Origin of the sequence: Rhodococcus opacus (assembly GCF_012396235.1) — a bacterium.
Lineage (GTDB): Bacteria > Actinomycetota > Actinomycetes > Mycobacteriales > Mycobacteriaceae > Rhodococcus_F > Rhodococcus_F opacus.
The window spans coordinates 1-56,391 of sequence record NZ_JAAXPA010000025.1 but is presented as its reverse complement, the minus strand read 5'-3'; the positions used below and the strand labels follow the sequence as shown (position 1 = coordinate 56,391).

Here is a 56,391-nt window from a genome sequence, read left to right as displayed (position 1 = left end):
TCTTCTGAACCGTGCCGGTCCACCGGTCGTGTGGGCGGGCGTACGACCGGACGGTCCCGGGACGTCTCTGTTCAGAATCCGGTAGCCGCGACGATGCGGGCCCCCGTGATGGCCTCGAGGAGGGCAGCATGGTCTCGGGTGTTCTGCTCTGCGTACGTTTCGGCGAATTCCGCTATCGCATGATCGAATTCGGTGTCGTCCCCGAGGTAGGCGGCGATCGCGATCCGGTCGCCGGCCCGCGCGTGCGCATAGGCGAGGACCCGTGCACACAATCGCCCGTACAGCATCATGACGGTGGGTGTCTGGGATTCGACCACCGCCGAACCCTTGCCGTCCCGCAGTTGGCGCACGTAGAAGTCCCGCTCGACGCCGTCGGGGCCCGCGCCACGTTCCCAGCCCAGGAAGATGTCGCTCGCGGCCTGCATCAGCCGCTGTCCGCTGACCACTCGCTCGCCCTCGGCAGCGAAGGACGGGCCGTCGACGTAACTCGACAGCACGGACGGACCCGCCTCCTTCACCTGCAGAAACAGCGGATCGTCTTCGTCAGCGCCCAGCATCAGAATGATCCAGGTGCGGGTGCCCACACTGCCGACCCCGACCACCTTGCGGGCAATTTGAATCATCCGGAACTGGTCGTAGAGCACGCGGTGGTCCCACCGCAGAGACTGCACATACACGTTCAGGCGATGCCGTAGGTCTCGGTACAACGATTCGAGGTCTTCGCCCGCATACAACTCCTCGACCGGCACCAGCAGAGGCGGGTTGCTGATGATCCGCCTCTCCCCGTCGACGACGGCGGTCAGCTTGGAGAGCGCTTGGACGCTGTCCCGGCGGCGCGCCTTCTCCAGAGCTGTGCGAGCGCGTTTCCTCTGCGACTTGTCCAGCTCGTCTCGAAGCCCCACGAGTTCCGCTGTGGGCTCGATGTGGGAGTACCAGACGCCCAGGTTTCCCAGTTGCGCCTGACTGGCCATGGTTTCGCGGTATTCGGCGGCGCAGGCACGGGTGATGTTCCTGGTCTTCTTGCTGCTGAAGCCGTTCTCCTGCGCCGCGATCGCGAGGCTCGCGACGAGGCGTTTGACGTCCCATTCGAAAGGACCGGGATGTGTCTCGTCGAAGTCGTTGATGTCGAATGCCAGCCGACGTTCCGGGGTGGCGAAGATTCCGAAGTTACTCAGGTGCGCGTCGCCGCAGAGCTGCGTGCGCAGGCCCGTGGTAGGCGAGTGGGACAGATCGTCGGCCATGATCGCGGCGCCGCCGCGGTAGAAGGCGAAGGCCGTCGCCGCCATGCGCCCGTACCGGATCGGAACGAGTTCCGCGACTCTCTCCGTCGCCTGCTTCTCGAGGAGGCCCACAGGGTCGCGCCGATCGGCTACACGGTGTTCCGCGAGCGCAGCCGGCGGGGTGTCTCGGCGGGCGTCCGCCCCTCGTTGTGCGCGCTCGGTCCGGCTCGGATGTGCCACCGGTTCGTCGTGTTCCGCGGACATGGTTGTCTGCCTTCCTCGAGTGACGCGATATGGCCTGGTTACCGCCAATTTTCCGCCGGTCGGAGGGTATTGGCAGCACAGCGTTTCGGCAGTGGAGTCCGAATGCAGCGCAGGTCCGCCGGGTGACGATTCAGACGCGCTACGTGCGGATCACTTGGCGGTGCTCTTGCGGGGCCGCCCACGACGCGCGGTCTTGACCGGTGGCGGACTCGCCGTTTCCGGTTCCGCGTCGGCGGTCGACTCTTCGGACGGATCGTCCCGCCAACTGATTTCGATTTCGATCTCGGTCTCGTCGCCGTCGACCTCTATCTCGAGCTCCCACCGGACCCGGTCGGCGACGACGATTTCGATCGAGTCGCCACCCGAGCCCAGCTCCACCTCGGAGCCACTCGCGAGGGCCTGTCCGAGCGCGATGAGCCGGTCGGACACCTCTTTCCGGGAGAGCTCGGACTTCCTCTTGATCTCCAGCTTGGGCACGGCGACTCCTGACCTCGGGGCAGTGTCTCATCACCGTAACTGCCGCGCGACCGGTTGCCGGATCGAACCGAGAACAAACCACCCGGTGGCCGAAATACGGGGCTCCGTCCCCGGATCGGCAATTGCACAAGCATCCGCCGGGGCGATCGAAGAACGGCGGAGTGTCTCGATCCTCGATCCATCACGGAGTAGGGGCACGACTGTCATTCAGGAGATGTGCGGGCTCTCCGCTGCGGGCGCATCCCAGGCTGCCGGTGTGCGTTCTGCGTACTTTCGTGCCTCGTCCATGAGCGTCCGCGCGGGTGGCGTGAGATGGGTTCGCCGGCAGACGGCGGCGATGTGCAAGTAGGACTCGGGGACGATGCGGTGCACGGTGGCGCCGGCCTGCCGGGCCGACGGCGCCCACGACGACGGCATGACGGCCTGCCCGAATCCGCTGAGGACCATCGGCAGGATCGAGGTTCGGTGGGCGACCTCGGCGACGATGGTGGCGTCGACGCCGCTGGCGAGGACCTCGTCGACGAGGGTTCGCATCAACGATCCGCGCTGCGAGACGATGAGTCGAAATCCGGACAGTTCCGATCTCCGAATCTCCGGGCGGCTCGGCGTCTCGGCGCCCGGTCCGGATAGGAGGATCAGCGGCTGGCTTTCGAGTTCGACGACGTCGAGTTCGGGGGCACGCACCTCCGCGGGTGAACCCAGGATCCCGACTTCGCAGACGCCGGTGCGCACGGCGTGCAGCACCTCTTCGGGGGTGAACGCCGCCTCGGCATTGACGGTGACCGAAGGATAGGTGCGACTGAAGCTGGTGAGGATCGTGGTGAGGGGTTCGATCCCGGGTGACGGCATCGTGATCAGGTCCACGCGACCGGCGCGCAACCCTTTCAGCGCATCGACGGATGCCTTCGCATCCTCGAGATCACGCAACACCACGCGGGCCGGACCGACGAGCGTTTCGCCGGCGTCACTGAGCACCAGCCGGCGCCCGACGCGGTGAAAGAGCGGCACCCCGAGTTCACGCTCCAGTGCGGATATCGACTGGGACAGCGAGGGCTGCGCGATCAGCAGTGTTTCCGCCGCACGGTTGACACTGCCCTGATCGACCACAGCCAGGAAGTACCGCAACTGACGCGCGTCCATCCGAACCCCTCATTCCCGTCGATGTGCGGCCGAACCCTCGAGCGGTGCTCTCGGCGACCGCCGCGTGGACACTCACTCTACCTGCGAAAACACGACTCGATTAGGTGAAACCTATAAGCCGGATCGACTCTTGGTCATGGACGCTGCGTGATTGTGACGGGTTAATGAATGCATCACACACTGTGACGAGCACAACACGATGGAGGCAACGACATGGCACCGCAGACGTTCACGATTGCATCGATCCCCGCCGACGGCGTCGGCAAGGAGGTCGTCGCTGCCGGACGGCGCGTGCTCGACGTCCTCGCAGAACAGTCCGGTGGGCGTTTCGCCTTCGAGTGGGAAGAATTTCCCTGGGGATGCGGGTACTACGAGCAGACCGGGAAGATGATGGCCGACGACGGCCTCGACACCCTGCAGGCATTCGACGCCATCTACTTCGGTGCGGTCGGATGGGAGAACGTCCCCGACCACATCAGCCTCTGGGGGCTGCGGCTCAACATCACCCAGAACTTCGACCAGTGGGCCAACGTCCGCCCGGTGAGGTTCCTCCCCGGCGTGCAGTCCCCGCTGCGCAAGGCCGACGACACCGAACTCGACTGGGTCGTCGTCCGGGAGAACAGCGAGGGCGAGTACGCCGGCCTCGGCGGACGTAACCTCAGCGGCCGCGGACCGGGCAACGAGGTCGCACTGCAGACCGCGCTGTTCACCGAGAAGGGCTGCGAGCGCATCATGCGGTTCGCGTTCGACCTGGCCCGCACCCGCACCGTGAAGAAGGTTTCCAGCGTCACCAAGTCCAACGCCCAGCAGTACGGCATGGTCCTGTGGGACGAGGTCTTCCACCGCGTCGCCCTCGACTACCCCGACGTCGCGACCGAAAGCGTCCTCGTCGACGCCATGAGCGCCAAGTTCATCCTGCACCCGGAGGATCTGTCCGTGGTGGTGGCGTCGAATCTCAACGCCGACATCCTCTCCGACCTCGGCTCCGCGCTGGCGGGAAGCCTCGGTATCGCGGCGAGCGCGAACCTCAACCCGGAACGACGCTTCCCGAGCATGTTCGAACCCGTTCACGGTTCCGCACCCGACATCGCGGGCCAGGGCATCAGCAACCCGATCGGCGCGATCGCCAGCGCCGCCCTGATGCTCGACCACTTCGGGCTGCACGACGAGGCCCGCCGTGTCGAAGCCGCCATCGAGGCCGCCACCGCGAGCGGAGCACTGACCCGCGACATCGGCGGCTCGTCGGACACCGACGCCGTCACCGAGGCGATCGTGCACGCGCTGCAGACCGCGCTGACCCCGGCCTGACCGCCATCCACAGTTCACAGCCGGCCCGACTCGGCAGGATCTGCCGGGTCGGGGCCCACCCCTCGAACGGTCGGTAACTCTCGGCCACCCCCGTCTTCACACCTGAACACTCTCACCCGAGGTGAATGTCATGGAAACACCAAGCAGCGCAGCGAGTTACCAACCGGCGACTGTGAAGAAACCTTGGTACAGGCAACTGTACTTCTGGGTTCTCATCGCGATCGTGCTCGGCATCCTGGTCGGGTGGCTCTGGCCGGACACCGGCGAGGCGATGGAGCCGATCGGCACCACCTTCATCACCGCGATGAAGATGCTGATCTGCCCGATCGTGTTCCTGACGATCGTCGGCGGCATCGCGAGTGTCGCGGATCTGAAGAAGGTCGGGCTGACGGGAATCAAGGCGCTGACCTACTTCCAGGTCGGGACCATCCTCGCGCTGCTCACCGGTCTCGTCGCGATCAACGTCTTCCGCCTCGGCGACGGGGTGAATGCCGACGCCGCCTCGCTGGAAACGACCGACTCCGCCAACAAACTGATTCAGACCGGTGAAGAGAAGCAGTGGTGGGAGTTCATCACCCACCTGGTCCCGGACAGCGTGTTCGGCCCGTTCGTCGAGGGTGACATCCTCCAGGTCATCTTCCTCGCCGTCATCTTCGGTGTCGCCATCAACGCGGTGGGCCAGATCGCCGCACCGATCCGGGATGCCGTCGAACGCCTCACCGCGGTGGTCTTCAAGGTCCTGAGCTTCATCATGAAGCTCGCACCCCTCGGTGCGTTCGGCGCCATGGCCTTCGCCATCGGCAAGTACGGTGTCTCCACCCTCACCAGCCTCGGCAGCCTGATCCTGCTGTTCTACGTCACGTCCGCGTTCTTCGTCTTCGTGGTCCTCGGATCGGTCATGGCGTACCTGCGGCTCAACATCTTCCGGATGCTCGGCTTCTTCAAGGAAGAACTCCTGCTCATTCTCGGCACCTCCACTGCCGAGCCCGCGCTGCCCGGTCTGATGCGCAAGCTGGAGTACGCCGGCGTCAAGAAGACCACCGTCGGTCTCGTCGTGCCCACCGGCTACAGTTTCAACCTCGACGGGGCAGCCATCTACCTCTCGCTCGCCGCGCTGTACATCGCGCAGGCCACCAACACCGACCTGACGATTCCGCAGCAGCTCGGCCTCCTCGGCGTCATGCTCCTCACCTCCAAGGGGGCCGCAGGTGTCGCCGGAGGCGGGTTCATCGCGCTGACAGCAACATTGAGCACCCTTGGCACCATCCCCGCGGCCGGCATCATGCTCATCTTCGGTATCGACAAGTTCATGTCCGAATGCCGCGCCCTGGTGAACTTCATCGGCAACGCCGTCGCCACCCTGTTCGTCGCCAAATGGAACCACGAACTCGACGTCGACCGTGCCCGCCGCGTCTTCTCCGGCGAAGTCCTTCCCCCACCCGACGGTGACGTCGAGAACGACTTCGACATGGAGATCCTGGAACAGGAACCACGAGACAAGCACCACCACATGATCGAGGAACCGGACGCTGTCCACATCGACCACGAACGGCTCGACCCCGCGGCGACGACGCCCGCGCACTCCACCCAGCGATGACCGCATCCGCACTGCACACGAGAAAGGAAGGCCGATGAGGGTTCTGGTTGCCCCGGACAAGTTCAAGGGCTCGCTCTCCGCAGCAGCTGTCGCCGAACATCTCTCGGCCGGCCTCGCTTCGGCGGGAATCGACAGCAGGCGACTTCCTCTCGCCGACGGAGGCGACGGCAGCGTCGACGCGGCGGTGGCGGTCGGATTCACTCCGCACCCCGTCACGGTCGCCGGCGCAAGGGGAACACCCCAGCGCGGACGCATCGCCGTCAACGGCACCACCGCGGTGGTCGAAGTCGCCAACACTTGCGGACTGGCCACCCTCCCCAGCGGGCGCACCGCTCCCCTCGACGCCTCCAGCCTCGGATTCGGCCAGGCCATCGGGCACGCCCGCCGCCACCACCCGCGCCGCCTCGTCCTCGCCCTCGGCGGCAGCGCCGGTACCGACGGCGGAACGGGGATGCTCGCCGCCCTCGGGTTCACCTTCTCCGACAGCACGGGACGACCCCTGCGGGCGTGCGGGCGAACCCTTCCCGAGGTCGCGACGATCGATTCCTCCCGCGCGGTGAACCTGTCCGGAATCGAGATCGTGATCGCCGGCGACGTCACCAACCCGCTGACCGGACCGCACGGCGCCGCCGCCGTGTACGGCCCGCAGAAAGGCGCCACCGAAGCGGACGTGCGCTACCTCGACTCCGGCCTCGACAACCTCGTCGAGGTGTTCACCCGCAGCGGCTACCCTCAGGCGCGTGCGGTGGCCGACTCCCCCGGCGCCGGCAGTGCCGGTGGGATCGGATTCGCCGCCATGCTGCTCGGCGCGCGCATGGTCTCCGGCGCCGATTACTTCCTCGACCTACTCGATTTCGACGGCTGTCTCGCAGGAATGAACCTGGTGATCACCGGCGAGGGCAGCATCGACGAGCAGACCGAACACGGCAAACTGCTCGCGGTCCTGGCCCGCCGCGCCCATCCGGTCCCGGTGATCGCCGTCGCCGGCCGTAGCACTCTGTCCCGGAAGTATTGGGCTCCTGCCGGTTTCGGGTACATCCATTCCCTCGGCGACTACACCGACCGGAACACCGCCGCCGACCCGGAGCTGACCGGCGAACTCCTCACCCGCATCGGGCGTGACATCGGCCGGGGCTCGCTTCTGCACAACGAAGGACCACGATGACTCTCACCGACATCCACTCGCTGCCGATGTCGACTCGGCGTCGCTGCTGTCGCCTCGCCGGGCGAAGATCGTCTGCACGCTCGGGCCCGCCACCGCCACGGACGAACGCACCCGCAGTCTCGTCGAAACCGGGATGGACATCGCCCGACTGAATTTCAGTCACGGCGACCACACCGACCACGAGGCCAACTACCGGCGCGTCCGCGCCGCAGCCGACAGCACCGGCCGAGCTGTCGGAATCCTCGCGGACCTGCAGGGACCGAAGATCCGCCTCGGCCGCTTCACCGACGGCGCGACCGTGTGGGCGACCGGCGAACAGGTCCGGATCACCGTCGAGGACTGCGCGGGCACCCACGACCGGGTCTCGACCACCTACACCCACCTCGCCCAGGACGCACGCGCCGGTGACCGACTGCTGGTCGACGACGGCAAGATCGCGCTGACCGTGATCGCCGTCGACCGCAACGACGTGGTGTGCCGGGTGACCGAGGGCGGCCCGATCAGCAACAACAAGGGCGTATCTCTGCCCGGGATGAACGTCTCTGTCCCCGCCCTGTCCGACAAGGACATCGACGACCTCGAATTCGCCCTACGCCTCGGGGTCGACCTGATCGCCCTGTCGTTCGTGCGCGCCCCCACCGACATCGACCGCGTCCACGAGGTGATGGACCGGATCGGCCGCCGGGTCCCGGTGATCGCGAAGATCGAAAAACCCGAAGCCGTCGACGACATCGAGGCGATCGTGCGGGCCTTCGACGCGGTCATGGTCGCGCGCGGCGACCTCGGCGTCGAAGTCCCCCTCGAGCAGGTGCCGCTGGTACAGAAACGCATCGTGCAGATCGCCCGGGAGAACGCTCGACCGGTGATCGTGGCCACGCAGATGCTCGAGTCGATGATCGACAACTCCCGGCCCACCCGGGCCGAGGCGTCGGATGTGGCCAACGCGGTCCTCGACGGCGCCGACGCGGTGATGCTGTCCGGTGAAACCTCCGTCGGTGCCTACCCGACCGAGACGGTCGCGACGATGGCGCGGATCCTCTCCGCCGTCGAACACCAATCCACCACCGTCCCCGCCCTGACCCACACTCCCCGCACCCACGGCGGGGTTCTCTCGTTCGCCGCCCGCGACATCGGCGAACGCCTGAACGCCACCGCGCTGGTCGCGTTCACCCAGTCCGGGGACACCGTGCGACGACTCGCCCGGCGCCACACCCCGCTGCCACTGCTGGCCTTCACCCCGGTACCCCAGGTGCGCAACGAACTCGCCCTCACCTGGGGCACCGAAACCTTCCTCGTCGACCCGGTGGAATCGACCGACGAGATGATCCGCCAGGTCGACACCGCCCTCCTCCGACTGGGTGCCTACCGGCGCGGCGACCTCGTCGTCATCGTCGCCGGCTCACCCCCCGCACACCGTCGGATCCACCAACCTCATCCACCTCCACCGCATCGGCGAGAACGACTTCACGAAGTAGACGCTGCCGCCCTCTCGAGGAGGTGCGGGCGTGTGGCTCCGACGGGGTTCAGCTGCTCGTAGGCCCGTGCCACGTCGAGCAGGAACAGGTCGTTGCCCGGGGCCGCGACGATCTGCACGCCGACCGGCAGACCGTCGGCGCTGAATCCGGCGGGAACGGAGATCGCGGGGCAACCCAGCACCGTCACGGTCAACGCCGACGTCATCCAGTCGAGGTAGTCGTCGCAGCGACGGCCGTCGACCGCTGCCGGGTACTCGAGTTCGGCGTCGAACGGGAGCACCTGCGACACGGGCATCACCAGGATGTCGTGGTGGGTGAAGAATTCGACGGCGCGATGCTGGATCTCCGCCTGCGCCACCATGGCTTTCGCGACGTCGTCGGCGGAGAGCCGGTCTGCCTGCCGGATGTTGTCGAGCAGCGACGGCTTCAGCAGTTCGGGGGTGGCGTCGGCGCGGTCACCGAGGTCGATCTTGAACCGCCACGCCCGCAGGGTGCGGAACACCCACTCGGCGTCGGGAATCGACGGTGCGTCCTCGGCCACCACCGCACCCGCGGCGGCGAAGATCGAGGACTGCCGGTCGTGGATCTCGCGGACCGGCGCATCCACGGGGAAGATGCCGTTCAGATCCGCGGACACCGCGACGCGCAGACCCTGCAGGCCGGCGACACCGAGACGCGGCGCGAGGGCATCGGCGCTGAGCGAACTGCGGATGCGCGCGTCGGGTCCGGAGATCACCGATAGCAGCAGTTCCAGGTCGTCGACGTTCCGGGCCATCGGTCCCTGCGTCACGAGTGCGTCCCAGGGCGCGCTGTTCGGCCAGCACGGCACACGGCCCGGAGTGGGGCGCAATCCGACGACGTTGCAGAACGACGCCGGGTTGCGCAGCGAACCGCCCATGTCGCTGCCGTCGGCGAGCGCGACGAGTCCCGCGCCGAGCGCGGACGCGGCGCCGCCGCTCGAGCCACCCGCACTCTTGGTGGGGTCGTACGGGTTGGTGGTGGTCCCGAAGACGGGGTTGAACGTGTGCGAGCCGGCTGCGAATTCGGGGACGTTGGACTTGCCGATCGTGACGGCGCCGGCCGCGATGACGCGTTCGGCGATCAGCTCACTGGTCTCGGGCACGTTGTCGACGAGGAGCGGCGAGCCGGCGACGGTGGGGAAACCGGCGACGTCGTGAGTGTCCTTGAACGCGAACGGCAGTCCGTGCAGCGGCCCCACCGGGGTTCCGGCGGCGGTCTGTGCGTCGGCGGCGGCAGCGGTGGAGTGCGCGCGGTCCAGGTCGAGGCTGACGAGCGCGTTGACCGTCGGATTCACCCGCGCGATCCGGTCCGTGTGCAGGTCGAGCAGCTCGCGGGCCGAGATGTCCTTGCGACGGAGTGCGGCGAGCATCTCTCGCGCGGTCGAGTAGTGATCGATGGTCATTTCGAGGTCTCCAGGATCGGGGTGGTGGCGGGAAGGTCTTCCGACGACGCGGGGGCCGGGGTGCGGGGACGGGTGGCGCGGACGACGGCCTCCACGACGGCGATCACCGCGAGGTTGAGGACCAGGCCGCAGATGCCGGCGTCGATGTTGGCGAGGTTCAGTTCGAAGACGGTCATCACGATGACGGTGAGCATTCCCACGACGAGACCGGCGAACACGGATTGCTTGGCGAGCAACGGCTTCTCGGGCAGAGCCAGCGCCAGACCGGGGGCGAGCTGGCTGAGACCACCGAACGTGAGCAGCAACAGGTTGGCCAGCAGATCGGGGCGCGTCAGGCCGAGCACGAGGGCCATGGTGGCAGCGGCGATCACGACCAGGTGGTTGAACCGAAGCTTCGTGCGCTCGCTTTCGATCTTCACCAGGTTGTGCGACGCCAGCGTCGAGATGCCGATGCAGATGGCGCCGGCAGGCAGCATCGCGGCGGAGGCCGCGGCGATCGCGATCAGTCCGAGCGCCCAGTTCGGCAGCGCTCCCCCGGCCAGCGTGAGCAGGACGGCGTTACTGCTGGTATTGGGATTCAGTGCGAGGATCCCGACGAAGCCCAGCATGATCGGAAGAATCATGACCACCTGGTACATCGGCAGAAAAGTGTTGTTGGAGCGGATCACTCGACCGTTCTTTGCGGCCAGCAGCGGCGGCCAGAGGTGCGGGGTGGTGAGGAACCCGCAGCCGATCGCGGAGATCAGCAGGCTCGTGGTCCACCAGACCTTGTCGTAGTCACCGGGGTTCACGGTCAGCATCTCGCTGTGGGTCTGGGCGATCTGGCCGAACACGTCGCCGATGCCACCGGCGAAGTGCAACGGGATCACGATCGACAGCACCACGACGGCGAGCAGGATCAGGACGTCCTTGACATAGGCGGTGCGCGCGAGGCCGTGAATGCCGGCCCACAGCACGAACCCGACGACGAGGACGGTCGCGACGATCATGCTCAGAGTGCCCGAACTCGCGCTGCCCGTGACGAGTCGGACGATCAGGCCGAGGCCGGTGATCTGCAACTGCAGGTACGGCAGCAGGAAGATGATGCCGCACAGGGCGACCAGCCGGCCGAGGAGCGGGCTGCGGTACCGGTCCGCGAAGAAGTCGGCCTGGGTGATGTATCCGCGGTCCTTGCTGAGTTTCCAGATTCGCGGTCCGATGAAATACAGGGCCACGTAGCCGAGCGGGATGTACGGGATGGCGTAGGTGGCGCCGATGCCCGCGGTGAACGCGATACCGGCGACACCGAGGAACGTGAACGTGGTGAACGATTCACCGGCCTGCAGGAAGAAACTGGTGACCACACCGAAGTTCCGTTTGCCGACCGTCCACTCACTCAGGTTCTGAGCGCGTTTCCGGCGTCCACCGACCGCGATCACGGCCAATCCGATCATGCCGGCCAGCGTGATCCACAGAGCTGAGTTCGTCATAGCGTCGCCTCCTCGAGCTGGAGGTCGTCGCTCCGCTCCTCGTGCGGCCGGACGAGGCCGAACTCCACCGCCGCCAGCGCGGGCAGCAGCAGGAGCACCCAGGCCGAGCACCAGACGAGCAGCCGGGGCATCCCCAGCCACAGATCGGCCGTGTTCACAAACGGCAGCCACACGGCGGTGACGAGTGCGAGCACCGGGGCGACCGGGACGAGCAGCAGCCAGCGGCGCTGCGGCGAATCCTCGATCGCCCCGAGAATGGCGTCTCGTTGCATGCTGTTCCTTCTTCCATCCGGGGAGTAGAGGAAGCATGCGTGGTGCGGATCACAGCACTCAACCGCTGTACGAGGTTCGGCGAAATCGGCCACCAGCATGTCGGAGATCGCAATCAGGCGCGCCGGAGGGGCGGTCCGATGTCGAAATCCGTCACATTGTCCGTCCGCTGCGTTTGACCGCCTGCACCACCATGTTGGTTTCCAGGGCCGCCGCGTCCGCCACCCACGGCGCGGTCGTGATGTAGTCGTAGAGCACCGACTCGTCCGGCGCGGCGATGTTCGCGACCACCTGGTACTCGCCCGCCGTGCCGGCGGCGTACCGCACGTACGGCATCTCGAGCATCCCCCGCACGAGCGGTTCGATCCGGTTGCGCTGGGTCTTGATGAACAGCATCGCCTCGGCACGCAGCCCGAACAGGGCAGGATCCACCACCACCCGGAGGCTGATCGCACCCTCGGTGAGCAGCGACTGGACACGTCGCCGGGCCGTCGCCTCGGAGACACCCGCGGTCCGGGCGAGCGCCGTGGTGCCCACCCGCCCGTTCTGCATCAGCTCGCGGATGATCGTCCGGTCGACGGGATCCCGGGTGCCGCGTTCCAGGTCCGTGAGGAAGGTCGCCGGAGGCGACACCCCGCCGATCGCGTCCTTCTCGGCGGGGGTCAACACCCCGGCCTCCCATTCGCGGACCGTGCGGAAGTACCGCAGCACCGGGTCGGTCCAGCTTCGGACGACGCCCATCGTCGCGGGCAGTTCGTCCATGACGAGCTTCGGGAGGCGATCCCGGGACACGTGGATCTCGGCCACACAGTCGGCGGTGCCGGTGAGGATGTACACGAAGATGCAGTCGCTGCGCTGAGCGAGGGCGCTCGCCGCCACCCGCACCGTTCCCGGGGAGCACTGGAGGCGCACGATCGCGGTGCCGCCGCTGTTCGCGACGGCGGTGACCGCCACCCGCCCGGACTCGAGGAGCGCGATGCCGTGCCGGGTCACGTTCCGCTCGGGTTCGCCGAGCGCCTGGGCAATTCGGCTCCAGGAACATCGCCCGTCGACCTGGAGGGCGGCGACGATCCGCTGATCGAGCGAGAACCTGCGTTCGGTCATTGAAGCCGCCTGCCCTCCATGCAACGTGTGCATGCGATGGTAGGCCAGTCGGTGGTGGCGAGAATCCAGACCTGTTCGCAGGTGATATCGGGCCCGCGCGTCGTGACTCGAAACTGCTGGTCTGCAACGGAATACGCCTCGCACCAGAACCGCAGGCGGACACGCTGAATCACCAAAGGTTAGGCTAACCGTATATGGTCTGAACGTGACGGTGCGCATCGCCACGCGCACCGCAGTTGTCCGCTACGAAAGGTGATCGCATATGCAGTCGACGGCCGTTGCCGAGTCCGCAGAGACTTCGGTGGACCTCCCGCCGGGCGCGCCGTTCGTTCTCTCCCGCCCGCACGGCACCGTGATCGCCGACGGCATCCGCACCGGTTACGACTCCGCCCGCGACGCCGCCGCGGCCCTGCGGAGCGGCACCGCGACGTCGGTGGTCGGCGCGCTCGCCTTCGACCCGTCACATCCCGCCGCGCTGATCGCACCACAGACGCTGCGTCATCACCCGCGAAGCTGGTCCCCTCGTCGGCAGGCCCTTCCACACATACGCGCCGGCGAGTCGATTCCCCCGGAGGACGAGCACGTCGCCCGGGTCACCGCCGCCATTCACCTGCTGCGAGAGCCCGAGGCCGCACTGCACAAGGTGGTGCTCGCCCGATCGGTCGTCCTGCACGCCGGCGAACCGCTGCATCCGCACGCACTGCTCGCGCAACTCGTCGCGAACGACCTCGGCGGCAACGGCTTCAGCGTCGATCTGAGCGCCGCGGGCACCGGCTGGTCGGGACGGCACCTCGTCGGCTCGAGTCCCGAGGTGCTCATCCGTCGCCGCGGCGACACCGTGACCTGCCATCCGCTCGCCGGATCCGCTCCCCGGCACACCGATCCCGAGATCGACAGGCTGACCGCGGAGAACCTCGCGGCGTCGGAGAAGAATCTGCGCGAACACGCCCTCGTCGTCGACGCGCTGCGCGCGAGCCTCGAACCGTTCTGCACCGAACTCGACATCCCCGACCGGCCCACACTCACCAGCACACCGCAACTGTGGCATCTCGGCACACCCGTATCGGGACGACTGCGGGACCGCTCGGTGACCGCACTGGACCTCGCCGTCGCCGTGCACCCGACCCCGGCCGTGTGCGGCACCCCCACCGACGCCGCGCGTGCACTGATCGGCGAACTCGAGGGCGACCGCGGCTTCTACGCCGGCGCCGTGGGCTGGGCCGACGCCGACGGTGACGGCGAATGGATGGTCACCATCCGGTGCGCGCAGATCGACGCCGACCGCACCACCGTCACGGCGTACGCCGGCGGCGGCATCGTCGCTGCCTCCGAACCGGACGACGAACTCGCCGAGACCACAACCAAACTGGGCACCGTCCTCGCCGCACTGGGACTCCCCCGATGAGCGGCACGACACTGGTCGTCGGGGCGGCCCAGGGCATCGGACGGGCCACGGCCGTCACGCTGTCGCGGTCCGGCCACCGCCTGGTACTGCTCGATCGTGATGCCGACGGCCTCGCCGCCACCGCCGCACTGCTCGACGCTCCGCCGCTCGGCACCGCCGTCACCGACATCCGCGACACCGCCGCCGTCACCGACACCGTCCGCCGGATCGAGGACCAGCACGGACCCATCACCGCGCTCGCGCACGTGGCGGGTGTGCTCGAGACCGGCTCCGTTCTCGACGCCGACCCCGAGAGCTGGCAGCGCGTGTTCGACGTCAACGTCACCGGCCTCGTCAACGTGCTGCGGGCGGTCGGCACCGGAATGCGCGAGCGTGCAGCCGGTTCCATCGTCGTGGTCGGTTCCAACGCCGCGGGCGTCCCCCGCACCGGAATGGGCGCGTACGGCGCGTCCAAGGCCGCCGTCTCGATGATCGTCCGGGTACTCGGCCTCGAACTCGCCGAATACGGGATCCGCGCCAACATCGTCGCCCCCGGCTCGACGGACACCGCGATGCAGCGGTCGCTGTGGTCGGATCCCGCCGACGACGCCGGAGCACGCGGAGCGATCGACGGAGACCTGGGCTCGTTCAAGGTCGGTATCCCGCTGGGCCGCATCGCCGACGCCGCCGACATCGCCGACGCCGTCGAGTTCCTCCTGTCGGATCGGGCACGTCACATCACCATGCAGGCGCTCTACGTCGACGGCGGCGCTACCCTCCGAGCCTGACGACCCCGGACAGCCGTGCCCGTGAAAGGACTTTCGATGACCACGAGCGTTCGCGCTCCCCTGGAGACCACCGTCGGCTACCCCGCCGACCTCGCCGCACGCTACCGTGACGCCGGGTACTGGACGGACGAGACGTTCCAGCAGTTCCTGGGCGCCCGCGCCGAGCAATTCGGGGACGCGATCGCCGTGACCGGACCAGACGCGTCCGGGGCGGACCGTGCCGTCACCTACCGGGAACTGTCCGACCGCGCCGACCGGCTCGCCGCCGGGCTGCAGTCGTCGGGGGTGCAGCCCGGCGACCGGGTCGTGGTGCAGTTGCCGAACATCGTCGAGTACGTCGAGGTGATCTTCGCGGTCTTCCGGCTCGGTGCACTGCCGGTGTTCGCGCTGCCCGCGCACCGCGTCCAGGAGATCTCCTACTTCTGCAGCTTCACCGACGCCGCGGCCTACGTCGTCACCGATACGCACGCCGGATTCGACTACCGCACACTTGCCCGCGACGTGGTGGCCTCGGCCGAGAATCCGCCCAGGATCATCGTGGCCGGGGACGCGGAGGAGTTCACGCCACTCGACGAACTGCGGGCGGCGGAACCGATCTCGGGCGGGCCGGCGGTGGGTCCGGAATCCGTGGCGTTCCTGCAGCTCTCGGGCGGGACCACCGGGGTGTCGAAGCTGATCCCGCGCACCCACACCGACTACCTGTACTCGGTGCGCGAGTCGGACCGCATCTGCGGCGTCGACGAGAGCACCCGCATGCTCGTCGTTCTGCCTGCGGCGCACAACTTTCCGATGAGCTCACCGGGCATCCTCGGCGTGCTGCACGCCGGTGGTCGCGTGGTGCTCGCGCCGGATCCGAGCCCCGACACCGCGTTCGCGCTCATCGAGAAGGAGGGCGTCACGATTGCGTCTCTGGTGCCGCCGCTCGCGTTGGCCTGGCTGGCCGCCAGTGGTCGCACCGAACGGGACCTCTCGAGCCTCGAGGTGCTGCAGGTGGGCGGTGCCAAGTTCAGCGCCGAGGCCGCGAAGCGGGTGCGTCCCGAACTCGGGTGCACGCTGCAGCAGGTCTTCGGGATGGCGGAGGGACTCGTCAACTACACGCGGCTCGACGACCCGGAAGACACGATCGTCACCACCCAGGGCAGACCGATCAGCCCCGACGACGAGGTCCGGGTCGTCGACGACCGGGGCGAACCCGTCCCGAACGGCACGTCCGGTCATCTGCTCACCCGCGGTCCGTACACCATTCGCGGGTATTACCGGGCTCCCGAACACAATTCGACGGCCTTCACCGAGGACGGCTTCTACCGCACCGGCGACATCGTCCGGCTCACGGACGACGGCTACCTCGTCGTCGAGGGCCGCGCGAAGGATCAGATCAACCGCGGCGGCGAGAAGGTGGCCGCGGAAGAGGTCGAGAACCATCTGCTCGCACACCCCGCCGTCGCCGACGTCGCGGTGGTGTCGATGCCCGACCCGTATCTCGGCGAACGGAGTTGCGCGTTCGTCGTGGTGCAAGGTGGGCAGCCGAAGGCCGTCGAACTCAAGAAGTTCGTCCGCGACCGCGGACTCGCCGACTACAAGGTGCCGGACAAGGTGGTGTTCGTCGACGAGTTCCCGGTCACCGGGGTCGGCAAGATCAGCAGGTCCGATCTGCGGCGGGCACTGGAGAAGACGTTCGTGGCCTCGTGACCCGACCCGGCTATCGGGACAGTCGCCCCAACAGCGCGGACGCGACGGCGATCCCGAGCACCGCGGCTGCCACGAGCACCCCGAAGTCCAGCCAGTAGTTCGTGGGCTGGCCGATCAGCAGCCCCCTGAGTGCGGACACCTCGTAACTCAGGGGGTTCACGCGGCTGATCGCCTGGACCCACCCCGGCATGAGTTCCACCGGGTACAGCGCGTTCGACGTGAAGAACAGCGGCATCGTGATCGCCTGGCCGATCCCCATCAGCCGGTCACGTTTGAGCACCACCCCGGCGATGGCCACCGACAGGCACGAGAAGAACGCCGCGCCCAGCACCACGACCGCGACGACACCCAGAAGACGAACCGGATTCCACGTCATCCCGACCCCGAGAAGCGCAGCCACGACCACGACGACCACGGCCTGGGTGACCGCGCGGACGCCGGCCGCGAACGCCTTGCCCGTCACGAGAGCCGCCCGCGGCGTGGGTGTCACGAGCAGCTTGGTCAAGACCCCTGCGTCGCGTTCCCAGATGATCTGGATGCCGTAGAAGATCGCGACGAAGAGCGCCGACTGGGCGATGATGCCCGGTGCCAGGTAGTCCAGGTAGGGGACGTCGCCGGTCGGGATCGCGCGGATGCGGCTGAACGTCTCTCCGAAGATGACCAGCCACAGGATCGGCTGGATCGCCCGGGTCACCAACTCGGTGCGGTCGTGGCGGAGTTTCTGCAGCTCGACCAGACAGAACGTGACGATCCGCGACGACAACCGGAGCACACCCCGGGTCGGCGGTTCAGCCCAGACGGCGGGCAGTGCGGCGGGCGCTACGGACATCCCGGAGCCCTCCCTTCTCGTCGGCGGTGAGACTGTCACCGGTGAAGTGGCGGAAGACGTCATCGAGCGTCGTGTCGGGCCCCAGTTCGGCGACGAGCCCCGACGGGGAACCGACCGCCCGCAGTTCGCCGCGGTGCATCAACGCGACCCGATCACACAGTGCCTCGGCCTCTTCCATGTAGTGGGTGGTGAGCAGGACCGTCATCCCGTACTGCTTCTGCATCTCGGTGACGCGGGCCCACACCGAATCCCGCGCCACCGGATCGAGCCCGACCGTCGGTTCGTCGAGCACCAGCAACGACGGCCGGTTGACCAACGCCTGCGCGAGTTCGAGTCGCCGGACCATGCCGCCCGAGAAACTCGACGCCACCCGGTCGGCGACGTCGGCGAGGTCCACCATCTCCAGTACCTCGTCCACCCGGCGCCGCCGTTCGGACCGGGGTACGTCGTAGAGGCGGGCGAACCAGGACACGTTCTCACGGGCGGTGAGCGCGCCTTCGATCGACAACTGTTGCGGCACATACCCGAGCAGCCGTCGAACGGCCATCGCCTGGGTGCGCACGTCGTACCCGAAGATGCTCACGTCGCCGTCCTGCAGCGGAAGAAGCGTGTTGAGCAGTCGGATCGTGGTGGTCTTCCCCGCCCCGTTGGGGCCGAGAAGGCCGAAGCACTCCCCCGCCTCGATCACGAGGCTCAGGTCCTTCACCGCGGTATAGTCCCCGAACGAGTAGGTCACGTGCGACAGTGCCAGCGCCTCGTGGGCCGGCCGCTGTCGTGCGGCGGTCTGCGCCCTGCGAAACATCATCTGACGACCTCCTGATCGCTCGGCCCGGCCTGATCCGGGTGAAGCGCTCCGGCGAGGCGGGTGATGGCGGGTATCGCGGATTCGATGGCCTGCCTGTCCTCGGCACTCAGTCCGTCGAATGCGGCCGCGACCTCGATGTTGCGGCGGTCGCGCCAACGCTCGACCTGCGATCGTGCCTCGTCGGTGAGCGCCAAGCGGGCGACGCGACGGTCGGACTCGTCCCGCACCCGTTCGACCAGCCCGGCGTCGGTGAGTTGCCGCACGAGGGTGGAGACGGTGTTCGCCGCGAGGCCCAGGGCCGCCGCGGCTTCCGCCACGGACGTGCCGGGCCTGCGGCGGAGCAGCCGCACCAACTCCACCTGCGACCCCGTCAACGGTGTCTCCGGCCACGGCCGCCCGACCCGCCGGCGCGTGTGCCGGCGCAGCAATCCGATTGCGGCGAAGAGCTGTTCGGCAGGCGACTCGTTCTGTGCCATGGATTCAATATAGCTCTGTTTCAGAGGTATTTCGAGGGCAGCTACGCTCGGGCATGCACACCGAGTTCGGATGATCGAGGTGACGAGGAGACGTCTGCATGTGCCTGGTCCTGTTCGCCTGGCATACCCGCCCCGACCTCCCCCTCGTCGTCGCGGCCAACCGCGACGAGTTCTACACCCGCCCCACCGAACCGCTGAGCAGGTGGGACGACGGGTTCGTCGCGGGCCGCGATCTACTCGCCGGCGGCACCTGGATGGGAATCGCCGACTCCCTGCGATTCGCGGCCGTCACCAACGTCCGCAACGGCGCACCCTCGACCGGGGCACGGTCGCGTGGGGCCCTGCCCGTCGACTACCTCCGCGGTCGGCTGTCCCCCGCCGACTACGCCGCACAGGTGGCCGCGACGGGCGCCGAGTACGGCAGCTTCAACCTGCTCGTCGGCGACCCCGCGGAACTGTGGTGGGCCACCAACCGGCCCCACGGTCGGCGGCAGCGAGTGGAACCCGGCGTCCACGGCCTGTCCAACGCCGAACTCGACACGCCCTGGCCGAAGGTGACCGGCGGCAAGCAGGCGTTCGCCGCTGCACTCGCCGCCGACGACGGCAACCCCGATGCGGATCCGGGGGCATACTTCGACGTGCTCGCCGACAGCGACCCCGCACCGTGGGAGGCGCTGCCCGACACGGGCATCGAACCCGAACTCGAACGCGCCCTGTCGTCCCGGTTCATTCACTACGGCGACTACGGGACGCGGGCGTCGACACTGCTGCGGGTCCGGCCGGACGGCACCTTCGACATCACCGAACGACGGTTCGACGAGAACGGCCGCACCGGCGAGGTCCACTACCCCGCACGTGAGTGACAAAGTGTGCTCCCGCGCGCTTTGCCACTCACGTCAGGTGAGGGAGGAACGGATGACGCCCGCCGTCTGATCGAGCGCGATCCGGCTCGGCGACTTCGGCATTCCGCGCAGCCCGAACCCGTCACCGGCCGTGCGGGGAACGACGTGCAGGTGGACGTGGAAGACCTCCTGGCCGGCGGCGATCCCGTCGGCCAGGAACAGGTTGACGCCCTGAGCCCGCATCGGCCCGTGGCGCAGCGCGGTCGCGATGCGCTGCCCCACCGCGAACACCGCCGCTCCGTCACCCGGGTCGAGGTCGGCGAGCCCGGTCGCGTGCCGCTTCGGGACCACCAGCAGGTGTCCGGAGGTCCACGGCCGGATGTCCATGAACGCCATCACGTCGTCGTCCTCGTGCACGACGCTGGCGTCGGATCGGCCCGACACGATCTCGCAGAAAATGCAGTTCACGGGTTAGGCACCTCCGGTGCTTGTGCGCCTTTTCGGTAGCCCCCGCTACCAAAAAGGCGCACGGGCGCTACGCGCCTACAGGATCGGGGACGGCTGGTAGGCGGCTGCCTCGGGGTTGGCATCGACGAGCTTCTGCACCTGCGCGACGACCGTGGCGACCTGGGACTCGGCGGCACCGATGAACGCCTTCTTGTCGGCGAGGGCCTCGTCGAGGGCGGCCCGGTCGAGGGGCAGGCGGTCGTCGGCGGCCAGTCGGTCGAGGAGGTCGGGTTCCTTGCCTTCTTCGCGCATCGCCAGCGCGACAGCGACGGCGTGTTCCTTGATGACCTCGTGCGCCGTCTCCCGGCCCACACCGGCCCGCACCAGGGCCATCAGGACCTTGGTCGTGGCGAGGAACGGCAGGTACCGGGTGAGTTCCTTCTCGATGACGGCGGGGTAGGCGCCGAATTCGGCGAGCACCGTCAGGAACGTCTCGATCAGTCCGTCGATCGCGAAGAACGCGTCCGGCAGTGCGACGCGGCGCACCACCGAGCAGAACACGTCGCCCTCGTTCCACTGCGCGCCCGCGAGCTCGGCGGCCATGGACGCGTACCCGCGCAGCACGACCTGCAGTCCGTTGACGCGCTCGCAGGAACGGGTGTTCATCTTGTGCGGCATCGCGGACGACCCGACCTGGCCGGGCTGGAAGCCCTCGGTGACCAGTTCGTGGCCGGCCATCAGGCGGATGGTGTGCGCGAACGACGACGGCCCGGCCGCCACCTGAACCAGCGCGGACAGCACGTCGTGGTCCAGCGACCGCGGGTACACCTGACCGACGCTCGTGAACACGTGGGAGAAGCCGAGGTGCTCGGCGACCTTCTGCTCGAGCGCCTCCAGCTTGGACGCGTCGCCGTCGAGGAGGTCGAGCATGTCCTGCGCTGTGCCCATGGGGCCCTTGATGCCACGCAGCGGGTAGCGGTCGATCAGCTCGCGCAGCCGGGTGAGCGCGACGAGCAGTTCGTCGGCCGCCGACGCGAACCGCTTGCCCAGTGTGGTGGCCTGCGCCGCGACGTTGTGCGACCGGCCGGCCATGACGAGGCTGCCGTACTCGGCGGCCCGCTCGGCCAGCCGGGCGGCGACCGCGACACCGTGCGCGTGCACGTGCTCGAGCGACCGCAGGATCTGCAGCTGCTCGACGTTCTCGGTGAGGTCGCGGCTGGTCAGACCCTTGTGAACCTGCTCGTGCCCGGCGAGGGCGTTGAACTCCTCGATGCGGGCCTTCACGTCGTGGCGCGTGACGCGCTCACGGTCGGCGATGGAGTCGAGGTCCACCTGCTCGAGCACCCGCTCGTAGTCGGCGAGCGCCTCGGCCGGCACGTCGATCCCGAGTTCCGCCTGGGCACGCAGCACGGCGAGCCACAGCTGACGCTCGAGGACGATCTTGTGCTCGGGCGACCACAACTCGACGAGTTCGGGGCTGGCGTAACGGTTGGCAAGGACGTTCGGGATGCGGCTCACGAGTCCTCAGTTTACGGCGGTGCTACAGCTCGACGTGGTCCGGCCGGTCCAGGGCGGGCGCGACGACGTCGACGACGTCGAGCAGCATGGCCCGGGCGAGGGCCCGCAGGTCGGGGTCGTGTTCGCCGAGCGCGGTCACCAGGGCTCCGTCGACGACGGCGACGAGCCGCCGGAGTTGCTCCTGCCGGACGTCGCGGTCGGAGCGTCGCAGGGCCTCGGTGAGTACGTCGTCGAGTTGTGCGCGCAACCGCAACTGGACCTCACGCAGTTCGGGGCGACGCGCGCAGGCCGTGAACCGCTCGTACCGGGAGATCAGCCTCTCGCGGCAGTCCTCACTGATCAGAGCCGGTCCGACGAGTAGGTCGAGGAGGAGGTCGACGGTGGATTCACGACCGCGGCGCCGGTGCGTGACGTCGTCGACGCGGCCGCGCATGACCGCGAGATCACGGTTGCCGTTGCATTCGACGGCCTTCGCGATCAGGTCGTCCAGCGACTCGAAATAGTAGGTGGTCGACGCGAGAGGAAGGTCGGCCCGGGTGGCCACCGAGCGGTGCCGGACCGCGTCGAATCCGCCCTCGAGCAACAGATCGGCGGCAGCCTCGACCAGCGCCTGTCGGCGCCGTTCGCCCTTCGGAGTTGCCGCAGATGACACCAATTCATCCTGCCAGCCGCGGGTGCCGCACCAGGGCAAATTGGACGACAGACCGCGAAGTATGTGGGCTGCGGAGGCCACCCGCGGGGCGTCGGGACCATGCGGGTGTCCGTGCGAATGCTGGCCCTGGGATGTGCGGTGACCGCGCCGATGGGCCTGGTGTCGGCGTGCGGATCCCGGGGTGGCTCCGCACCGGGATCCGGACCCCTCGTCCGCGGCCACGTACACCGCCGCGGCGTGCCCGTCCCCGAACGTCGCCGGGGTGCCGCAACTCGATCTCGGACCCGGCTTCAGCTGTGGCACCCTGACCGTGCCGGAGGACCGATCGCGTCCGGACGGACGACGGATCGACCTGGCCGTGACGCGACTGGCTGCCACGTCTCCGACCCCGCGACCCGACCCGCTCGACGTCCAGGCCACCCGATCGTGCCGCGACCGGACGGCCGGTGGCGGCTACGACCTGGGCGCGTACGACACCACCGCGAACGCCGCCGACGTCGCGGATCTGCGGGTGGCGCTCGGCCTCGACGAGTGGAACATCTACGGCGTCTCGTACGGCACCCACCTCGCGCTGACGCTGCTCCGCGACCACCCGGACGGCATCCGCAGCGTCGTGCTGGACTCGGTCGTACCGACGCAGAGCAACATCATCGAGGGCTTCTGGCCGGGCGCCGCCGAGGGATACCGCGCACTGTTCGACGCGTGCGCCGCTCAGCCGGCATGCGCCGCCGCCTACCCCAGGCTGCAGGACGAATTCACCGGGACCGTGAACCGGCTGGCCGCCTCGCCGCTGACCGTCGGCCTGTCCGGCAGGCGCGTCGTCCTCGACGGGTACACGTTCACGAATCTGGTGATCCAGCAGAGTCTGGCGCCGGGGAACTACGCAGGGCTTCCCGCGCTCATCCACTCGACCGCCACCGGCGACGGCGTCCGGGCCGCCACCGCGCTGCTCGGCACGGTGACACCGCCGGGCCTCATCGGCTGCGGGCTGACGTTCGGGGTGGGCGGTGAGCAGACGGCGTTCACCGACCGTGAGCGGGTTGCCGCCACCGCGAAGCGGGTGCTCCGGGACTTCCCGGACCCCGTGCTGTCGCTGGTGCCGCAGGCGGCCCGGATCTTCGACGACTGCGACGTCTGGGGCGTGCCCGCGTCCGACGCCCGCGTGCACGAGCCCACGGCGAGCGACGTGCCGGCCCTGCTCCTCACCGGTTCACTCGACGCCGTCACCCCGCCGTCGCAGGCGCGGACCGCGGCCGAAACCCTGTCGCGGTCCGAGGTCCTCGAGTTCCCGGGGCTCGGTCACGACGTACTGCAGTCCTCGGATTGTGCCCCGGCCGTCACGGTCGGCTTCCTCGAGAACCCAGCCGGCGGCTACCACACGAGTTGCCTCGCGCGGGTGCAGATGCCGGTCTTCACGACCGGATGAGCACCGGGGGTCGGCCGGCGAGGCGACGGAGCCGCAGGGCGATCGTCACCAGCGCGGGGAACGTCACGGCGAGAAGGGTGAACCGCTGGAGAAGCCCGGCGACATCGTGCAGTGGGGCATCCTCCGGCATCGCGAACCGGCCCAGCATCACGAAGCACCCCAGTCCGACCACCCCGACGACCCCGACGTACCGCGCCAGGCCGCGCCACCGCGGATCGGCGGCGAACCGGCGCGACAGCATCACCAGGGCGAGGGCACTACAGGAGAAGAACGTGATCCCCGAGATCACATGGTGGCCAGGGTCGTAGGGCTCCCCGGCCGGATCCTCACGCAACGGGAACACGGCGGCGAGGATCAGCCCCACCGCTGCCACGCCGAGCAGGGCCGGCCCCGCCCAGCCGAAGCGCGTCGCCGCGATGCCGCGGTGCAGTCCGGCCGCGAAGATCAGCAGTAGCGCGGCGAAGGCCAGGAAATTCAGCTGCTGGATCCACCCGCTCGGGTCCGCCTCGAGGGCGCTGATCGGGTCGGCGATCGGGCTGTAGTCGTCCCGGAGGACTGCCTCCTGGGCGACGAACCCCGCGGTGAACACCAGCGGTCCCGCTGCGCCCGCACGGGCGGCCCACCGCTGGAAGTCGGGGCGCGACACGAGAACTGACGTGGTGACCATGCCATCGACGCTAGAGCGACGCCACCGCCCAGGCATCGGAAAATTCACCCATCTCGCCCCGGGCGGAACATGGGTCGTTCTACCCACTGCGGTCAGTTGTCGGGAACGACGGCTCCTGTCGACGCGTCGACGTTCACGTCGTAATCCCAGCCCTTGGCGTCGCGGATATGGATGTGCCACACCGTCTTACCGTCCCGTTGTTGCTCCTCGGCGTTCGCGACCGTTCCGCCCGGGACTGTCGCGACAGCGATCTGCTCAGCCTGCTGCTGGGTCACCGCTCCGCCGGCGGGAGGAGCGGGTGCGGGTGCAGCTGTGGTCTCCCCGTCCCTGCTCTCGGGGACCACCGCGCCGGTCGCCGCATCGACGTCGACGTCGTAGTCGTAGCCCCGTGTGTCGCGGATGTGGACATGCCACACCGTCTTTCCATCCCGTTGCTGTTCCTCGGAGTTCGAGACGGTGCCGCCCGGGACTGCCCCGACAGCGATCTGCTCCGCCTGCTGCTTGGTGACCGCCGACGCCACCGCCGTGCCCGTGGTTGTCGGCGCCGCCGTCGTGGCCGTGGCCGACGCCGTGGCACTGGCAGATGTCGACGAGGTGTCACTGCTGTCGGAACCGCATCCACCCAGCACCAGCGCGGACGCCGCGACAACCGGGATCAGGCTCGCACATCGCACAATTCTGGTGGTCATCGTGGCTCCTCGATCGCTCGACGGCGTGGACCTGCCTGTCAGAGTACGGGAGCGACAACCGACCTCGCGGTAGTTTTCCGCAGTTCTCGCCGGTCCGAGTCAGCGCGTCACCACGCTCGGCACGACCGCCTGCCGAAGCCCCGACGGGCCAGCACGAGCCAGACTATGGGCAGGAAGACGAGTGGAGGGACGCGCACCAGGGCGACCCACAAGATCGCGGCGAGCACGGCCACCACGAACACCAGCGTCCGCAGCGCCGCGGCCTCCCGTCCCGGATCGCGGCGCACGCGATCGGGTTCGGGCGCGAAGCGCTGTTCGTCCGGGAGGTCCGCGAAGAGCGGCGTGAGGTCGGCGGCGGTCTTGGCGAGGTACGCCTGGCGCACCCTCGCGTCGAACTCGTCGGTCTCGAGCCGTCCGGCTGCGAAATGTTCGGCGAGTGCCGCCGCGGCTTGCTCCCGTTCCACGGTCCCGATGCGGACTCCGCCGGGAACGGGTGGCTGTGGATGACTGATGTCGCTCATGTCGTCGCCTCAGGGCCGGTGTGTAACAGTGTAATCCTAGCCACAGTGTAGGCCTTCTACTCCTGGTCGTGCCCGTGGAAACCTTCCCGGCGCTGCTCCTCCGCCCGTTCCCGGCACCGCCGCACGAACTCGGCTTCCTCCGGGTCGGCGGGCAGCCGATCGCCCGGGTCCTTCGGCGGCCGTCCGACGACGAGCCACAACACCGAGCCGACGAGCGGAAGCAGCAGCACGATCACCAGCCAGCCCTCCTTCGAGAGGTTCCGGAACTGGTCGTCGGCGGTGGTGATGGCGTCGGCGAAGCAGAGGACCCACAACACGAATGCGAACAACGCGATGTACAGCATCGCCGTTCTCCTTGCCTGGCACACCGAACACGCAGTGCGCCCAAGTCCATCGAACAACTGCTGCGGCGGCGCCGCAAGAGCCAACTGCGGCGGTGCCGCAAGAGCTGTCGTCGGGAAACTCCGCCTACAGCCAGCGACCCAGTCGCACCAGCGATTCCCGGACCTCGGCGGTGGATCCGGCGAACGACAGCCGGACCGTCCGGTCGCCGTGGACGGTGTCGAAATCGATGCCCGGGGCCAGCGCCAGACCGGTGTCCTGCAGCAGTCGCGAGCACCATTCCGTCGACGTGCCGCCGTGGGATCCGCCGAGCAGGTGCCCGATGTCGGCGTACACGTAGAACGCGCCGTCGGCGGGCGCCAGGTCGGTGATGCCCAGTTCCGGAAGCCCGGTGAGCAGCAGCTCCCGGTTGACGGCGTAGCGCTGGACGTGGCCGTCGAGCTCGGCCCTCGATTCCTCGGTGAACGCGGCGATCGCCGCGTACTGGGAGATGGCCGGCGGGCACACCGTCATGTTCGAGGCCAGGCGCTGCAGCGGCCGGCGCAGCCCCTCGGGGACCAGCATCCAGCCCAGCCGCCAGCCCGTCATCGAGAAGTACTTGGACACCGATCCGACGACGACGGATTCACGCGACGTCTCCCACGAGCTCGTCATCGCCTGCTCGCCGTATCCGATGCCGTGGTAGATCTCGTCGGAGATCAGCAGCGTCCCGTGGTCGTCGCACCAGCGGGCGAGGGCGGCCAGTTCGCCGGGGTCGATGACGGTGCCGGTGGGGTTGGCGGGGCTGGCGACGATCAGTCCGGCCGGCGGCTCGGGCAGGGCGTCGAGCATCGCGACCGTCGGCTGGAACCGGGTGTCTGCTCCGCAGTCGATCTCGATGACGTTGCAGCCGAGCGCGGCGAGCGTGTTCCGGTAGGCCGGGTAGCCGGGGCGGGCCACCACGACGGTGTCGCCGACGTCGAAGGCGGCGAGGAACAGCAGCGTGAACGCGCCGGAGGATCCGGTGGTCACGACGACGTCCTCGGCGTCGACGTCGATACCGGATTTGGCGGAGTGGTAGCCGGCGATCGCCTCCCGCAGTGGCAGGATCCCGAACGTCTCCGTGTAGCCGAGCAGGTGTCCGTCGAGCACTTCCCGCGTCGCGCGGAGAACCGGCTGCGGAGCGGGAGTGGACGGCTGCCCCGCTGCGAGCGTCAGCACGTCACCGTGGGTGCGCTGACGTTCGGTGGCGGCCTTCCACACGTCCATCACGTGGAAGGTCTGGATGTTGGACCGCTGGGATTCTGGACGCACCCCTTGACGCTAGCGTGACGCGCTCACTGCCCCGCCAACGCGTCCCGCTGCGACTCCACCGTCTCCCTGATCGCGCCCACCACCGCCGCGACCTCCGGTCGGCGCAACGACTCGGGTCTTGCCACGAGCCAGTACGCCAGCGTGGCCTCGACCTGTCCGGGCAGGACCCGCACGAGGTCGTCGTGGCGGTCGGCCATGAAGCACGGAAGCAACCCGATACCTGCCGACGCCCGGGTGGCCTCGACGTGCACGAACACGTTGGTGGACGTCACCGATTCGCGCATCGAGACGGTGAGGCGGCGTGCGAGGTCGAGTTCGTCGACCTGCAGCATCGAGTCGATGAAGTAGACGAGTGAATGATCCGCCAGATCACCCACCTGCCTCGGGGTGCCGTGTGTGGACAGATACGACTTCGCGCCGTACAGGCCGAGGGTGTAGTCGGCCAGCCACAGCGCCTCCGCCCGGTGCACCTGCGGCTTGCCCACGACGATCTCGATGTCGAGCCCCGAGCGATGCTGTGAGGCCCGGCGGGTGATCGCGACGATCTCCACGGACACCTCAGGGTGCCTGCTGCGGATCAGCGCGCCGGCGGGTGCCGCGATGTACGCGCTGAACCCGTCGGTCGCCGATACCCGGACCACGCCCTTCAGGTGGTCGGCGCGGCCGGGTTCGGCGACGAGTCCGTGGACGGCGGCCTCCACGCGTTCGGCCGCGGTCAGCGCCTGCCGCCCGAGGTCGGTGAGTTCCCACCCGCCCGCGGCCTTCACGAGGACCCGGCCGCCGAGGCTTTTCTCCAGACTCGCGATCCGCCGCGAGATGGTCGTGTGGTTGACGCCCAGGTCGTCGGCGGCGGTGTTGAAGCGGCCGGTCCGCCCCACTGCCAGCAGTACGAGCAGGTCGTCGGCGCTGGGCATGGCTGTTCCGGAGGTCACTTCTGCATATTTGCACATGCCGACTGCAGGTTGCGTCATTGTGTGCGCACAAATATGCATCAATACTCGGCAGGACCAACGAACTGTGTCCCCAGTCACAGCGGGGTACGGAGTGTAACGAGGAGCGACAGATGAGCGTCGACGAAACAGCGCACGCGAAAGAAGCCCCGCCGTCCGGGCTGAAGAAGGTGGTCGGCGCATCCATGGCCGGCACCGTCGTCGAATGGTACGAGTTCTTCCTCTACGGGACCGCGGCGACGCTCGTGTTCAGTAAGGTCTTCTTCGCGGCCGGCGGCAACGAACTCGACGCGATCATCGCGGCGTTCGTCACCTACGCCGTCGGCTTCGTCGCCCGGCCTCTCGGCGGCATCGTCTTCGGTCACTTCGGCGACAAGTTCGGGCGCAAGCAACTGCTCCAGTTCAGCCTCCTCCTCGTCGGCGCGGCCACGTTCCTGATGGGCTGCCTGCCCACGTACGGCCAGATCGGGTACTGGGCCCCGGCCCTGCTCGTCACCCTCCGCTTCATCCAGGGATTCGCCGTCGGCGGCGAGTGGGGTGGCGCGGTGCTGCTGGTGGCCGAGCACAGCCCGAACAAGTCCCGCGGCTTCTGGTCGTCGTGGCCGCAGGCCGGCGTTCCTGCGGGCAACCTCGTCGCGACCGTCGTCCTGCTGATCCTGACGACGACTCTGTCCGATGCGGCGTTCCTCAGCTGGGGCTGGCGCGTGGCGTTCTGGCTGTCGGCCGTGATCGTCCTCGTCGGCTACTACATCCGCACGAAGGTCACGGACGCCCCGATCTTCATCCAGGCGCAGAAGGAAGCGGAGCACATCAAGGAGACGTCCTTCAGCGTCTTCGAGGTCCTCAAGCGCTACCCCCGCGGCGTGCTGACGGCGATGGGCCTGCGTTTCGGTGAGAACGTCATGTACTACCTGGTGGTCACGTTCTCGATCACCTACCTCAAGGTGGTCGTCCACACCGACACCGCGCAGATCCTCTGGTGGATGCTGATCGCGCATGCCGTGCACTTCGCGGTGATCCCGCTCGTCGGGCGGCTCTCCGACACCATCGGCCGGCGCCCCGTCTACATGATCGGCGCCCTGACCGCGGGCACGTGGGGCTTCTTCGCCTTCCCGATGATGAACAGCGGGCACAACGCCGTCATCCTCGGAGCGATCATCATCGGCCTGGTGTTCCACGCCTTCATGTACGCCGGCCAGCCGGCGATCATGGCCGAAATGTTCCCGACCCGCATGCGGTACTCGGGTGTCTCCCTCGGCTACCAGGTGACGTCGATCGTGGCCGGTTCGCTGGCGCCGATCATCGCGGCCAGCCTGCTCAGCAAGTACGACTCGTCCGTTCCGATCGCGATCTACCTGGCGATCGCGTGCCTGATCACCGTCGTCGCCGTCATCGTCGCCCGGGAGACCAAGGGCATCTCGCTCGAATCGATCGACGCGGCGGACGCCCAGATCCTGGCCGACGAGAAGGCTGCCGGCGCGAAGGACGGGGTCCCCGCATGACCGAGCAGAACCTGACCGGACGCACCGCGCTCGTCACCGGCGGCGCCAGCGGGATCGGCGCGGCCTGCGCCCGGACGCTCGCCGCACGCGGAGCCCACGTCACGGTCGCCGACCTCGACGACGTGGCCGCCAAGAGCCTCGCCGACGAAATCGACGGAACCGCGTGGCACGTCGACCTCCTCGACACCGATCCGCTCACCGAGCTGCGGCTGGAGACCGACATCCTCGTCAACAACGCCGGTATCCAGACCATCAGCCCCATCGAGGAATTCCGCCCCGAGGACTTCCGGCGCATCCAGACGCTGATGGTCGAGGCACCGTTCCTGCTGATCCGTGCCGCCTTGCCGCACATGTACTCCACGGGATTCGGGCGCATCGTCAACGTCTCGTCCGTGCACGGGCTCCGCGCATCAGCGTTCAAGTCCGCGTACGTCACCGCCAAGCACGGACTCGAGGGACTGTCGAAGGTGACGGCGCTCGAGGGCGGCCCGCACGGCGTGACCAGCAACTGCGTCAATCCCGGCTACGTGCTGACACCGTTGGTGCAGAAGCAGATCGCGGATCAGGCACAGGTGCACGGCATCAGCGAGGCCGACGTGATCGAGAAGGTGATGCTCACCGAGAGCGCGATCAAGCGACTGGTGGAACCGTCGGAGGTGGCGTCCCTCGTCGCGTGGCTCGCGTCCGCCGACGCAGGCATGGTCACCGGCGCCTCCTACACGATGGACGGAGGATGGACCGCCCGGTGACGTGACGAAAAAGGCGTGCACCCCCGGATGTTCCGGGGGTGGCCGCCTGTCGGTCGTTTGCGCCGCTGGAGCGCTTCGACCTCAGGGAAGGGCGATGCGTCCCTCGACAGCGGCCAGTCCGATGTCCTTGCGGAAGTGGCTTCCCGGCAGCTTGATCGCGGAGATCTTGGAGTACGCATCCGCGCGCGCAGCGTCGAGGTCGGCTCCGACTCCGACCACGCTGAGCACGCGCCCGCCGGCGGAGACCACCTGATCATCGACGAGCTTGGTGCCTGCGTGCAGGACGCCGTCACCGTCGGCGCCGGTGATCACGTCGCCGGTGCGCGGGGTGGCCGGGTAGTGCTCGGCCGCGACCACGACGGTCACCGCCGAGCCGTCCTGCCATTCGAGCGGCGCGACCTGATCGAGCGTTCCGGTGGCGGCCGCGTTCAGCAGTTCGCCGAGCGGGCTCTTCAGCAGGGCGAGGACCGCCTGCGTCTCGGGGTCGCCGAAGCGGCAGTTGAACTCGACCACGGCGGGGCCGTCCTTGCCGATCGCCAGCCCGGCGTACAGCAGGCCGCTGAACGCGCTGCCCCGGGCGACGAGCTCGGCCGCGACCGGCTTCACGACGTCGTCGACGATCTGGGTCACGGTCTGCTCGGGCAGCCACGGCAGCGGCGTGTACGCGCCCATGCCGCCGGTGTTGGGTCCGGTGTCGCCGTCGCCGACGCGCTTGTGGTCCTGGGCCGGCAGCAGCGGCACGACGGTCTCGCCGTCGACGACGCAGAACAGCGACACCTCGGGACCGTCGAGGAAGGACTCGAGGAGAACGGGGTGACCGTTCTCGAGCAGTTCGGCAGCGTGATCGCGGGCCGCGTCCCGATCCGTGGTGACCACGACGCCCTTGCCTGCCGCGAGGCCGTCGTCCTTGACCACCCAGTTGGGCCCGAAGCGGTCGAGCGCCTCGTCCAGCTTGGCGGGCGAGTCGACGATCTCGCTGTGCGCGGTCTTCACACCGGCGGCGGCCATGACGTCCTTGGCGAACGCCTTGGAACCCTCGATGCGCGCGGCGTCGGCCGACGGTCCGAAGCAGGCGATGCCCGCCGCGCGGACGGCGTCCGCGACACCCAGCACCAGCGGGACCTCGGGGCCGACCACGACGAGGTCGGCGTCGAGCTTCTTCGCGAGGGCCGCCACCGCCTCCCCGGACGCGATATCGACGGGATGCTGCTCGGCGATCTTGCCGATTCCGGCGTTGCCGGGCGCGCACATCAGGGCACTGACCCCTGGATCGCGAGCAAGAGCGAGAAGGAGGGCATGTTCACGGGCTCCGGAGCCGATAACGAGTACGCGCACGGGTGTCAGCCTACGGGCCGCGCCGGACGGGACGTTCGGAGCGTGCGGTCTCGACACTCCCGCCGGTACGGGTTACCGTACTTCTAGAATTCCGCAATTCCGGATTATCGAATTTCCACAGGTGAGGGGATCTTCTCGATGAGCAGGAAGCTGGGCACGGTCGCAGCAGCAGTCGCGGTCGCGGTGAGCCTGGGCGCGTGCAGCACCGACGGCACCGCCACCTCCTCGGACGAGCAGGCAGCGCCGCCGGCCGTATGCGCACCGCTGCCACCCGCCGACATCACGACCGCCGCCGGATGGGTCGGGTACGTCGGCTCCCACCCCGACGACATCGCCTTCGTCGTCGACGACGGTCGCGGCCGCACGGTCGAGCACCGCACCGGCGACACCGTTCCGCTGGCGTCCGCGATCAAGGTGGTGCACCTGGCCGCCTACGCCCGGGCCGTCGCGTCGGGTGAACTCGACCCGGCCGAGCCGGTGCCGCTGTCCGAGTGGGAACGCTGCGCGATGATCCAGGAGAGCGACAACGCCGTCCCCGATTACCTGCGCGACCGACTCGGCGACGCCGCCCTCGCCGACGCCGCCGCGCAGGGCGGCTGGGACGACCTGGAGGTGCCGACCCTGCTGGGCTCGACCATCGCCCTCCTCGATCCGGCGATGTCGCGGGATGCCCGGTGGGACGCCGCCCGGCGCTACGCACACGACGACGCCTACCGCGAACAGGTCGTGCGGATGTCGCCCGGCGACAACTTCCCGGCGGTCACGGCCCGGGTCCAGGAGTCCGGGGTGACGGGTTCGGCCGCGGGCCTGGCGTCGCTGCACCGCGCGATCGCGAGCGGCGACTTCGGTCCCGGCTCCGATGTCGCACGCCGAACACTCGAATGGCAGCCCGCCCCGCCCGGGCTGGACGGGCCGGGTTTCAAAGGCGGCAACCTTCCCGGGGTGGTCACCGAGGCGATGACCGATCCCGACACGACGTCGCAGCTAAGTTGTGCCGTGTGAACGACGAGTACGACACCCGGCTCGCCGACCTCGAGGCCCGCGTCCACGCCCTCGAATCGGCCCGGCCCGCCGAAACCCCGACAGCCGACGTCGGCGAGAGCATCGGGCAGATCGGATATCAGGGCACCGTCGACCTGGGCGGCGAGATCCAGTGGACAATCCGCTACGACGCCGGCGCAACCCTCGACCTGTCCCCCACGGCCGTATCGAATGTCCTCGCCGCCCTGGGACATCCGACCCGCCTCGAGATCGTCCGCACACTGCTGCGCGGTCCCGCCGGCGCGGCCGAACTGCAGACCGCGGTCGGGCTGTCCTCGCCCGGTCAGCTCTACCACCACCTGCGCGCCCTCGGCGGGGCACGCATCGTCGAGCAGGAGTCGAGGAACCACTACCGCATCGCGGCGGCGAAGGTGGTGCCGTTGCTGGTCATCACCCTCGCCGCCGCGGATGTCGGCGAACACCCCCTGTGAGTACTTGTTAACCGCCCGCGGTTAACAAGTACTCACAGGCGACAGCACGGCCTTCAGAGATGGCGTGTGCGACTTTGCGCGGTACGAGAGCGTCGCCGATGACGTGCACGCGTGCGCCTTCCGGTGCGAGTTGCGACCAGTCGCGCGGGCGCCGCTCACCGGCCACGACCACCCGGTCGACGTCGAGGCGCGTCCTTTCCCCCGACAGCGTGTTCTCGAACTCGACCGACCCGTCGGAGACCGCGACGAGCGACGACAGCACGCGCACGTCGACCGGTTCGCCCGACAGCCGACGCAGGTACTGCACGCGGCCCTCCGCGGGAAGACCCGACGCGAAGGCCGCGGCGGGCGTCAGAACCGTGACGCGGTCGGCACCCGCGGCAAGCGCCGCTTCGACCGCGCTCGCTGTTGGCCATAGCCCAAATCCGTCGTCTACCACCACGACGTGGCCCGCGCCGCGAAGGGCTCCTCCCCCACCGAGCAGCGCCTGAGAGGTGAGCACGGACGACGTTCCCGCCAATTCCTGGGGAAGTTCTTCCACGGCACCGACGGCCAGGACTATGTCGTCGAAGTCCTCCAGGTCGTTGGCGTTCACAGTGTGCGCCAGACGGATTGCCACCTTCGGCATGTTGTCGGCGTAGTAGTCGAGGAGGCGACGCCAGCCGCTGCGATGCGGCGCGTCGGCCGCTGTCGCAAGCTGGCCTCCGATTCGCTCTCGTTGTTCGAAGAGTGTGACGTCGTGATCGGGTCCGAGCCGCATCGCGCACTCGAGCCCGGCGGGGCCTGCACCGACGACGGCGATCCGTCTCCGCACTCTCGACCCGCGCGTGGGCCCCAGCGTCAGCGGGTACGCGGGACGTGCGGAATGACCCGGCGGTGCGAGGTCGGGATTGACCGAGCACAGTAGGACGGGGTCGAATGCCCGGCAATCCTCGTTGCAGGACACGCACGGGCGGATCGACGCCTCGCGGCCGGTCAGTATCTTCCGCGGGAAGTTCGGGTCGGCGATCAGCGGTCGTGCCACACCGACGAGGTCGGCTCCCGATTGCAGTGCAGTCTCGATGGACGCACCGGTCCGGAACGACTGTGACACGAGCAGCGGGGTCACTGCGGCGGCGCGTAATCGCCCGACCGAATCGAGCAGCGGCGGGTCGGTTACGGCCATGTCCCGGACGTAGGTGGTGCGGACGCCGACCGTGACGTTGACGTAGTCGAAATCGGAGAGGTGCGGTAGTACGTCGCAGAGACCGTCCATACTCAGGCCTGCCTCGTCGCCGCCGTCGGAAGAGACGCGGACTCCGAGTACGACCCCGGGGCAGGCGTCGCGGACCGCTGAGGCGATGCGGTCGAGGATCCGCACACGCTGAGCACCCGTCGCAGCGTCTCGACCGAGGTTCGTGTTCGGCGAGAGGAATTGCGCAAGTAGATATCCGTGGGCTGCATGCAGTTCGACGACCGGGAAGCCGGCCGACCACGCGTGGACCGCGGATGTGCGGAATGCGTCGACGACCGCGTCGACGTCGGCGCCCGAGAGGGCGCGCGGTCGCGTCGGTTCGCGGGGCGAGCGGACAGCGGACGGCCCGACGGGGTGACTCCACATCTCGGCGCCCAGAGTTTCGCGTCCGAGGTGCACCAGCTGGCAGGCCGCGATGGCTCCTTCCTCGGTGATTGCCCGCGCCCGAGCCTCCAGGCCCGCGAGGACTTCGGGACGCCAGGCCTCGGTGATGTTGCCGTTGCGATTGGTCGAACCGGGCGACACCACCGTGCCGCCGACGATGAGCATTGCGGCACCGCCGGCCGCGCAGCGTCGCCAGTAGTCGTCGTCGCCGCGTGAGGGGAGGCCGCCGGCGACGGCACCCGACGCGTGCGGCGTACCGACGAGCCGGTTTGCCAACCGAAGCGAACCGAGCTGCAGCGGCCGCGCTGCACGTGGATTCGTCACACGGACCTCCTAAGTGAACTGGATTCACTTCACATTATCAGGTGATTGACATCACACGGCGATTTCCCTAGATTCAAACTGATATCAGTTCAATTTAGCGAGGAGCAAAATGTCGTTCGTTCTCGTCCACGGCGCAGGAATCGGCGCCTCCTGCTGGGCGCCCCTCCTCCCCTTGCTCGAAGGTGACACTCTCGCAATCGATCTCCCGGGGCGGGGAGGACGGCGCTCCGTCGACCCGCGGTCCGTCACCCTCGACGACTGCGCCGCCGCCGTCATCGACGACGTGGAGGCGGCGAACCTCGGGGACGTCGTCCTCGTCGCACACTCTTTCGCGGGAGTGACGGCCCCTCGGGTCATGCAGGCACTCGCACACCGACTACGGCACGTCGTCTTCCTGTCCGCCGTCGTCCCGCCCGACGGGACGCGAGTGATCGACCAGATCGACCCGGACGTCCGCGCCGCGGTGGAAGCCTCGATAGAAGATGGTGCGTACCGCCAGGATCCGATGGGCGCCGCCGCGATGCTCTGCAACGACATGGACGCGGAACAGACCGAATGGATGATCGCCCAGTTGGTCGACGATTGCGGCGCGCTACTCACAGAGTCCGTCGACCTGTCCGGTCTCCGCGCCAATATACCCCGTACATACGTACGTTTGTCCAAGGACACCTGCTATCCACCCGAACTCCAGGAAAGATCGGCCGTCCTCGTCGGCGGCGACACCGCATTCCTCGAATCCGGCCACATGGCCATGGTCACGATGCCCGATCGCGTTGCCGCGCTGCTCAACGGTGTCGCGCCGTAGGCCTCATTCGACTCCTCCATCCATCACCGAACACACGGCTTCGCATTCGTCGAACCGATACCGGAAGGGCTTTCATGCCATGAGAAGTATGCCGATAAAGCTGATCGCGGTCGCAGTGGTCGCCGCTTTCGCCTCCGCCGCTTGCGGGTCCGGCGGTTCCGGGTCCACCGGTCCCGTGTCCGGCACGTGGGACGACGTCGTCGCCGCAGCCAAGGCCGAAGGCAGTGTGCTGCTGTACTCGAGCCAGAAGCCCGCCAATCTCGACGCTCTGAAAGTGGCCTTCGAGCAGGAGTATCCCGAGATCTCCCTCGAATACGTCCGGGGAACCGACGCTGACATCAACCCGAAGGTCGAGGTCGAGAATCAGACGAAGCGGGGAACGGCTGATGTGCACATGCTGACCGACGCCGCCTGGATCGAGACTGCCGCCGGGTCGGGCACCTACTCGACCGATCTCGTCGGCCCGGCATTCGATGCGCCGGAGTACGAACCGCAGACGAGCATCATCTCCGACAAGTTCTTCCTGACCAGCGCGGCGGTGTTCGCTCTCGGCTGGAACACGACAGCACTTCCGGGAGGTCTGCAGAAGCCGGCAGACCTCCTCGACCCAGCATTGAAGGGCAAGATCGGAATCGTCAACCCGTCCGGCATCGCCTCGTACGTCGACCTCTACCGATTCTTCGAGAAGAACTTCGGCGCCGATTATCTCCAGAAGCTCGCCGAACTGAAACCGCGGATCTACCCGAGTGCACTGGGCGTGGCTCAGGCCCTGACCTCGGGCGAGATCGTCGCAACCCCTATGGTGCAACCGCTTGTGCGAGAGAAGGAATCGGGAGCACCGGTGGACTGGGCACTGCCCTCGCCCCCGTGGGGAACCCCGTGGTTCACACACGCACTGTCCGCGGCGCCGCACCCGAATGCCGCACAGGTGCTGGCGAACTTCATGGTCACCCCCGCCGGCCAGAAGGCGTTATCACACGGTTACGCGAGCGCACTCCCCGGCATCGAAGGAAGCGTCGCACGGGCCCAGGACATCGCGCTGCCCAACCCGTCCGACCTGACACCCGAATCGCTCACCGAATACCAGTCCGATTGGGAAAAGAGATTCATCCAGTGACTACGACCGACGAGCGACTACGTGACACCTGCGCTCTCGTCACCGGTGCTGCACGAGGGATAGGTGCCGCGACCGCGGAACTCTTCCACGCCCACGGGGCCACGGTCTACCTCGGCGACGTCGACGACGAGCTGGGTGAACGTGTCGCGGCGAAAATCGGTGCGCGAGCGCACTACCGGCACCTCGACGTCACCGACGAATCTCAGTGGACGCGCGTCACCACCGAGATGGCGGATCGCGGGCATCCGATGCGTGTTCTCGTCAACTCCGCAGGCGCCGCATCCAAAGCGTCCATCATGCAGACGTCACTCGCCGACCTACGACGCATGATCGACCTCAATCTGGTGGGGACTTTCCTCGGCTTGCAAGCCGCAGGTGCCGCGATGACCACCGGCGGGTCCGTCGTCAACTTGTCCTCGCTGCGTGGCGTCCTCGCGACGGCCGAGCTCGGTGCATACGGCGCGTCGAAGTTCGGTGTTCGCGCCCTGACCCGCGTTGCGGCGTTGGAGTTCGCGGAATCGAAGATCCGGGTCAACGCGGTGTGCCCGGGCAGCATCGAGACGGCAATCACCGCCGGCGCCGACTTCGCCGACGACGACATGGACGCGTATGTGAAAAGCATTCCGCTGCAGCGCCGAGGCCTACCACTCGAGGTGGCGAAGGCCATCCTGTTCCTCGCGTGCGAGGACAGCAGTTACATTACGGGCTCCGATCTCATGATCGACGGCGGAACCTCCGCGGGCGCCAAGACTCCGAAGCACCCGACGAGACCGTAATATGAACTGAATTCACTTTCTTTTTCCTCGACAAACCACTCGCAACCAAGCAGGTGCCAAGGTGACATCACAATTCAAGGTTTCCAACCTGACCAAGACCTTCGGGTCCAACACCATTGTCGATCAACTCGACCTCGACATCCAGGACGGTGAATTTCTCGTCCTACTCGGCCCCAGCGGTTGCGGGAAGACGACCACCCTACGATGCATCGCCGGTCTCGAGACACCCGAGGGCGGGTCGATCACGTTCAAGGACAACACCGTCTTCGATGCGTCGACCCGCATCAACGTTCCGGCATACAAGCGCAACATCGGCATGGTCTTCCAGTCCTACGCGCTGTGGCCCAACATGACAGTGCGAGAAAACATCCGGTACCCCTTGAAGGTTCGACGGATGAAGAGCGCCATCGCCGCCGGACAGGTCGAGACCGCCGCAGACATGGTCGATTGCGGAGCCCTGCTCGACCGGTATCCGTCCCAGCTCAGCGGTGGACAGCAACAGCGAGTCGCCGTGGCCCGCGGCCTGGTCGCCCGACCCGACCTGGTGCTGTTCGACGAGCCCCTGAGCAATCTCGACGCACGGCTGCGCGATCAGGTGCGGTCCCAGATTCATCAACTACACCAACGACTGGGCTTCACTGCCGTATTCGTCACCCACGATCAGGCCGAGGCGTTTGCGCTCGGTGACCGACTCGCCATCATGAAGGCGGGCAAGATCGAACAGTACGACACCCCGGAGCGGGTCTACCAGACCCCTTCCTCCGACTATGTCGCCGCATTCATCGGGATGGCGAACCGGCTCGAACTCGTCCGCAGGCACGAGGGGTGGACCACGCGAGCGGGGGCTCCCGTCGATCTCGACGCGGCGGGCGTCCAGGGCGACTACATCAGCGGCGATACGGCTGTGGGACGACTCCGGCCCGAAGACCTCGCACTTCATCATTCACTCGACGAGGTCCGTGCGGGTGACGTCGGCTTCGTCGGCGAACTCGTCACCTCCGAGTACGGAGGCCGCTATTTCGACGTGACGGTCGATGCCGGAGGCGAGCAGTTGTTCGTCCGCGCAGACGCGGAACGACACGGACGCTGGTTGCGTGCTGCAACCATCGGATCTCCTCTGGTGGTGAGCTTCTCGCCCACCAAGTTGCGAGTGTTTCCGCTTCCGGACGGTCACGTGGATCTCCAGGTTCCCGTGCTCGCCCAGGCCGCCCGATCGGAGGCGTGATGGCTACGGTTGCGGTGAGTCGCGGCGCACGTCCGTTCGTCGTCAGTACGGTGTGGCGTACCCGACTCGGGTACGGCGCACTGCTGGCGGTTCTGGCGTATCTCGTCGTGCTCCCGCTCTTCCGGTTACAGTCGCTGGCGTTCGAGGACGGCGCACGCGGTTTCGAAGCCCAGTACGGCCGGTACGATATCGGCCAGACCATCCGAACAACGATTGCCCTCGCTCTCTCGTCACTGGCTATCGCAATGGTATTGGGGACGATACTTGCGTTCGCGGCGAGCCGGCTGCCACGTCGGCTGAGCTTTCTCAAAATCGTCCCCATCCTGCCCATCGTGATGCCCGCGGTAGCCAATGTGGTCGGGTGGGCATTCCTTCTCTCGCCCGGACCCGGGTATTTGAACGCACTCCTGCGCAAGCTCCCCTGGTGGAACCACGTGGACTCCGGACCCGTCGACATCTACAGCACACCGTGGATCATCATTCTCACGGGTTTCGGACTCACCTCCTTCGTCTACCTCTTCGTCAGCGCGGGAATGCAGAACATCAGTTCCGAGCACCTCGAGGCAGCACAGATCAGCGGTTCGTCGACACTCGGGGTGTTCTTTCGTGTAGTGCTCCCGCTGCTTCGCCCCTCCCTGGTGTACGGCGGTGGAATCGCGCTGCTTCTCGGATTGGGCCAGTTCACCGGACCACTCCTGCTGGGACAGAACACCGGCGTGAAGGTCCTCACCACCGAAATGTATCGGCGGGTGTCCGAGTCGCCGGCGGACTTCGCCGCCGCAGCCGCGGCGGGTTCTCCGCTCGTCATCTTCGGCGTCGTCGTCGTGCTGGCGCAGAAGATGCTTCTCGGCAATCAGTCACGCTTCGTCACGCACGGCGGAAAAGCGTTCGCACCCGACACCGGACGCTCGGCGTGGGCCGCCGTGTGCATCTCCGCGTATGCGATGCTCGCGCTCGTCGTTCCGCTGATCGGACTCGCCATCGTGGCCGTGTCTCCCTACTGGTCGGAGACACTGTCCTGGAATCTCTTCACACTCGACAACTTCCGGGCGCTGTTCCGGACGGCGAGCATCGTCGACTCCGTGTACACGAGTCTCCTCACCTCCGTGGTGGCGGTCGCCGTCTGCGTGCCGATCGGTTACCTCACCGCCACGCTGCTCGTGCGAGGCCGCAAACACAGAGTGCTGGGAACCATCGGTGACATCATCACTGCTCTACCCCTGGGCATTCCAGCGGTGATCTTCGGCGTCGGGTTCCTGCTCACGTACACCCAGCCTCCGCTGATCCTCTACGGGACCAAGGCTGTCATCATCCTCGTCTACATCGTGCTGATGGTGCCCTTCTCCACCCGGATGCAAATGACGGCGATGCTGTCGCTAGGCGAGACCTATGCCGAGGCGTCGGCAACGAGCGGCGCGAGCCCGTTCGTCACCAATGTGCGGGTGATTCTGCCGCTGATGAGGCCGACCGTGCTCAGTTCCGTCGCCCTGATGTTCATCCTGCTGACCCACGAGTTCGCCGCCTCACTGCTCGTCCGTGCCGCCACGACACAGGTGATGGGGACGCTGCTGTTCGACCTGTGGGAGAACGGCTCCTACCCGCTCGTGGCCGCGATGGCTCTTCTCATGACCGCGGTGACCAGCATCGGTGTAGTGGTCGCGATGCTCGTCGGTGGCCGAAACGTGTTGAGCAACCTCTGATGTCGACCTTCCCTGCCCGAGCCGAACAAGTGACAAGGAGTCCAGATGACTGTCGGCCCTGACCGACTTCGCGACAAGGTCGTCCTACTGACGGGTGCGACCGGTGGTATCGGCGCGGAGATCGTCCGAAGGCTCGCCGAAGAGGGCGCTCACGTCGTCCTGACTGATCTCGAGAAGTCGGGCTGCCAGGACTTGCTCGATACGCTCACCCAGCCCGAGCGACATACAGCGCTCGCCCTCGACGTCTCCTCCGAGGAACAGTGGGAAGACGTCGTGGCAGCAACCGAGAGCACGTTCGGCGCGCTGCACGCCTTGGTCAACAACGCTGCCATCGGCAGCGTCGCCACGGTCGACGAGGAAACCCGATCACAGTGGGATCGGGTGATCGGGGTCGGCCAGACCGGCACGTGGCTGGGTATGAAACACGCCGGCCCGCTGATCGAGCGGAGCGGCGGCGGTTCGATCGTGAACATGTGCTCGATACTGGGAACGGTGGGCGGCCTGGGCAACAGCGTTGCCTATGCAGCCGCCAAAGGGGCAGTCCGCACGATGACCAAGAACGCTGCCCTGCACTGGGCGAAAGCGAGGGTGCGCGTCAACTCTCTGCACCCGGGATTCATCGGGACGCCCCCACTACTCGAGCGCTGGGAGGGCAGCGAGCGTCACCGCGAGATGCTGGCCGGCACCCCGATGGGTCGACTCGGGCGGGGTGAGGAGATCGCGGCCGTCGTCGCCTTCCTGGCCGGCGACGACTCCACCTTCGTCACCGGCTCGGAGATCTACGCCGACGGTGGGTGGACGGCGGCCTGAGCTACGCAGAACGAACATGGCCTCCGCGTGATGCGGAGGCCATGTTCGTCTGGGAGCATCAGCGTAGGCAGCACAGCGTCTTTCCCACGGTCCGGCCCTGCAGCATCGCGACGATGGCGTCCGGCGCCGACCCGAGGCCGTCGAACACGGTTTCCTCGACAACGAGGCGACCGTCGCGGAGGTAGCTTCCCACCTCGGCCCGCATGTCGCCGAGCAGATGGTCGTAGGCTCCAGCCCGGAAACCCTGCACCGTCAGGTTCTTCGCGACGATCTGAAAGAGATTGCCCGGACTCGGTGCCGCCGTGTCCGCGTCATAGGAGGCGACGGCGCCCGCCATGGCCACGCGGCCGCCCGTCCGGAGGTGATACAGGGCGGCCTCGAGATGCGCTCCACCCACGTTGTCGAAATACAGGTCGATGCCGTCCGGTGCCGCGCACCCGAGTGCTTCCACCAGGTCCGGGCTGTGGTAGTCGAATGCTGCATCGAGTTTCAGTTCGTCCAGCAGGAACCTGACCTTCTCACCGGAACCTGTGCTGCCGACCACGTAGTGACCTCGGAGCTTCGCAATCTGCGCGGCGAGGCTGCCGACCGCACCCGCGGCCGACGAGATCCACACGACGTCTCCGCTCGTGAGTCCACCGATGCACTGCAATCCCACGTACGCCGTGAGCCCGGAACTGCCCAGCGCTCCGAGATAGGATTGCGGCGGGTGCACGCTCGTGTCGAGGCGTGTCACTCCGCCTGCCCCGGCCAAGGTTTCGCTGCCCTGCCGGACCACCGCGAACTCGCGAAAACCCTTGATGTGCAGAACCGTGTCGCCCTTCTCGAAGCCGGGGTCACGGGACTCGAGTACCTCGCCGACAGCCAACCCGGTCAGTGTCTCCCCGATGCGGAACGGTGGGAGGTAGCCCGCGGGACCCGTGGGGCCGAGACGCATCCTGACAGACGGGTCGATCGACAACCACGAGTTGCGCACGAGAATGTCACCGGGCGTCAGTTCTTCGGGAACCGTCACCATGTCGAGGCGGAAGTCCGACGGCCGGACCTTCCCCTGGGGATGGCGCGCCAGTTTCAACTCGTGACTCTGCATTGGGAATCCTTCCGCACTCAGACGACGGAGAAGACGTCGCGGTCGTCTCGTCTTCGGACCGTTAGCCGGCCACGATCGACCAACATGTCGAGGTGGGCGAGGGTCTCACAGGTGGCGATCATTTGATTGAACGGGTCGAGAGTGGAGAACGGCCTCTCGCGACGGGTCCACGTGACCGCGTCTGCGACGGCAATCGCGGTCGCGGGCCCGAGCGAGACCAGCGCGTCGCGCATGGATATGAAACGCCGGTCATGATGTGCGAGAAGTTCTTCGACGCGCAGGTGCACGCTCGGCGTCGGATCTCCGTGCGCCGGGAGCAGTTGCGAGTCGGGGCGTTCGAGCAGACGGGTCAGCGACTCGAGGTAGCGCCCCAACGGCAGATCCCAGTCGCCGAGTTCGAAGCCGATCGACGGTGTGATCGTGGGCAGGACGTGGTCGCCACTGAAGAGCACCTCTTGCTCTTCGTCGTGAAATACCATGTGCCCCTTCGTGTGACCGGGCGTGTGCACCACATCGAGTGTGCGCCGTCCGATCCGGACCGGACCTGCGGTGAGCCAGTGGTCGGGCTGTTCCCAGTCCGAGGGGTGGAACGGCTCCGCAGCGGTCAGAACCTCGACCGTGTCCGCCAGGAGAGTGGCACCGGCGCGGCGGAGTTCGTGTAGCGAATCCGTCGGCACGTTACTGCCGAGTGCACTGACGGCTGCCAATCCGTCAGCCTCGGCGATCCCGAGGTGGACGCGGGAGCCGTGTCGGCGGCGGAGTTCGATCGCGAACGTGTAGTGATCGCGGTGCACGTGGGTGACATAGATGTCGTGAATCTGCTCGGTGCTGCGCCCGATCCGAAGCAGGGCGCGCTCCATCTCGTCGAAGGTCGTGCCGACTCGCCAGCCACCGTCGATGAGGGCAAGCCCGTCCTCGGTCTCGAGGGCATAGATGTTCACTGCCCCGAGGCCGTCTCCAGGCATCTGGAGGGGCACTCGATGCACACCGGGCGCCACCTCGTAGCAGCCCGGTTCCATCCAGTGCGCCCTCATGATTGACCGCTGTCCACTTCGACCATCGTTTTCTCCTCCCCCATGACGAGGATGCGTTTTCCACGCATCTGGCCGACGTTGTCCACTGCGGCTTGCCATTCCGGGCTGGCGAGCGCGGCATCGAGGTCCTCACGGGAGTCGAAGCTCAGAATCGAGACGCCGTCCCATTCCCGGGACCGGTCGTCCATGGCGTCGAGCACCTCGGTGTGCTGCCAGCGCCGCAGGCCCGGCAGCGGGTAGGTCACGTCGGCATGTTCACCGCGCCACCACTCGATGAACTGCTCATGACTCCAGTCGTGCGGACGCGCGGCCAAGACGATCAAGTTGTACATCATCACTCCATAACTGACCTGAATTTAGTTCAAATATCGAGAGTAAGAAAAACCACCCCTCCGCAGACGCCCGCGTTACGCGCGGACGATGCGCAGGGTGGCGTCGCGAACGTGCTGGTTGAGCTGGTCCAGGGTCATGTCCCCGCCGGGGCGATACCACCGCCACACACTGACGACGAGTCCGAGAATCAGCCGGGCAATCAGACGTGGATCGGCGTCGGCGAAGACTCCGGCGCCGATCCCCTTCGCAATGAGGAGAGACCACGCCTCTTCGATCGAGTTCACCAGCGCACGTGAGGTCTGGCGCTCGGCTTCTTCCTTCTCGGATTGGCGGGGAGTGGCGAGCAGATCCATGTGACTCTGGAGGATGCGACGCTGCAAGGCGTCCCGGGGGGTCGCTTCCAGCGCACTGGTGACGGCGGCACCCAACGCCTCCACCGGGTCGTCGACGCCCTCGATCGCGGCCGTGAATCGCTCGAGGGACTCCGCCAGTTCGAGACGCATGATGGTCAGCAGGCAGTGACCCTTCGACTCGAAATAGTGATAGAGCGCCGTCTGGCCGATACCGACCTCGTCGGCAATCGACGCCCACTTCGTGTGCTCGAAGCCGACCTCCCCGAAGCGTTCGATCGCGGCCGTCAGAATGAGCCCACGCTTCGAACGCGGACCATCGCGGAGCGTCATAGCTTCTACGGACACGGGTCCCCCATCCATCTGTTTTTCGGGTCGGCACCTCAGAGACTACCTGAACTGAGGTGAAGTCGGGTCAATATGAGTGGCTGTCGGCACCCGCGAGCAGGCGTGTTGCAAGGTCCACCGCATCCGGCCGAGACAGCTTCCCCACCCGATTCTGCGGCAGATCGTCGATCGTGAAGACGAACTCCGGCCACTTGAACTTCGGGAACTCGACGTCTCCGAGGTGCGCAGTCACCTCATCTAGGGTAACCGGTGCACCCGTGCTCACGACCAAAGCCGCGGCACGTTCACCGAGTAGCTCGTCCGGAACCGGGACCACACACACCTGGGACACGGTCGGGATGCGCGCGATCGCGGCCTCGACCTCGTTGATATCGATGTTGCGGCCCCCGCGGATGATGATCTGCTTCTGACGCCCCATCACCCGGATGGTGCCGTCTTCGGCGACTTCGACGAGGTCGCCGGTGGGCAGGAATCCGTCCGCGGTGAGTTCGGGGGGCGCAGGAACCCCAGACCGTGCATAACCGACGAAGAGGGAGGGACCCTTGACCTGGGCATCGCCCACGCGGCCCGGTGGCAGAGGAGCGCCGTGTGCGTCGACCGCCCGGACGACGGTCCCGGGGAAGGGACGACCGTCCCGCCCCAGGCGGACGTCCGGTTCGTCCGCGGGCAGCGGGGTCGTGTGCCCGAGACACTCGGACATACCGAACACACGCAGGAACGTGGTGCCGAGAGTCTGCTCGGCGCGCCCGAGCGCGCCGGCGTCCATGGGACCGCCGCCGACGGTCATTGCGCGCAGCGACGTCAGCGCTCCCGCAGCGTCCGGCGCGACGGCCAGCTGAAGCGCCATGGTCGGGACGAGCATCGTCCACGCGACCCGGTGTTCCCGGACGATCTGGAGGGCTGTCGCAGGCTTCCAGCCGTCCATGCAGACCATCGGCGCGGCCAGCACGGCGGGGAGATAGAGCCCGAAGCAGAAAGCGGCTACCGACGACAGTGGCACGAACGCCGCGACAGGATCTCCGGGTTCGAGACCGACCGCCTCGATCGTGCACCGGCAGGCGTACCGGATTGCAGATTCGGACTGCACCACGCACTTGGGATGTCCGGTCGACCCGGACGTCATCGCGATCGCGATCCCGCCGTTCCACCGCTCGATGTCGCTGACCGGTGATCGCGACCAGCGCATCACCCAGCCTGCCGTCGCGACCGCCTCCTCGCAGAACCGGTCCTCCGGTACACCCCACTGCGAGAGCGATTGCCGGTCGGCGATCACCACGTCGGGTGCGATGTCGTCCAAGGCCACAGCGAACTCCGACGGGGTGGCGTGTCGACTGAACACCGCGATCAGACCGCCGCGCAGTCCGACGGCGATGGCCGCGGCGAGTGTGCGCCACGTGTTGTCAGCCTGCACCAGCACCGTCGGTGAGCCACCCGTCGCGGCGTCCAGCTGGGCGGCGAGCCCGGTTGCCGCCGCGACAACCTCCGCCACCGTGTGTTCCCCCGTCGCATCGACGACTGCGATGTCATCCGGAGAATTCGCTGCGCGAGCAACGAATTCGCGTGCCAGCTCCCACATTCCGCCGACCTTTCATTGAAGTGAACTAGTTTCATTATTGACTACAACGCGCACCGCATCCAGCTTTTCGTCCGTTACGGGATCACGACGGCCCTCCCGGTGATCTCGCCGCGCCGCAACTTCGAATACACGTCGAGAACGTCGTCCAACGGGTACGCGGTCGCCTCGACGGCCAGCAAGCCTCGGTTCGCAAGGTCGACCACGGCCTCGAGGTCTGCGCGCGTTCCCCAGAACGGCGCAGTCACCTGCCACCCCGTCGCGAGTCCCACGTCTTTGCCCACCGTGAGCCGGCCGCCGGCGCTGCCGACGGTGACCAGTCGGCCGCCGGGGGCGAGCAACTGCGCCGCCGATTCCATCGTGTCCGGCGCTCCCACGAAATCGAAGACCACATCAGCGCAGTGACGCCGGGCGACACCGGGCCGAGAGGCCGCAACCTCCGCGATGTCCGACACCGCAATGTCCGCCCCCAGTCGACGCGCGAGGTCGCGCGAACTCTCACGCGGATCGACCGCGATGATCGTTCCCGCGCCGAGCGCGCGAAGAACCTGGACCGCGATATGGCCCAGTCCCCCGACACCGACCACCACGGACACGGAGTCGGCGTCGACGAGATCCCGGTTGGTACGGATTGCGTGATACGCCGTCAGGGCGGCATCGGCCAGTGGGGCGGCACTCTCGGGGGCGAGCCCGTAGGTGCGTACCAGGCACCGCTCCGATGGAACGATCATGGTGTCGGCCAGGCCACCGTCGTAGCCGATGCCGTTGCCGATCGCGGCGAGACGACCGTCCTCGCGTGGGCCCAATTCGAAGCAATAGTTCTCGCGGCCTCGGCGGCAGTTGCGGCACTGCCCGCACGACCAGACACCATGGACCACGACGGACTCACCGATCCAGGACTTGTCGGCCTCCGGGCCCGCAGCGACGACGGTTCCCGCCACCTCGTGCCCGAGCGTGAACGGGAGGGGATAGTCGAATACTCCTGCGGGTGCGTCCATCACGTGCAGATCGGATCTGCACAGCCCGGCGGCGGTGACCCGGAGGAGCAGCTGATTCCCCTGAGGTTCGGGAACCGGGACGCGCACAACCCGCGCACCGTCACCCCAGCTGGTCAGGCGCACTGCGCGCATCGTCGGAACTTCCATGGGTGTCACCTTTGCCTACCGGGCGGTCCAGCCGCCATCGACCACCAGAGTCTGGCCTGTGACGTAGGACGACGCGTCCGATGCCAGGAAGAGCACGGCGCCGTCCACTTCGCCGGGGCGTCCGCCGCGGGCGAGCATCGTGTTGCGGCGCACCCAGTCCGCCGAGCGCTGGTTGCTGAATAATCCATCGGTCATTTCCGTGTCGAACCAGCCCGGCACGATGGCGTTCACGCGAATGCCACGTCTACCCCACTGCCCGGCGAGCTCACGGGTCAGCCCGAGCACGCCGGCTTTCGATGCCGCATAGCTCGCACCGCCAATGGGTGCCGTCGAGACGAGCCCGACGACGGAGGAGATATTGATGATCGATGCTGCCTCGCCCGCCGGTGTGGCCGAGGCGACGCACGTGGCGAGATGAAATCCCGCGGCCAGATTGACGTCGAGAATCGAGGAGAACTCCTCCGGGCTCTCGTCCTCGGCGTTCGGTCTGCCGGGTCTGCCCGCGTTGTTGACGAGGACGTCGATCCGCCCGGCCCGCGCGAGTGCCCGATCCACGAGCGAGCGCCGGTCCGAGTCCACGGTGATGTCGCACTCGACGGGGACGACCCCGTCGACCTCGCCTGCCAGCGCCGCGAGACGCTCGACACGGCGGGCGGCCGCGAAGACCGTCGCCCCCGCCGACGCCAGTGTCCGCGCGAATCCCATTCCCAGGCCGGACGACGCACCTGTGACGACGGCGACGCGACCGCTCAGCTGGAACAGCTCGGGTACCTGCATGTGGTTGGCTCCTACTCGTGTTCGTGGCACGCGCGCGTCAGTAGACGGCGGTGCGCCCGCCGTCGACCGGGATGACGGCCCCCGTGGTGTAACCGGCACGGTCACCCGCCAGATGCACGACGAGACCGGCGATTTCGTCCGGGTTCCCCAGGCGCCCGGCCGGGAGTCGGTCGATGATCTTGCCGACGAACTCGTCGTCCCAGTCCGCCGCCATGTCGGTCGCGAATCCGCCCGGCATGATGCAGTTCACCCGTACCCGGGGCGCGTATTCCTGAGCGAAGGCCATCGTCAGCGCGTTGAGGCCGTTCTTCGATGCCGCGTACATCGCCTCCGGCGGGCTGGGCCGCAGTGCGCCGATGCTCGAGATGTTGATGATCGAACCGCCTCCGGCCGCGCTCATCCTGGCGCCGGCCACCGCCATGAGCCGGAACGGGCCCTTGAGGTTGACCTCGATCGTCTTGTCGAAGAGCGACTCGGAGACCGATTCGAGATTCGGCGACAGCGGCGCGATGCCGGCGTTGTTGACAACGATGTCGAGGCTTCCGAACTGCGTGAGAATCTGGTCGACGGCGAGTTCGATCGCGTCCCACTTCCCGACGTGCAGTGCGAGCGGTTCGGCGATGCCACCGGTGTCCCTCGTGATCGCGAGGGCCGCGGAGATGCACGCGTCCTCCTTGCGGCTCGACACGATCACGGTGGCCCCCGCGGCCGCCAGCCCGCTCGCGATGGCGTATCCGAGCCCACGGGTGGCCCCCGTGACGAGAGCGACCTTGCCTGTCAGTTCTCGCGTTGCGTTCATGCGTACTTCTTCAGTTCGAGGCGCGCAATGGTGCGCAGATGGACTTCGTTGGGGCCGTCGGCGATCTGCAGTGCCCGGGTGATCGCATACAGCCGGGCCAGGATCGTGTCGTCACTCACCCCTGCCGCGCCGTAGGTCTGGACGGCGTGGTCGACCACTCGATGAGCGACCTCCATGGCCGCAACCTTGATCGCGGCGACTTCCGAGCGGGCGGCGGCGTTGCCACGGGTGTCCATCAGCCACGACGACTGGAGAACCAGCAGCCGGATCTGGTCGATCTCCATCCGGCTGCGCGCGATCCACTCCCGTACCACACCGCGATCGGCGAGCGGTGCACCGAAGGCATTGCGCTGCAGAGCTCGTCGGCACATCAGCTCGAGGGCGCGCTCGGCCATGCCGATCGCGCGCATCGCGTAGTGCATGCGCCCCGGCCCCAGCCTGCCCTGCGCGATCGCGAAACCGTCGCCCTCGGCGCCGAGCATGTGATCGGCAGGTACCCGGACGTCCGTGAACTGGACCTCGCCGTGACCGAGCCGGTCGCGGTACCCGAACATAGGCAGATCGCGGAGGACCTCGATACCGGGAGAATCCGCGGGCACCAGGATCATGCTCTGCTGCCGGTACGTCGGAGCGTCGGGATCGGACTTTCCCATGAAGATGACGAGCTTGCAGTCGGGGTCGAGAATGCCTGAGGTGTACCACTTCCGGCCGTTCAGGACGTACTCGTCGCCGTCCCGGCGGATGGTCGACGTGATATTGGTGGCGTCCGAGCTCGCCACATCCGGTTCCGTCATCGCGAACGCCGACCGGATCGTGCAGTCGAGAAGCGGCGCGAGCCACCGGGACTGCTGCTGCTCGGTGCCGAACATGGCGAGGATCTCCATGTTGCCGGTGTCGGGTGCCGAACAGTTGATGGCCTCGTTGCCGATCACCGAGCGCCCGACCAGCTCGGCGAGCGGGGCGTACTCGAGGTTGGTGAGACCGGCCCCCCACTCGCCGTGCGTCATGAAGAGATTCCACAATCCGAGCTCGCGCGCCTTCGCCTGCAGGTCCAGCATGACCTTGGGCTGCTCGTGTGGGTTGTCGTTCGACTTGATCTGCTCGTCGTACACGGCCTCGGCCGGATAGACGTGCTCTTCCATGAAGGTCCGCAGCTGCTCGAGCAGTCGCTCGGTGCGCGCGGAGTATTCGAAGTCCACGTGAGGTCCTCTCTGTTCCGTCATCGCGTCACGCGATGATCGGAGGTTGATCAGGCAAGTAGCGCGGTTCCGCTGCGGATGAGCTGCGAGATGGTGTCGGGCAGCCGTTCCTGGTCGGGGTCGTGGTGGCGGCCCTCACGGTGCCGGCGCAGGTTGTGGCCCATAATCGCCGCCATCTTCAGACGGCCGAGCGCGTTGAACCAGTTCATGTCCGGCAGTGCCGGGTGGTCCCCGGTGTAGAGGTCGATCAGTTCGTCCGCGGACGGCAGGTCCGGCACCGCGCGCCCCACGCCGGGAAAGTTCGCACCGTCGGCGAAGACGAGGAACCAGCCCAATTCGACCCGCGGATCGCCCAGGCTCCAGATCTCCCAGTCGATCAACGCCGCCGGCTCGGTGTCACGCGCGATGATGTTGCCGAGCCGGTAGTCGCCGTGCACCAGCGTCGGTGGCAGCGCGTCGGGGAGATCGGCGGCGAGCAGACGCAGCAACTCGTCGCCCCCACTGACGAGCTCGGGGGGAACGGCGTCCAGGGTGCGTTTCCACCGGGCCAGCTCCGCAGCGGGTGACAACGGATCCCCGGCCGCCGGGATCGTGTCGACCGGCACCGCGTGCAGCAGCGGCAGTACCGCGGCCGCACGGCGCATCCGCGCGGCCGCGACGGCCGGTTCGACCGGCGGCGTATCGAGCACCGGCTCGAGTGATTCCCCGGCCACACACTCCATCGCGAACCACGCCGGCCCGCTCTCGTCGACGGCGACGATCCGAGGCACGGGAACCTCTGTCGCACCGAGTGTTTCCATGATCCGCGCCTGACGCACCATGTCGTGCCGCCCGATGGGGCGTTGCCCCTCGGGAACCGCCTTGACCACGAGGTCGCCGTCGCTGGTCGGCACTTTGTACGTCAACCCGGAATGCCCACCGAGAAGTGGCTCGAGTGCGCCGATGTCGAGGCCGGGGCTCTGCTCGCGCAGGCGCTGGGCCACCCGGACGCCGAGCGTGCTGTTCGTGATCATCGGCGCGGCTCCCTCGGCAGACCGAGAACACGCTCGGCGAGGATGTTGCGCTGGATCTCGTCGGTGCCGCCCGCGATCCGGTACCCGGGTGCGCCGAGCACATGCTCCGTCCACGCGAACGTTCCCCACTCGCCCGAGTCGGCAATCAGATCGCGTCCCAGCAACAGCCGGACCACCTCCGACGTGCGCGCCATGGTGTCCGTGGCAAGCAACTTGCCCACCGAAGCCTCGGGGCCGGGGTCCTTGTCGGCGACCACTGCCGCGGCCACCCGCATTCCGGTCACGCGCTGGACATAGCTGCGGGTCACGAGGTCCGCGACCTTGTCACGCTCGATCTCGGTGAGCGGCCGGTCGAGGTGACGGGCGAGTTCGACGGCGTGATCGGCGTTGGCCAGACCCAGGTTCCCGGCATCGAGTCGTTCGGCCGCCAGCACCGTCAAGGCGACCGGCCACCCCTCCCCCACGGGCCCCAACCGGTGGTCGTCCGACAGTTCGACACCGTCGAGATAGACCTCGTTGAAGGAACTGCCCCCGGTCATCTGGCGGATCGGGCGGACGGTGACCCCGGGAGCATCCATCGGGACCAGGAACACCGTGAGGCCTGTGTGTTTGGGCGCTTCGGGGTCGGTACGGCACACCGCCACCCCGACGTCGGCGACGCGGGCGCCGGACGTCCAGACCTTGTGCCCGGTGATCGTCCACCGGCCATTCCGTTCGACTGCCCTCGTCCGGACGGCGGCAAGGTCGGATCCGGCTTCGGTCTCCGAAAAGAGCTGACAGGCAATGATATCGGTCCGGAGCATCGCGCGCACATACCGCTCGCACTGTTCCGGTGTTCCCCACTGGGCGATCGCCGGGGCTACCAGTTGCTGAGTCACCGAGAACATTTCGGTCCGGCGCGGCACGTCGAATGCGTTCTCCTCCCGCCGGAACGCGAGGACGTAGGACATCGGCAGGCCGCGGCCACCGTACTCGGCCGGCCAGTTCATCGAGCCCCAGCCGGCGTCGAACTTCGTCTGCTCGTACGCGCGGATATGGTCGGTCTCGTCCCGCTCCTGCTCCGCTGTCCAATTCTCGAAGACGGCGACCGAGTCGGATCCCACTCCCCATTTGATCTGGGTGCGCGGTTCGGCGACGGTTCTCAGCCATGCCCGCGCTTCATCCACGAACTGGTCCAGGTCGGGCATCGTTGCTTGATTCATGGCTCTTCCTCAGACGGACAGGACGGTGCAGGCGCTGATTCCGGGCGCACCGTAGACATGGGTGAATCCGATGCGCGGGTGTCCGGGAACCTGTCGGGCACCGGCCTCCCCGCGTAACTGCGTGACGATCTCGTGTATCTGCCGGAGGCCGGAGGCGCCGATCGGTTCCCCGTTGGCGATGCATCCGCCGTCGGTGTTGATTGGGATCCGGCCGCCGATCTCCGTCTCGCCTGCCGCGATCAGTTTCTCCTGTTCGCCGTGCTCACAGAATCCGCACTCGGCCATGTGCATGATCTCGGCACCGCTCTCCGTGTCCTGGAGTTGCGCGACGTCCACATCCGAGGGACCGAGTCCGGCCTGCTCGAATGCGGCGGCGGCGGTAGACGTGCTCACGCTGGGTGGGGTTCCCCGGCCCTGTATCGACGGACCGAACACCTCGAAGGAACCGAACCGGCGGGTGCCCGCCGAGATTCCGCGCAAGTACACCGGCCTTCCGCCGAGGCGCCGGGCGGCGGCCTCACTCGCCACGACGACGGCGGCACCCCCCTCGCCGGGAGAGCAGAACATGTATCGCGTCAGCGGGTCGTTGACCATGTCCGCTGCGGCGATTGCCTCAGCGGACATCGGTTCGCGCCGCCAGGCATTCGGGTTCAGCGAGCCGTTGCGGTACGCCTTCTCCGCCACGGCGGCCAGAGTCGGTGCACTGATTGCGTGCTCGCGCATGTACCGCGCGATCTTGATGCCGAAGAACTGGGTGGTGACCATCAGGCCCGCCTCGCCGTAGCCGACGGGCAGACCCCAATCCTCCGGTGCCGGGTCGAAGGCGCCGCGCGGATGTTTGTCGAATCCGACCGCGAGTGCGATGTCGGCGGCACCCGCACGAATCGCGTTGACGGCCGACACCAGCGCGCTACCGCCGGTCGCGCAACCGTTCTTGACGTTGGTGAAGGGTATTCCCGTGAGCCCGAGTTCGGCGACGAGGGTGTCGGCGAGCCCGGAACCGTCACTGCCACCGAATGCGACCTGAACATCGGTCCACCCGATGCCGGCGTCCGTCAACGCGGACGCAATCGCATCCAGCGCCAGCTGTCGACCGCTCTTGCCCGGCTGACGTCCGAACTTCGACAGTCCGGCCCCGATGATCGACACGGTGGACATCAGCGGATCTCCTTCAGATAGGCATCGGTGGCGAACCGGGGCACCGGCGCCGTGGCGATCAAGGTCACCGGCGCCCCGTCGTCCAGCTCGTCGAAGTCGTGGCATTCGAGCACGGCTTCGATCTTGATTCCCTCGGGGAGTTCGACGTAGCCGACGGCGAACGGCGCGAAACCGTTCGCCGGCGGGACATACGGCGGGGATTTCGGGGCGAACCGCTGAACCGTGTACGCCCAGACCGTCCCGCGTGTGCTCAGGGTGAACGGCGACATCGCCGGTCGTGAGCACTGCGAGCACAGGCCGGTGGCCGGGAACGCGACAGTCGAGCAGTGGGAGCACCGGCTCGCGCCGAGCGCAGGCGCGGTATGTGTCTCGCCCATCCTCATTCTCTCCTCGGGATTCGTCGTCGGCGTCGGATCAGCGACCGACCCAGACCGGCTCACGCTTTTCGAGGAAGGCGTTCACGCCTTCTCGGGCGTCCTCGGACTGCAGCGCGTTGCCGACGGCGAGGTGCTCCATCACCATCAGCGACTGGATGTCCGCGTCGAGACCGCGGTCGATGCACATCTTGGTGAGCTTCATCATGAACGGGCTCTTGTCGACGATCGGGGCGATGAACTCGGCGAGAAGCTTGTCGAGGTCTTCGGGCGGTGCCGAGGCGTTGATCAGGTCGAAGGCCTCCGCCTCCTTGCCGGTGAGGAGTTTGCCGGTCAGCATGAGCTCCTTGGTCTTCCGAATGCCGATCATCCGCGGGAGCCGGTAGATCGGGCCTGCCCCACCGAACAACGCGCGGCGGATGTGGAAGTCGCCGATCCGGGCGTCGTCGGCGGCGATGGCGAAGTCGCAGGAGATCATGAGCTCGAAACCGCCTGCGGTGACGAAGCCTTCGAGCACCGCGACGGACGGCGTGTTCATCGAGTACAGGCGGTCGCACACCTTGGCGGACAGTACGGCGACGTCCATCGCGGTGGTGGAGCCGACGTACTTCTCCCGCAGTTCGTCGAGGTCGAAGCCCGAGCAGAAGGTGCCGTCACGTCCACGCAGGACGAGCACCTTGAGGTTGGGGTCGTTGTCGACCTCCACGATGATCTCGTCGAGGCGATGCAGCAGCTCGACGGTGACCGCGTTCTTCTTGTGCGGGCGGTTGAGCCATACGCGGGCGACGTCGCCGTCCTTCTCGAGCACGATGTGGTCGGTGTCCACCATGTCGGTGTCCTTTCGAGGGTTAAAACTGAACTGGATTCACTTCAGTTCTACTGGGTGGGCGAGGGTCCGTCAATAGGGCGGAGCAAGAGGTTTCGATTCAGCCGGGGCAGACGCCCCCGATTCAGAGCCCGACGAGATCCGCGACGCGACTGCGGTGCGCCCGTGAATCACCGAGAAGCGGTTCGTCGCCGAGCGCGCGGCGAACGTAGGAATGCGCGGCATGTTCCCAGGTGAAGCCGACACCGCCATGCAAATGCACGGCCTCGAGAGCGGTGCCGATCGCGGCCTCGGTGCAGATCGCCCCCGCGACCGCGGCCGGGAGCGCCGCGGAGTCCGGGTCTTCCGAGAACACGGCGGCCGCATACCGCGCCGCCGATCGAGCCTTCTCCAACTCGACCAAAGTGTTGGCCAGTCGATGCTTGACGGCCTGGAAGGAGCCGATCGCTCGCCCGAACTGGTGACGCTGCATCGTGTAGCCCGTTGTGCTTTCGAGTAGACGATCGACGATTCCCACATGTTCGCAGGCCAGCCCGATCACTCCCAGGCTGTGCAGTGATGCGGCCGTCCGCACTGCGTCGCCGGGTCCGACGAGACGCACGGCGTCCGCGTCGTCGAAGAGCAGATTCGCCTGCCGCCGACTGGGATCGATGACCGGAAGCTCCGTGCGCCGCACCGGGGCTGTACGCAGATCCACCGCGTAGAGGCCGGGCCCCTCGTCACCGCGCCCGAGTAGCACGACGATATCGGCCGCGCCGCCCTGCACGACGTTGGTCGCGCGGCCGGACACCGACCAGCGACCTCCGGTCCGGGTGGCGTCGACGAAATCGGTCTCCTCGCTCAGAGCTGTCACGGTCGCGACGAGTTCGCCCTGGACGACCCGCCCCAGCAGTTCGTCGACCTGCGGGCACCTGTCGGCGGCGAGTAGGGCGTGCACCCCCAGCGTCGCGGACGTGAGCACGGGTTCGCCGACCAGCGCGCGCCCGCATTCTTCGAGAACGATCCCGAGTTCGACCACGCCGTAACCCAGACCGCCGCGCTCCTCCGGCACCGCCAGCGCGGCGACGTTCATCTCCTTGACGAGAAGCGACCACAACTCGGGTGAATAGCCGATTTCCGACTCGGCGGCGAGACGGCCGGCCTCGAGCGTCGAATGTCGATCCAGCAACTGGCGGACCACCGCCCGGATATCGTCGTGCTCGGCGACGGGCGTCATCGCCGAGGGTTCGGTCTCGGGCCAGGGATGGGAATGGGGGGACGGCATGAAACTCTCCTCAAATTGACGTGAGTTCAGTTTAGTTTCGCCCAAGCCATCGCGGCAAGGACTCTCGACAATCGGCGTCGGGTTGAACTAAGTTCATTTCATGACCGATGCACTCATGATCGAGCGGTACTACGCGATCCTCGACAGCGGCCGGATCGACGACGCAGTTGCCCTGCTCGACGAATCTATCGAGTTCGCCATAGCCCTCCCGGGTACCGTCCGCAGGGGATACAACCGCTCCGA

Annotated in this window: 55 protein-coding genes and 1 pseudogene (1 of these 56 only partly in view); 20 read left to right on the top strand and 36 right to left on the bottom strand. The window is 67.5% G+C overall.

Annotation, left to right across the window (positions count from 1 at the left end; all coding sequences use genetic code 11):
• A protein-coding gene (locus HGB39_RS27565) for a DUF1129 domain-containing protein (RefSeq protein WP_240482695.1) crosses the window boundary here: on the top strand, positions 1 to 8 show its 3' end. Its footprint begins 589 nt before the window's first position; the window shows 8 of its 597 coding nt (coding positions 590-597); the start codon falls outside the window, past its left edge; the stop codon is at positions 6 to 8.
• 63 nt (positions 9 to 71) lie between these two features.
• On the opposite strand, the gene HGB39_RS27560 is transcribed toward HGB39_RS27565, so the two are convergent.
• From HGB39_RS27560 to HGB39_RS27550, 3 genes are all read right to left on the bottom strand, one after another.
• Entirely contained in the window at positions 72 to 1,484 is a 1,413-nt protein-coding gene (locus tag HGB39_RS27560; protein WP_054245739.1) for a DUF2252 domain-containing protein, read from the bottom strand.
• Between the two features lie 150 nt (positions 1,485 to 1,634).
• Positions 1,635 to 1,961: an amphi-Trp domain-containing protein gene (locus tag HGB39_RS27555; RefSeq protein WP_005254847.1), complete on the bottom strand. Its 327-nt coding sequence runs from the start codon at positions 1,959 to 1,961 to the stop codon at positions 1,635 to 1,637.
• Between the two features lie 207 nt (positions 1,962 to 2,168).
• Positions 2,169 to 3,101 carry a LysR family transcriptional regulator gene (locus tag HGB39_RS27550; RefSeq protein ID WP_064080079.1) on the bottom strand — a complete coding sequence of 311 codons (933 nt, stop codon included), beginning with the start codon at positions 3,099 to 3,101 and terminating at the stop codon, positions 2,169 to 2,171.
• A gap of 213 nt (positions 3,102 to 3,314) precedes the next feature.
• Here HGB39_RS27550 and HGB39_RS27545 point away from each other — a divergent pair, with 213 nt between their 5' ends.
• The 4 genes and pseudogenes from HGB39_RS27545 to pyk all read left to right on the top strand — a co-directional run bounded on the left by HGB39_RS27545 (position 3,315) and on the right by pyk (position 8,646).
• Positions 3,315 to 4,409 carry a tartrate dehydrogenase gene (locus HGB39_RS27545; RefSeq protein ID WP_064080078.1) on the top strand — a complete coding sequence of 365 codons (1,095 nt, stop codon included), beginning with the start codon at positions 3,315 to 3,317 and terminating at the stop codon, positions 4,407 to 4,409.
• Between the two features lie 130 nt (positions 4,410 to 4,539).
• Positions 4,540 to 6,006, top strand: a complete 1,467-nt coding sequence (gene dctA, locus HGB39_RS27540) for a C4-dicarboxylate transporter DctA (RefSeq protein ID WP_043789728.1) — start codon at positions 4,540 to 4,542, stop codon at positions 6,004 to 6,006.
• A 34-nt stretch (positions 6,007 to 6,040) separates the two neighbouring features.
• Positions 6,041 to 7,171, top strand: a complete 1,131-nt coding sequence (locus HGB39_RS27535) for a glycerate kinase (RefSeq protein ID WP_064080077.1) — start codon at positions 6,041 to 6,043, stop codon at positions 7,169 to 7,171.
• 46 nt (positions 7,172 to 7,217) lie between these two features.
• Positions 7,218 to 8,646: pseudogene (pyk, locus tag HGB39_RS27530) on the top strand (pyruvate kinase).
• Here pyk and HGB39_RS27525 read toward each other — a convergent pair.
• The 4 genes from HGB39_RS27525 to HGB39_RS27510 all read right to left on the bottom strand — a co-directional run bounded on the left by HGB39_RS27525 (position 8,636) and on the right by HGB39_RS27510 (position 12,912).
• A complete protein-coding gene (locus tag HGB39_RS27525) occupies positions 8,636 to 10,069 on the bottom strand; it encodes an amidase (RefSeq protein WP_054245745.1) in 1,434 nt (477 codons plus the stop codon). The pseudogene pyk and the gene HGB39_RS27525 sit on opposite strands and share 11 nt — an antisense overlap.
• Positions 10,066 to 11,538, bottom strand: a complete 1,473-nt coding sequence (locus HGB39_RS27520) for a sodium:solute symporter family protein (RefSeq protein WP_054245746.1) — start codon at positions 11,536 to 11,538, stop codon at positions 10,066 to 10,068. Before HGB39_RS27520 ends, HGB39_RS27525 begins: the two co-directional genes overlap by 4 nt.
• The gene (locus tag HGB39_RS27515; protein WP_005566410.1) at positions 11,535 to 11,810 is read right to left on the bottom strand and encodes a hypothetical protein; all 276 of its coding nucleotides are present in this window, start codon (positions 11,808 to 11,810) and stop codon (positions 11,535 to 11,537) included. Before HGB39_RS27515 ends, HGB39_RS27520 begins: the two co-directional genes overlap by 4 nt.
• Before the next feature lie 151 nt (positions 11,811 to 11,961).
• Positions 11,962 to 12,912 (bottom strand): Lrp/AsnC family transcriptional regulator, encoded by a 951-nt coding sequence (locus HGB39_RS27510; protein WP_005566409.1) that lies wholly within the window; start codon positions 12,910 to 12,912, stop codon positions 11,962 to 11,964.
• Between the two features lie 262 nt (positions 12,913 to 13,174).
• Between HGB39_RS27510 and HGB39_RS27505 the strand changes: the two genes are divergently transcribed.
• From HGB39_RS27505 to HGB39_RS27495, 3 genes are read left to right on the top strand one after another with little or no spacing between them, the layout of a single operon-like run.
• Positions 13,175 to 14,317, top strand: coding sequence for an isochorismate synthase (locus tag HGB39_RS27505; protein ID WP_064080076.1), 1,143 nt, complete (start codon positions 13,175 to 13,177; stop codon positions 14,315 to 14,317).
• Positions 14,314 to 15,084 (top strand): SDR family oxidoreductase, encoded by a 771-nt coding sequence (locus HGB39_RS27500; protein WP_064080075.1) that lies wholly within the window; start codon positions 14,314 to 14,316, stop codon positions 15,082 to 15,084. Before HGB39_RS27505 ends, HGB39_RS27500 begins: the two co-directional genes overlap by 4 nt.
• 36 nt (positions 15,085 to 15,120) lie before the next feature.
• The gene (locus HGB39_RS27495) at positions 15,121 to 16,773 is read left to right on the top strand and encodes a (2,3-dihydroxybenzoyl)adenylate synthase (protein WP_064080074.1); all 1,653 of its coding nucleotides are present in this window, start codon (positions 15,121 to 15,123) and stop codon (positions 16,771 to 16,773) included.
• Positions 16,774 to 16,783: 10 nt separating this feature from the next.
• On the opposite strand, the gene HGB39_RS27490 is transcribed toward HGB39_RS27495, so the two are convergent.
• Genes HGB39_RS27490 through HGB39_RS27480 form a run of 3 tightly spaced genes read right to left on the bottom strand, consistent with a single transcriptional unit; the run spans position 16,784 to position 18,883 of the window.
• Positions 16,784 to 17,602, bottom strand: a complete 819-nt coding sequence (locus tag HGB39_RS27490; protein ID WP_064080073.1) for an ABC transporter permease — start codon at positions 17,600 to 17,602, stop codon at positions 16,784 to 16,786.
• Positions 17,562 to 18,407 carry an ABC transporter ATP-binding protein gene (locus HGB39_RS27485; protein WP_064080072.1) on the bottom strand — a complete coding sequence of 282 codons (846 nt, stop codon included), beginning with the start codon at positions 18,405 to 18,407 and terminating at the stop codon, positions 17,562 to 17,564. The genes HGB39_RS27490 and HGB39_RS27485 overlap by 41 nt, the downstream gene beginning before the upstream one ends.
• The gene (locus HGB39_RS27480; RefSeq protein WP_064080071.1) at positions 18,404 to 18,883 is read right to left on the bottom strand and encodes a MarR family winged helix-turn-helix transcriptional regulator; all 480 of its coding nucleotides are present in this window, start codon (positions 18,881 to 18,883) and stop codon (positions 18,404 to 18,406) included. Before HGB39_RS27480 ends, HGB39_RS27485 begins: the two co-directional genes overlap by 4 nt.
• A gap of 98 nt (positions 18,884 to 18,981) precedes the next feature.
• Here HGB39_RS27480 and HGB39_RS27475 point away from each other — a divergent pair, with 98 nt between their 5' ends.
• On the top strand, positions 18,982 to 19,746 hold the full coding sequence (locus tag HGB39_RS27475) for an NRDE family protein (RefSeq protein WP_064080070.1): 765 nt from the start codon (positions 18,982 to 18,984) through the stop codon (positions 19,744 to 19,746).
• 33 nt (positions 19,747 to 19,779) lie between these two features.
• Here the strand turns inward: HGB39_RS27475 and HGB39_RS27470 are convergent, their stop codons facing one another.
• From HGB39_RS27470 to HGB39_RS27460, 3 genes are all read right to left on the bottom strand, one after another.
• Positions 19,780 to 20,193, bottom strand: coding sequence for an HIT family protein (locus HGB39_RS27470; RefSeq protein ID WP_005566400.1), 414 nt, complete (start codon positions 20,191 to 20,193; stop codon positions 19,780 to 19,782).
• A gap of 75 nt (positions 20,194 to 20,268) precedes the next feature.
• A complete protein-coding gene (gene purB, locus HGB39_RS27465) occupies positions 20,269 to 21,690 on the bottom strand; it encodes an adenylosuccinate lyase (protein WP_005254886.1) in 1,422 nt (473 codons plus the stop codon).
• A 22-nt stretch (positions 21,691 to 21,712) separates the two neighbouring features.
• The gene (locus tag HGB39_RS27460; protein WP_005254889.1) at positions 21,713 to 22,342 is read right to left on the bottom strand and encodes a TetR/AcrR family transcriptional regulator; all 630 of its coding nucleotides are present in this window, start codon (positions 22,340 to 22,342) and stop codon (positions 21,713 to 21,715) included.
• Between the two features lie 181 nt (positions 22,343 to 22,523).
• Between HGB39_RS27460 and HGB39_RS27455 the strand changes: the two genes are divergently transcribed.
• A complete protein-coding gene (locus HGB39_RS27455) occupies positions 22,524 to 23,768 on the top strand; it encodes an alpha/beta fold hydrolase (protein ID WP_005566398.1) in 1,245 nt (414 codons plus the stop codon).
• On the opposite strand, the gene HGB39_RS27450 is transcribed toward HGB39_RS27455, so the two are convergent.
• The 6 genes from HGB39_RS27450 to HGB39_RS27425 all read right to left on the bottom strand — a co-directional run bounded on the left by HGB39_RS27450 (position 23,755) and on the right by HGB39_RS27425 (position 28,230).
• Entirely contained in the window at positions 23,755 to 24,435 is a 681-nt protein-coding gene (locus HGB39_RS27450; RefSeq protein ID WP_005566397.1) for a DUF998 domain-containing protein, read from the bottom strand. The genes HGB39_RS27455 and HGB39_RS27450 overlap by 14 nt on opposite strands.
• A 92-nt stretch (positions 24,436 to 24,527) precedes the next feature.
• A complete protein-coding gene (locus HGB39_RS27445; protein ID WP_043789723.1) occupies positions 24,528 to 25,124 on the bottom strand; it encodes a PepSY domain-containing protein in 597 nt (198 codons plus the stop codon).
• 107 nt (positions 25,125 to 25,231) lie between these two features.
• Positions 25,232 to 25,645, bottom strand: a complete 414-nt coding sequence (locus HGB39_RS27440; protein WP_005254895.1) for a DUF1707 SHOCT-like domain-containing protein — start codon at positions 25,643 to 25,645, stop codon at positions 25,232 to 25,234.
• 56 nt (positions 25,646 to 25,701) lie between these two features.
• On the bottom strand, positions 25,702 to 25,989 hold the full coding sequence (locus tag HGB39_RS27435) for a PLDc N-terminal domain-containing protein (RefSeq protein WP_005566394.1): 288 nt from the start codon (positions 25,987 to 25,989) through the stop codon (positions 25,702 to 25,704).
• Between the two features lie 124 nt (positions 25,990 to 26,113).
• Positions 26,114 to 27,280, bottom strand: coding sequence for a pyridoxal phosphate-dependent aminotransferase (locus HGB39_RS27430; protein ID WP_005566392.1), 1,167 nt, complete (start codon positions 27,278 to 27,280; stop codon positions 26,114 to 26,116).
• A 23-nt stretch (positions 27,281 to 27,303) separates the two neighbouring features.
• A complete protein-coding gene (locus HGB39_RS27425) occupies positions 27,304 to 28,230 on the bottom strand; it encodes a LysR family transcriptional regulator (RefSeq protein WP_085999967.1) in 927 nt (308 codons plus the stop codon).
• Positions 28,231 to 28,343: 113 nt separating this feature from the next.
• Between HGB39_RS27425 and HGB39_RS27420 the strand changes: the two genes are divergently transcribed.
• Both HGB39_RS27420 and HGB39_RS27415 read left to right on the top strand, forming a co-directional pair.
• Positions 28,344 to 29,732: an MFS transporter gene (locus tag HGB39_RS27420; RefSeq protein ID WP_005566390.1), complete on the top strand. Its 1,389-nt coding sequence runs from the start codon at positions 28,344 to 28,346 to the stop codon at positions 29,730 to 29,732.
• Positions 29,729 to 30,481 (top strand): 3-hydroxybutyrate dehydrogenase, encoded by a 753-nt coding sequence (locus HGB39_RS27415; protein WP_005254902.1) that lies wholly within the window; start codon positions 29,729 to 29,731, stop codon positions 30,479 to 30,481. The genes HGB39_RS27420 and HGB39_RS27415 overlap by 4 nt, the downstream gene beginning before the upstream one ends.
• 81 nt (positions 30,482 to 30,562) lie before the next feature.
• On the opposite strand, the gene purD is transcribed toward HGB39_RS27415, so the two are convergent.
• A complete protein-coding gene (gene purD / locus HGB39_RS27410) occupies positions 30,563 to 31,816 on the bottom strand; it encodes a phosphoribosylamine--glycine ligase (protein WP_005566389.1) in 1,254 nt (417 codons plus the stop codon).
• Between the two features lie 138 nt (positions 31,817 to 31,954).
• On the opposite strand from purD, the gene HGB39_RS27405 reads away from it, so the two are divergent.
• Positions 31,955 to 32,818, top strand: a complete 864-nt coding sequence (locus HGB39_RS27405) for a serine hydrolase (protein WP_210753016.1) — start codon at positions 31,955 to 31,957, stop codon at positions 32,816 to 32,818.
• Positions 32,815 to 33,288 carry an ArsR/SmtB family transcription factor gene (locus tag HGB39_RS27400; RefSeq protein ID WP_005573431.1) on the top strand — a complete coding sequence of 158 codons (474 nt, stop codon included), beginning with the start codon at positions 32,815 to 32,817 and terminating at the stop codon, positions 33,286 to 33,288. Before HGB39_RS27405 ends, HGB39_RS27400 begins: the two co-directional genes overlap by 4 nt.
• Positions 33,289 to 33,295: 7 nt before the next feature.
• Here HGB39_RS27400 and HGB39_RS27395 read toward each other — a convergent pair whose 3' ends face one another.
• Positions 33,296 to 35,230: an oxidoreductase gene (locus HGB39_RS27395; protein ID WP_005573430.1), complete on the bottom strand. Its 1,935-nt coding sequence runs from the start codon at positions 35,228 to 35,230 to the stop codon at positions 33,296 to 33,298.
• A 109-nt stretch (positions 35,231 to 35,339) separates the two neighbouring features.
• Here HGB39_RS27395 and HGB39_RS27390 point away from each other — a divergent pair, with 109 nt between their 5' ends.
• From HGB39_RS27390 to HGB39_RS27365, 6 genes are all read left to right on the top strand, one after another.
• Positions 35,340 to 36,035 (top strand): alpha/beta fold hydrolase, encoded by a 696-nt coding sequence (locus HGB39_RS27390; RefSeq protein ID WP_005573429.1) that lies wholly within the window; start codon positions 35,340 to 35,342, stop codon positions 36,033 to 36,035.
• A gap of 79 nt (positions 36,036 to 36,114) precedes the next feature.
• Positions 36,115 to 37,152 carry an extracellular solute-binding protein gene (locus tag HGB39_RS27385; RefSeq protein ID WP_043793469.1) on the top strand — a complete coding sequence of 346 codons (1,038 nt, stop codon included), beginning with the start codon at positions 36,115 to 36,117 and terminating at the stop codon, positions 37,150 to 37,152.
• Positions 37,149 to 37,928: an SDR family NAD(P)-dependent oxidoreductase gene (locus HGB39_RS27380; RefSeq protein WP_005254916.1), complete on the top strand. Its 780-nt coding sequence runs from the start codon at positions 37,149 to 37,151 to the stop codon at positions 37,926 to 37,928. Before HGB39_RS27385 ends, HGB39_RS27380 begins: the two co-directional genes overlap by 4 nt.
• Positions 37,929 to 37,989: 61 nt before the next feature.
• A complete protein-coding gene (locus HGB39_RS27375; protein WP_005562142.1) occupies positions 37,990 to 39,153 on the top strand; it encodes an ABC transporter ATP-binding protein in 1,164 nt (387 codons plus the stop codon).
• Entirely contained in the window at positions 39,153 to 40,853 is a 1,701-nt protein-coding gene (locus tag HGB39_RS27370) for an ABC transporter permease (protein WP_037203392.1), read from the top strand. Before HGB39_RS27375 ends, HGB39_RS27370 begins: the two co-directional genes overlap by 1 nt.
• 45 nt (positions 40,854 to 40,898) lie before the next feature.
• Positions 40,899 to 41,663, top strand: coding sequence for an SDR family NAD(P)-dependent oxidoreductase (locus HGB39_RS27365; protein ID WP_005254922.1), 765 nt, complete (start codon positions 40,899 to 40,901; stop codon positions 41,661 to 41,663).
• 58 nt (positions 41,664 to 41,721) lie between these two features.
• Here HGB39_RS27365 and HGB39_RS27360 read toward each other — a convergent pair whose 3' ends face one another.
• From HGB39_RS27360 to HGB39_RS27290, 15 genes are all read right to left on the bottom strand, one after another.
• Positions 41,722 to 42,753, bottom strand: coding sequence for an NADP-dependent oxidoreductase (locus HGB39_RS27360; RefSeq protein ID WP_005562143.1), 1,032 nt, complete (start codon positions 42,751 to 42,753; stop codon positions 41,722 to 41,724).
• A 17-nt stretch (positions 42,754 to 42,770) separates the two neighbouring features.
• A complete protein-coding gene (locus HGB39_RS27355) occupies positions 42,771 to 43,772 on the bottom strand; it encodes an MBL fold metallo-hydrolase (protein WP_005254927.1) in 1,002 nt (333 codons plus the stop codon).
• Between the two features lie 11 nt (positions 43,773 to 43,783).
• Positions 43,784 to 44,119: an EthD family reductase gene (locus HGB39_RS27350; RefSeq protein ID WP_169693447.1), complete on the bottom strand. Its 336-nt coding sequence runs from the start codon at positions 44,117 to 44,119 to the stop codon at positions 43,784 to 43,786.
• A gap of 75 nt (positions 44,120 to 44,194) precedes the next feature.
• A complete protein-coding gene (locus tag HGB39_RS27345) occupies positions 44,195 to 44,803 on the bottom strand; it encodes a TetR/AcrR family transcriptional regulator (RefSeq protein ID WP_005254930.1) in 609 nt (202 codons plus the stop codon).
• 82 nt (positions 44,804 to 44,885) lie between these two features.
• Positions 44,886 to 46,394: a class I adenylate-forming enzyme family protein gene (locus tag HGB39_RS27340; RefSeq protein ID WP_005562145.1), complete on the bottom strand. Its 1,509-nt coding sequence runs from the start codon at positions 46,392 to 46,394 to the stop codon at positions 44,886 to 44,888.
• A gap of 74 nt (positions 46,395 to 46,468) precedes the next feature.
• Entirely contained in the window at positions 46,469 to 47,536 is a 1,068-nt protein-coding gene (locus tag HGB39_RS27335) for an NAD(P)-dependent alcohol dehydrogenase (RefSeq protein WP_043787540.1), read from the bottom strand.
• A 15-nt stretch (positions 47,537 to 47,551) separates the two neighbouring features.
• Positions 47,552 to 48,313, bottom strand: a complete 762-nt coding sequence (locus HGB39_RS27330) for an SDR family NAD(P)-dependent oxidoreductase (RefSeq protein ID WP_005562147.1) — start codon at positions 48,311 to 48,313, stop codon at positions 47,552 to 47,554.
• Between the two features lie 37 nt (positions 48,314 to 48,350).
• A complete protein-coding gene (locus HGB39_RS27325; protein ID WP_005254940.1) occupies positions 48,351 to 49,112 on the bottom strand; it encodes an SDR family NAD(P)-dependent oxidoreductase in 762 nt (253 codons plus the stop codon).
• On the bottom strand, positions 49,109 to 50,311 hold the full coding sequence (locus HGB39_RS27320; RefSeq protein WP_005254942.1) for an acyl-CoA dehydrogenase family protein: 1,203 nt from the start codon (positions 50,309 to 50,311) through the stop codon (positions 49,109 to 49,111). The genes HGB39_RS27325 and HGB39_RS27320 overlap by 4 nt, the downstream gene beginning before the upstream one ends.
• Before the next feature lie 50 nt (positions 50,312 to 50,361).
• The gene (locus HGB39_RS27315) at positions 50,362 to 51,324 is read right to left on the bottom strand and encodes a phosphotransferase family protein (protein ID WP_005562148.1); all 963 of its coding nucleotides are present in this window, start codon (positions 51,322 to 51,324) and stop codon (positions 50,362 to 50,364) included.
• Complete coding sequence (locus tag HGB39_RS27310) at positions 51,321 to 52,526, bottom strand: acyl-CoA dehydrogenase family protein (protein ID WP_231137814.1); 1,206 nt, start codon at positions 52,524 to 52,526, stop codon at positions 51,321 to 51,323. The genes HGB39_RS27315 and HGB39_RS27310 overlap by 4 nt, the downstream gene beginning before the upstream one ends.
• 9 nt (positions 52,527 to 52,535) lie before the next feature.
• A complete protein-coding gene (locus HGB39_RS27305; protein WP_005562149.1) occupies positions 52,536 to 53,684 on the bottom strand; it encodes a thiolase family protein in 1,149 nt (382 codons plus the stop codon).
• A complete protein-coding gene (locus HGB39_RS27300; RefSeq protein ID WP_005254946.1) occupies positions 53,684 to 54,061 on the bottom strand; it encodes a Zn-ribbon domain-containing OB-fold protein in 378 nt (125 codons plus the stop codon). Before HGB39_RS27300 ends, HGB39_RS27305 begins: the two co-directional genes overlap by 1 nt.
• Before the next feature lie 37 nt (positions 54,062 to 54,098).
• Entirely contained in the window at positions 54,099 to 54,887 is a 789-nt protein-coding gene (locus HGB39_RS27295; RefSeq protein ID WP_005254947.1) for an enoyl-CoA hydratase/isomerase family protein, read from the bottom strand.
• A 121-nt stretch (positions 54,888 to 55,008) separates the two neighbouring features.
• Entirely contained in the window at positions 55,009 to 56,148 is a 1,140-nt protein-coding gene (locus HGB39_RS27290) for an acyl-CoA dehydrogenase family protein (RefSeq protein ID WP_168442964.1), read from the bottom strand.
• Positions 56,149 to 56,391 lie beyond the last annotated feature (243 nt).

Excerpts from the sequence above, each read along its gene's own strand:
- HGB39_RS27560 (WP_054245739.1), bottom strand. The coding sequence starts at position 1,484 with ATGTCCGCGGAACACGACGAACCGGTGGCACATCCGAGCCGGACCGAG.
- HGB39_RS27550 (WP_064080079.1), bottom strand. The coding sequence starts at position 3,101 with ATGGACGCGCGTCAGTTGCGGTACTTCCTGGCTGTGGTCGATCAGGGC.
- HGB39_RS27545 (WP_064080078.1), top strand. The coding sequence starts at position 3,315 with ATGGCACCGCAGACGTTCACGATTGCATCGATCCCCGCCGACGGCGTC.
- dctA (WP_043789728.1), top strand. The coding sequence starts at position 4,540 with ATGGAAACACCAAGCAGCGCAGCGAGTTACCAACCGGCGACTGTGAAG.
- HGB39_RS27535 (WP_064080077.1), top strand. The coding sequence starts at position 6,041 with ATGAGGGTTCTGGTTGCCCCGGACAAGTTCAAGGGCTCGCTCTCCGCA.
- HGB39_RS27525 (WP_054245745.1), bottom strand. The coding sequence starts at position 10,069 with ATGACCATCGATCACTACTCGACCGCGCGAGAGATGCTCGCCGCACTC.
- HGB39_RS27520 (WP_054245746.1), bottom strand. The coding sequence starts at position 11,538 with ATGACGAACTCAGCTCTGTGGATCACGCTGGCCGGCATGATCGGATTG.
- HGB39_RS27515 (WP_005566410.1), bottom strand. The coding sequence starts at position 11,810 with ATGCAACGAGACGCCATTCTCGGGGCGATCGAGGATTCGCCGCAGCGC.
- HGB39_RS27510 (WP_005566409.1), bottom strand. The coding sequence starts at position 12,912 with ATGACCGAACGCAGGTTCTCGCTCGATCAGCGGATCGTCGCCGCCCTC.
- HGB39_RS27505 (WP_064080076.1), top strand. The coding sequence starts at position 13,175 with ATGCAGTCGACGGCCGTTGCCGAGTCCGCAGAGACTTCGGTGGACCTC.
- HGB39_RS27500 (WP_064080075.1), top strand. The coding sequence starts at position 14,314 with ATGAGCGGCACGACACTGGTCGTCGGGGCGGCCCAGGGCATCGGACGG.
- HGB39_RS27495 (WP_064080074.1), top strand. The coding sequence starts at position 15,121 with ATGACCACGAGCGTTCGCGCTCCCCTGGAGACCACCGTCGGCTACCCC.
- HGB39_RS27490 (WP_064080073.1), bottom strand. The coding sequence starts at position 17,602 with ATGTCCGTAGCGCCCGCCGCACTGCCCGCCGTCTGGGCTGAACCGCCG.
- HGB39_RS27485 (WP_064080072.1), bottom strand. The coding sequence starts at position 18,407 with ATGATGTTTCGCAGGGCGCAGACCGCCGCACGACAGCGGCCGGCCCAC.
- HGB39_RS27480 (WP_064080071.1), bottom strand. The coding sequence starts at position 18,883 with ATGGCACAGAACGAGTCGCCTGCCGAACAGCTCTTCGCCGCAATCGGA.
- HGB39_RS27475 (WP_064080070.1), top strand. The coding sequence starts at position 18,982 with ATGTGCCTGGTCCTGTTCGCCTGGCATACCCGCCCCGACCTCCCCCTC.
- HGB39_RS27450 (WP_005566397.1), bottom strand. The coding sequence starts at position 24,435 with ATGGTCACCACGTCAGTTCTCGTGTCGCGCCCCGACTTCCAGCGGTGG.
- HGB39_RS27445 (WP_043789723.1), bottom strand. The coding sequence starts at position 25,124 with ATGACCACCAGAATTGTGCGATGTGCGAGCCTGATCCCGGTTGTCGCG.
- HGB39_RS27440 (WP_005254895.1), bottom strand. The coding sequence starts at position 25,645 with ATGAGCGACATCAGTCATCCACAGCCACCCGTTCCCGGCGGAGTCCGC.
- HGB39_RS27435 (WP_005566394.1), bottom strand. The coding sequence starts at position 25,989 with ATGCTGTACATCGCGTTGTTCGCATTCGTGTTGTGGGTCCTCTGCTTC.
- HGB39_RS27425 (WP_085999967.1), bottom strand. The coding sequence starts at position 28,230 with ATGTGCAAATATGCAGAAGTGACCTCCGGAACAGCCATGCCCAGCGCC.
- HGB39_RS27420 (WP_005566390.1), top strand. The coding sequence starts at position 28,344 with ATGAGCGTCGACGAAACAGCGCACGCGAAAGAAGCCCCGCCGTCCGGG.
- HGB39_RS27415 (WP_005254902.1), top strand. The coding sequence starts at position 29,729 with ATGACCGAGCAGAACCTGACCGGACGCACCGCGCTCGTCACCGGCGGC.
- HGB39_RS27405 (WP_210753016.1), top strand. The coding sequence starts at position 31,955 with ATGAGCAGGAAGCTGGGCACGGTCGCAGCAGCAGTCGCGGTCGCGGTG.
- HGB39_RS27390 (WP_005573429.1), top strand. The coding sequence starts at position 35,340 with ATGTCGTTCGTTCTCGTCCACGGCGCAGGAATCGGCGCCTCCTGCTGG.
- HGB39_RS27385 (WP_043793469.1), top strand. The coding sequence starts at position 36,115 with ATGAGAAGTATGCCGATAAAGCTGATCGCGGTCGCAGTGGTCGCCGCT.
- HGB39_RS27370 (WP_037203392.1), top strand. The coding sequence starts at position 39,153 with ATGGCTACGGTTGCGGTGAGTCGCGGCGCACGTCCGTTCGTCGTCAGT.
- HGB39_RS27365 (WP_005254922.1), top strand. The coding sequence starts at position 40,899 with ATGACTGTCGGCCCTGACCGACTTCGCGACAAGGTCGTCCTACTGACG.
- HGB39_RS27360 (WP_005562143.1), bottom strand. The coding sequence starts at position 42,753 with ATGCAGAGTCACGAGTTGAAACTGGCGCGCCATCCCCAGGGGAAGGTC.
- HGB39_RS27355 (WP_005254927.1), bottom strand. The coding sequence starts at position 43,772 with ATGGAACCGGGCTGCTACGAGGTGGCGCCCGGTGTGCATCGAGTGCCC.
- HGB39_RS27350 (WP_169693447.1), bottom strand. The coding sequence starts at position 44,119 with ATGTACAACTTGATCGTCTTGGCCGCGCGTCCGCACGACTGGAGTCAT.
- HGB39_RS27345 (WP_005254930.1), bottom strand. The coding sequence starts at position 44,803 with ATGACGCTCCGCGATGGTCCGCGTTCGAAGCGTGGGCTCATTCTGACG.
- HGB39_RS27340 (WP_005562145.1), bottom strand. The coding sequence starts at position 46,394 with ATGTGGGAGCTGGCACGCGAATTCGTTGCTCGCGCAGCGAATTCTCCG.
- HGB39_RS27335 (WP_043787540.1), bottom strand. The coding sequence starts at position 47,536 with ATGGAAGTTCCGACGATGCGCGCAGTGCGCCTGACCAGCTGGGGTGAC.
- HGB39_RS27330 (WP_005562147.1), bottom strand. The coding sequence starts at position 48,313 with ATGCAGGTACCCGAGCTGTTCCAGCTGAGCGGTCGCGTCGCCGTCGTC.
- HGB39_RS27325 (WP_005254940.1), bottom strand. The coding sequence starts at position 49,112 with ATGAACGCAACGCGAGAACTGACAGGCAAGGTCGCTCTCGTCACGGGG.
- HGB39_RS27315 (WP_005562148.1), bottom strand. The coding sequence starts at position 51,324 with ATGATCACGAACAGCACGCTCGGCGTCCGGGTGGCCCAGCGCCTGCGC.
- HGB39_RS27310 (WP_231137814.1), bottom strand. The coding sequence starts at position 52,526 with ATGAATCAAGCAACGATGCCCGACCTGGACCAGTTCGTGGATGAAGCG.
- HGB39_RS27305 (WP_005562149.1), bottom strand. The coding sequence starts at position 53,684 with ATGTCCACCGTGTCGATCATCGGGGCCGGACTGTCGAAGTTCGGACGT.
- HGB39_RS27300 (WP_005254946.1), bottom strand. The coding sequence starts at position 54,061 with ATGGGCGAGACACATACCGCGCCTGCGCTCGGCGCGAGCCGGTGCTCC.
- HGB39_RS27295 (WP_005254947.1), bottom strand. The coding sequence starts at position 54,887 with ATGGTGGACACCGACCACATCGTGCTCGAGAAGGACGGCGACGTCGCC.
- HGB39_RS27290 (WP_168442964.1), bottom strand. The coding sequence starts at position 56,148 with ATGCCGTCCCCCCATTCCCATCCCTGGCCCGAGACCGAACCCTCGGCG.